The sequence below is a fragment of the Flavobacterium sp. 140616W15 genome, assembly GCF_003668995.1.
In the GTDB taxonomy this organism is placed as follows: Bacteria; Bacteroidota; Bacteroidia; order Flavobacteriales; family Flavobacteriaceae; genus Flavobacterium.
In genome coordinates this window covers 1,845,486-1,903,156 of record NZ_CP033068.1, presented here as the reverse complement: position 1 = coordinate 1,903,156, position 57,671 = coordinate 1,845,486, and the positions used below count along the sequence as shown (strand labels likewise).

Genomic DNA, 57,671 nt, shown 5'->3' with positions numbered 1-57,671 from the left:
GTATTATCCTCGTGTGATGGGGCTGGTATAATTATTTTTTGTGGCGCATCTTTTGCAAGCTGATGTAGGATTCCTGCTTCGGTTGCTACAATAAATGTTGTAGCAGAATCATTTTTGATAAAATTGAGCATTCCGGATGTTGATCCAATATAATGTGCAGTTTCTAATATATGCCTTTCTGATTCTGGATGTGCAACAATTTTTGCATCTGGATTAGTATTATATATTTCGATTAGTTTGTCTAATGAAAAAGCTTCATGAACGATGCATGAACCATCCCAAAGTAATAAATCGCGGTTTGTTTCTTTTTTTAAGTACATCCCTAAGTTTTTATCTGGGGCAAAAATTATTTCTTGTTCTTTAGGAATCGCCTCTATGATTTTTTTTGCATTTGAAGAAGTGCATACCCAATCACTCATCGCTTTTATTTCTGCGGAAGAATTGATATAAGTTACTACAACATGTTTTGGGAACAATTCTTTTAGTTTCTTAAAATTATGTGGGGAACAGCCATCTGCAAGGGAGCATCCAGCGTTGAGATCTGGCAAGAGCACTTTTTTATTTGGATTGAGAATTTTGGCTGTTTCTGCCATGAAATATACTCCTGCAAAAACGATTATAGCCGCATCAGTATTAGCTGCCTTTTTTGATAATTCAAGACTATCACCTACAAAATCGGCTATATCTTGTATGTCTTTTTCTTGGTAATAATGAGCAAGGATAATTGCATTTTTTTCTTGCTTTAATCGGTTTATTTCAGAAATTAAGAATGGTTTATCCATGTATTTATTTTTATCGATACTATTAAATCAGATAGGAAGAATATCTAAATTATATTTTTACTTTTTTAGAAACGGAACTTTGAAATAAATAACTTCCAAACCGAAAAACGCATTATATGAATTGTTTTTGCTTTTTATGGGGGCTATTACACATTTTACAATTTCTAAATAGTGTATCCAGTTTAGAAGAAATTTATTCAATAATTTATACTACAATTGTTTTTATAACATCTTAAATTATAATTATTTAAAATATAATTTTAGGATTTTACAGTGTAAAGATATTATCGAGGCTAGTTCTATTTCATGATTTAAATCATGAAATACCTTTTTTGATTTAATATTTAATTTCTTTAGAGGTAGAAGTAATAAAATAGGAAGAAAGCCTGTAAATGCAAAATGAATTTGTGCACTTACAGGCTTTAATAATTTAATGAATAAGTTTTTTGAGACTAATTAAGACTAGGTCCTTCGGGAATTTTAATAACGCGTTTGTGTCTTTTGGTTAGTAATAAATAAATTATTGCAATACCTAAAACGATCAATAAGGCAATCTCTAGTTGTGCCAACATATTATATTGGTTATATGTTTTATTGGCATTCTCCAATTGTAATTTGGCTTCATCAACTTGAATTTTAGAAAGTGATTCTAAGGTAACTAAAGCTTGATCTGCTGCTCTTTCTACTTCTTGCCATTGCTTTCCCTGTACTTGTTTGTTTATTTTGTCACAGATAGCAATAAAAACACCAAAATCTTCCTTTTCTTTGGGAGTTAAAACAGTGTTATGATATAATAAGTTTATTGCTTTAATATTATGAATGGATGTAATAATAGCATCGGCTTTTTCGGTGTCATCGTTATTTTTTACAGCATTTGCTTTTACAAGATTTAATTCATTAGCATAATGAAAGATATAGGTCGAAACAACTAAGCGATCTTTATAAATTGCATTGATGTTTTCGTTAGTAGTTTCGGCGTTTCGTAATGTATTAAAGGTACTTAGTATTATAATTAGCATTACAATTGCCAGTATAAACGCGGCTTTTGTTTTCTTACTACTGTTTTTTAAACCCATCATATTGTATTAATATATATTGCAATATAATTATTTATTTGGAACAATTTTGTTATTTCTATTCTAAATATGCTCGTTGGATATTTCTTGAAAAAATTATTTAAGACAAATTAAAAATAATATAATCATTTTAATTTGTTGTTTGATATCAGTTTAGCTTCTCTAGAAATCAATTAAATAGCCAAGTCTTTTTTTAGGAATTCTGCATAAAAATTTGGAATTGGACTTTTTTCTATAGCCTTTATTACTTCGTTTACTGGATATTCTAACTTGACAATCTCAGGAATAATTTTTTCTTCATCAATATGTAATATCAAGTAGGTAGCCAACGGACTATTTTCTCTTGATCTCCCTACCGAACCACAATTTATCAGAATTCCAGCAGGAGAGTCTTTAGTCGCTTCTACTGGTCTTATGTAGGGTCTGTGTGTGTGCCCCATAATTATAATATCAGCTTTTTCTTCTGCAAGCATCGACTGTACATCTTTAAGATCATGATTCTCATAGATATATTCATCATTACTTCTTGTGCTGGCGTGTACCAGTAGTACTTTTCTGTTTTCTCCCGAAATAGTAAAATTTAATAAAAACCTTTCAGGAAGTGTTTTTAAGAATTCTTTGTTTTCTGGTTTTATGCTTTGTTTGGTATAGTTAATTCCGTTTACGCGTGCCGCTCTTTCCTCAGGATTGTGTTTCGGTAGCGGTGTTACTTCATAATCGAATGCAATGCGCTCATCATGGTTGCCCATTAGACAAGGAATTTCTAATTCTTTAATTTGTTCAATAACTTCATTGTGCCAAGGAGCAAAATCGACTAAATCGCCTAAGCAATATATTTCATCTATATTTCTTTGTTTTATATCTTCCAGAACTACTTTTAGTGCTGGCAAATTACCATGTATATCACTAATTATCGCTATGTTCTTCATGCTTTACGTTTATTTGAAAAAATTACTATTATTAATGCAATACTACTCCATAAAAGCTTTTGCCATGTTGCCATATCCCATTTACCTATCTTCCAGCTTAAAAGCCCAAAATAAGTACCAATTGCTGCACCAATAAAATAGGTAGTCATGTATATGGTATTTAGTCTACTATGCGCTTCTTCGTGTAAACTATATATACGTGTAAAATTAGTGATTTGGGTTGCTTGTACACCAATATCTAAAAAGAAAACACTAAGTATTAATACAGGAATAGAATAAGGGAAGAGTTTTAGGAGTACAATGCTACCTATTATCATTGAAACTGTAGTAATTAATGAGTTTCTTACATTTCCTTTATCTGCTAATTTGCCAAAGTAAGGTGCAACTAATGCTCCACCAATAGCAATTAAACCGAATAGGCCTATTATTCCTGAATGATAATTTAAAGGGGGACTGCTCAGATGAAAGGTAAGTGTTGTCCAAAAGGAGCAAAACACACCAAATGTAAAGGATCCTAAAAGTGCTGTTTGTCGTAAAACTGGGTATTTTGGAATAAGTGCTAATGTTGATTTTATGAGGTGGAAATAACTGCCTTTAAATTTTGAAGGCACTTCTGGCAAGTATAATTTTAGCATTAGCGTAACGGCAAGTACCATTACTCCTGATATTCCAAAAACATAACGCCATCCAAGCAATTCGGTTATAAAACCGCTAATAACACGAGCTCCTAATATTCCAACTAATATTCCGCTGAAGACAACTCCCACATTTTTACCTCTATTTTCTTTACCTAAAGTAGCAGCCATTGGAAGTATAATTTGTGCTGGAGTAGAAAATAAGCCAACAAAAAAGCTGAGTATATATAGTGCTGTTAATGAAGATGTCAATGTTATAAAAAACAAAGTTAGCACCAGTAATGCACACAATAGCAGAATAAGATTCTTACGATTAACTTTGTCACCAAGCGGAAGTAAAAAGAACATTCCTAATCCATATCCTAATTGAGAAAGCATTGAAATTTTTCCAATTTGAGTTTCGGTTACTTTAAGAGATAAAGCAATTGCCTGGAGTATAGGTTGATTGTAATATATATTAGCAACGATTACACCCGCTGAGACTGCCATAAGCGGAATCACCGCTGGTTTGAAACTAGTTTTATTCATAAACTTTTTTTGCAAAGCTATTGTACGCTTAAAACTAAAAATTGTACATTTAAACTGTATTTTTGTAAAAAAACAACAATCAGTGGAACGGTTTATTCAGCATACTCCTTTATTTATTCGGCATTTTACAACCGAAATATGGCCGTTTCCGGTTCATAATCACAATCATTTTGAGTTGGTTTTTATTCACTCAGGCAGTGGATTGCATCAATTAAACGGAGGAGAGGTTTCGTATAAAGGGCCTTGCATTTTTTTGTTATGTCCATCAGATTATCACCTTTTTATTATAGATAAAGAAACGGAGTTTAGTGTATTAAAATTTAATAACCGTTATCTCGATGGAACTTCATCAGATACTGCCAAAAGCGAATGGAATAAAGTCTTAGACCAATTGCTTGGTATAAGTAGTAATTTAGACGGGAAATTAGTTGATTCTCCTCAGGAATTAGATAAAATAAATCATCTGATGCAATTGATTGTCAGCGAGTGGGATGGTGGTAGTCAAAATGGTTCTCATGAAGTGCTTCTTTATTTAATACGAAGTGTATTTGCAGTAATCAAGAAAAATGCATTTCAGTCACTAGGCACCAACACGATTTTGAATGAAGGCTTGCTTGTAGGTATTATGAATTATATCCATAAAGAAATTCGTGTACCAGCTAATTTAAACCTGATGGTTCTATCTGCTCATTTTAATATGGCTCCCAATCATTTAAGCAGTTTATTTAAGCGGCAAACTGGTGGTTCTATAAAGAAATACATTGACGATTATAAATATAAATTGATCGAAAATCGTCTTAAACATAGTACTGTTTTAATGAAAGAAATAAGCAACGAATTTGGTTTTTCAGATGTAAGTCATTTTAATAAATTTCTAAAAAAACAAACGGGGCTTAACCCGAAGGATGTGCGAAGAAAGGCAATTTTGTAAAATGTAAAAACTAAGAAATAAAATGTGTGAGAAGTGAAATATACATTTTACAAACAGCATTTCACTTCTCACTCCTTTTTGAATTATTTAATTGTTATCGGAACTTCAACTGTTGTTTTATCCCAGCCAATTACCAGATTTGCTACCGAACCTTGATTCGTAAAAGCAATCGATAAAGCTTCAATTGTATTTGGCACTGCTTTAACAGGAACAGTAACTCTTGCAATATCTTTACTTTCATCATAAGCATAGGCACCCCATAAATCTATTTCTTTATTGATGATAATAGTCCATTTGTCTTTTTCAGGGATAGCAAACAAACTATAAGTTCCAGCTGGAATGTTTTTACCTCCAATTGTAACAGGTTTGTAAAATTTAATTTCGGCATTTTCGTTAGCTCCAACACGCCAAACTTTACCAAATGGTATTAGTTCACCAAAAATAGCACGGCCTTTTGCAGAAGGTCTTGAATAAATAACTTTGATAACAGCAGACGGAGTATCAGTCTTTTTTGATTTAACTGCTTTATGTGGATAATAACTAATGTCAACTGGGCTAGTATCCAAAGGAGCGAAATTAACATCTTGTGCATTTACGGAAAAAACTGTTAATAAGATGATTAATAGTAGATAAGGGTTTTTCATAATTGTAATTATTTTTATAGTTTACACAAAGTAAGAGAAATATGTTTGAGGAATTACATTATATCTTTTTATTTTTTAAATACTTGAAGCTGCAAATCCACCATCGACTTTAATGATTGTTCCTGTTACAAACTTTGACATATCGCTACATAAAAATAAGAGCGCTCCATTTATGTCTTCGGGAGTTCCAAATCTTCCCATAGGAGTCTGATCGATGATTTTTTGACCTCTAAGTGTTAGTTTTCCATCGGGATTCAATAGTAATGCTTTATTTTGTTCACCAATAAAAAAACCGGGTGAAATTGCATTTACACGAATTCCTTCACCATATTTGGAGGCTAGTTCAACCGCCATCCATTGCGTAAAATTATCAATAGCTGCCTTAGATGCTGAATAACCAACTACTCTTGTTAAGGGTCTTTGCGCAGATGCAGATGAGATATTGATAATATTTCCTGTTTTTTGTTTGGCGAAAAGTTCTGAGAATACTTGAGAAGGCAAGATGGTACCAATTATATTTAGATCTATTACTTTTTGTAAATCATCGGTATTCATATTATATATTGCCTGATCGGGATTTATAGTTGCCCCAGGCATGTTTCCACCTGCTGCATTTATAAGGATGTCGAGCTGGCCATATTTAGCAATAATAAAATCTCGGGCTTTTTCAAGATCTTCTTTTTTTAATACATTTGCTTGTATTGCAAAAGCTTGCCCGCCATTTTTTTGTATGTTTTCTACAATTTTGTTCGCCTTTTCAATAGATTGGGATACGATTCCTGTGATAACGCCTTGTTTAGCCAAAACATTGGCAAAATTACTTCCCAATACACCAGCACCACCTGTTATTAAAGCGATTTTACCTTTTAGATTAAATATCGAATCCATATTATTTATAATTGCTTTTGTATGATCTGTACTATTTGAAGAACTTTTCTGGTTTCATTTTCTATGCCATCATAATCTCCGTTGTCTGTACGTTCTTTGGTAATGAGTTTGCTTCCCATTCCGACTGCTGAAACTCCAGCAGAAAACCAGCTATTGATACTTGCGTGAGTTGTGTCAACACCACCAGTAGTCATAAAATGTAGTGAAGGAAATATATCTTTAATGCTATTCATAAATTTTGGACTTAGAATGTTTCCAGGGAATAGTTTTATGAATTTTATTCCAGCATTTTCAGCGGTAATAATTTCTGTAGGTGTCATACATCCAGGGCAATAAAGCTTTTTTTTGCTTTGCAAAAATTGAGAAACTTCAGGAACGAAACCAGGGCTTATAAAAAAATCTGCTCCAATTGCATCATATTGTTCGGCTTGCTCAATATTCTTTATTGTTCCGATTCCTAATAACATTCCAGGCATTTCTAGATCTCTAATAGCAACCATTTTCTTAAAATTAGTCACTGCTTCAGGACCTCTATTGGTATATTCTACTGCTTTTATTCCAGATTTATAAAGCGCTCTTAGAATTGCTAAACTAATAATTTCATCAGTATTGAAGTAAAGTGGAAGAATTCCCTGGTTTGTTATTGTGTCTATTGTATTCTGAATGTTGTCCATAGTGTTATATTTTTACTTTAATTACAATTTTTTTTAATATTCCATTGCCAATCATTGCAGCGTGAACATCTTCGGGATATAAAATAGCAAATTGTTTTTTGTGCAGCTGAAAAAACATATCTGGAGCATCATGAAAAAAACGTACATCTTTTTCATCATTATAATCTCCGTTTGGCTTGCTACATTTTTCTCTTGGTTTCCATGCAAAAACTTCTGGACCATTTATTGAAATTTGGATATCAATATTTTTATCATGACATTCAAAATCTTTGATGCTTTCTTCTTTTGTAGTTCCTTCACCTATTATGACTATAGCTTTTAAACCTTCTGCAATTTCATGTATTCCTTCAGTAAGATTAGCTATGTCATTTTCGTATATGTAGTCAAATGCTTTTTTAAAATTAGGATGTAAATTGTAATATTTTGATGCATTATTTAATGTGTCTATTATCATTTTTATTTTTTTGATTTCTAATTATTTAAACTGTCTTTTTTAGAATATAATGAAGAGGGATATTTTTTTCGTATGTTTTAGATTAAATTATTGGAGTATATCTAATTTCTATTCCATAAAACGTTTGATTCTTATTGGAATAAAAGAAAATTACGTGTACGCACACGGATTGTAACAAATGTATGTAAAATGTTATCTAAAACAAGGTATCTTCAATAATAAAAATTAATTTTGCATTTATATAAAATTACTTTTAACTTAAAGATAATAAGTATCATAACTATAAAAAAAATAGCAGAATTAGCTAATGTTTCTACCGGAACAGTTGACAGGATTATTCATAATCGGGGGCAGGTTACTTTAGATAATGTTAGAAAAGTGAATGCTATAATCGAGGAATATGGATACGAAAGAAATATTCTAGCGAGTAATCTTGCTTTAAATAGAAAATTTCATTTTGCAGTGCTCTTACCTAAATATGAAAATTTAGAATATTGGAAAAGCCAAATTGCAGGAATTGAAAAAGCGGCTATCGAATTTGGTAAATTTGGAGTCGTATTAGATTATTTTTTCTATGATTATAATACTACATCTTTTAAAAAACACCTCAAAAAAGTAATGAATTTTAAATGTGACGGATTACTATTTGCTCCAGTTTTTTACAAAGAATCTGTTCATTTTCTTAGCGAATATAAAAAGAAAGGTATTCCAATTGTTATGATTGATTCTAATATAGTAAGAAATCAAAAATACGCTTATGTTGGTCAGGATGCATTTCAGAGCGGGTATTTAGCAGGTAGGCTTGTTAGTTTTTCTTTACAAAAAGAGAAGAAAGTTTTAATCTTTAAGATAACGAGAGAAATTGATAGTACATCGGCTTATTTACAGCGTATTGATGGATTCTATTCTTTTTTTATCGATCGTGATGAGTTTTCAAATTTTAAATTTTCAGAAGTTACAATCAAAGATTCAGGAATTACCCAATTGAATAAAGAGATGTTCACAGATGTTAATAGTGTTTTTGTAACGAATTCCAGAGCTTATATCATAGCTCGTTTTCTGCAAGAAAATGACATTAAAGGTGTTCGAATTATTGGTTATGATTTACTAAAAGAGAATGTAGAATATTTAAAAAGTGGTGTAATTGATTTTTTAATCAACCAAAAACCAGAGGAACAAGGGTATATGGGAATTAATTACTTGTATAAAAAATTAGTATTACAAGAACCTGTCGAAAACACACATTATATTCCGCTTGAGATTATTCTAAAGGAGAATTATTCGGAGAGGTAAAAGGGGTTTTGAGGCTTAAAGGGACTAAAATGTCTAGTATTTTTTAAATCTTTTATAAATATCCATTAGCTTTTAACCATTCTACGCAATCTCTTGTCCAAAACTGACTAGTATCTTTTACGCCTAATCCAAAGCCATGGCCGCCTTTTTCGTATAAATGCAATTCTGCAGGTATTTTGTTTTTTTTGAGTGCCAAATAATAATTGATACTATTTTCTGAAGGAACTACTGTATCATCTGTTGCATGCACAAGAAAAGCTGTGGGAGTATCTGAAGCAACGGTTTTTTCGTTTGAGAACTTATTTATTAATTCCAGAGAAGGATTTGTCCCTAATAAATTAGTTTGTGATCCTTTATGAACCACTTCTTTAGTCATGCTTATTACTGGATAAATTAAAATTGAAAAGCTTGGGCGAGCACTAATTGAATAATCAGTTTTGTAAACTACATCATTGTAATGAGTTGACAAAGTTGATGCTAAATGTCCTCCTGCAGAAAAGCCAATAATACCTATTTTTGTTGAATCCAAATCCCATTGACTAGCATTTTTTCTAATAAATCGCATAGCTTCCTGAGCATCTTGTAATGGCCCGATAGTTTTATCTTTCATTATCAAATCGCTGGGTAATCTATATTTTATGACAAATGCTGTAATTCCTAAGGTATTCAGCCATTTTGCTACTTTTGTACCTTCTTTATCTATCGATAAATGTGAATATCCTCCTCCTGGAAAAATTAAAATAGCAGTTCCATTTGACTTGGTTTCATGTGGTGTAAATATGCTTAATGTTGGGATGCTAACATGACTAACACTAGTTACGATTCCATCTTTTAGGACTTCTTTTTCTGTATATTCAGCATTATTTATTGCATTTGGAATAGGTGTAATCCAAAGCGGAATAATTTTATCCTGTGCATATATTGGTCCTGTTATTTTTAAGGTTACAATCAAGATTACAATTGTAAGGTAGTTTTTTAGATTCTTATTTTTTTCATTTTATAAAATTTAATGATATTAAGCTGTTAAGTATAATAATATTTATTTAACACATAGAGATATAGTTTTTTTTACCAATCGTTAGTCGTTTCATTTAAAATTGGCTTCATAACTATGTGAAAAAATTTAGATTTTCTCTAATCATATTTTTGATTATTAATTCTATTCTGATAACCATCAGAACTATGTTTCTATGCGTTTGTTTTATTTTTTAAGTCTTAAAATACATATAACTACTTATTGTATTTATAGTGCTTGGCATCTTTCATTTTTAATTTTTTTTCGAAAAACTGTATTTAACAAATATATTGGTTAATGAGTATTTAAATATTATTTTTTTTGTGTGATATGTTTATTTAAGTGGTTTTTTTAAAAATATATTTAATTTATTTGCAAAGTTAGGATTAAAAACTATATTTGTGCAATCGATTACATAAATTTAATTTCTGTTTGAATTTATCAATTATATCGAAGGAATTAAAGCAAATAATTTTTAACTACCATAATAAACCAAAACCATGAATCAAACCACTAAATCCGCTGGAAAGTATCGCTGGAGTATATGTGCCTTGTTATTTTTTGCTACAACTATTAATTATTTAGACAGACAAGTTTTATCCTTAACATGGAGTGATTATATAGCTCCTGAGTTCCACTGGACAAATAATGATTATGGAAATATTACTGCTTTATTTTCTATTTTTTATGCCGTTTCTTTATTGTTTGCTGGAAGGTTTGTGGATTGGATGGATACTAAAAGAGGTTTTCTTTGGGCTATTGGAATTTGGTCTTTAGGAGCTTGTTTACATGCTTTTTGTGGTATTGCAACTTCAGGAATAATAACAGGACACTGGTTTGTAGGTTTTGAAGAATCTAAAGAAATTATCAGTACAATTAATGACACTGGAATGGTAATTAATGTGAGTGTTACCTTATTCATTTTTGCTCGTTTTATTTTGGCAGTAGGTGAGGCAGGTAATTTTCCTGCAGCTATTAAAACAACTGCTGAATATTTCCCTAAAAAAGACCGAGCATTTTCGACAAGCATATTTAATGCTGGTGCTACCGTTGGTGCATTGGCGGCCCCGATATCTATTCCGTTTATTGCAAAATCATTTGGTTGGGAAATGGCCTTTATTATTATTGGAGCATTAGGTTTCGTTTGGATGGGATTTTGGGTTTTTATGTACGATAAGCCTGAAAAACACCCAAAAGTATGTCCTGCAGAATTAGAATATATACAACAAGATGATATTGCAGATAGCAAGTTAGCAGGATATGTTCCTGAGAATACGGATAAAGTATCTTTTATGGACTGCTTTAAATACAAGCAAACTTGGGCTTTTGCTTTTGGTAAGTTTATGACCGATGGAGTTTGGTGGTTTTTCTTATTCTGGACTCCTGCTTATTTGAGTTCTGTTTACGGAATGGATTCTACAGAAGCCGCTTTACCATTATTTGTTTTATACATGATTACTTTATTATCGATCATTGGTGGTTGGTTGCCAACATATTTTGTAGAGAAGAAAGGAATGAACCCATATGAAGGAAGAATGAGAGCGATGTTGATTTTCGCCTTCTTTCCGCTATTAGCTTTAGTAGCGCAGCCTCTAGGATATATTAGTTATTGGTTGCCAGTAATCATAATTGGTATTTCGGGTGCAGCTCACCAATCTTGGTCTGCTAATATATTCACTACTGTTGGAGATATGTTTCCAAAAAAAGCCATTGCGACAATAACAGGTATTGGCGGTTTGGCTGGCGGAGTAGGCTCTACAATGATTAATAAAGGGTCAGGATTATTATTTGATTATAGTAAAGAAACGAATATGTCCTTTATGGGCTTTCAAGGAATTGAAGCGGGATATTTTATCATTTTCTCAATTTGTGCTATTTGTTATTTAACTGGATGGTCAGTAATGAAGCTTTTAGTACCTAAGTACGCACCTATAACAAACCTATAAACTGAAAATATTATTTGTTTATAGATTTAATTAGAATATAATTTATAAATTTGTAATCGATTACATTATTAAAAAAAGAAATTATGACAAACTTTGAATTTAGATACGCGACTAATCCAACAGATTTTAAAAAGTATGGTACTGACGAATTAAGAGCCCAGTTTTTAATTGAGAAATTATTTGTCGAGAATGAGATACAATTAACATACACTATGTATGACCGATATATTGTTGGAGGAATTATGCCTGTTGGAAAAGTGTTGAAATTAGAAACAATTCCATATTTAAAATCAGAAAATTTTCTAGACAGAAGAGAGTTAGGAATTATAAACGTTGGTGGAAAAGGAACTGTTACTGTTGATGGAGAAGTTTTTGAATTAGATAAGAAAGAGGCTTTGTATGTAGGGCAAGGCTGTAAAGAGGTTTTGTTTGCAAGTGTTACAGGAGAACAAGCTTTGTTTTATATCAATTCAGCTCCAGCACATGCTAAATTTCCAAATAAAAAAGTAGGCAAAGAAAATGCCGAAGTAATTCAGTTAGGAGAAGAAAAGACAGCGAATCGCAGGGTTTTAAATAAATTGATTGTGAATAGCATCGTTCAGACATGCCAATTACAAATGGGATTAACAGAGTTGTTACCAGGAAATGTTTGGAACACAATGCCAGCTCACACACACGACAGGAGAATGGAAGCATATTTCTATTTTGATTTAGAAGCGCCACAAACCATTTGTCATTTCCTTGGAGAGCCTCAAAATACACGTCATATTTTTATGCAAAACCATCAGGCAGTTTTATCACCAGAATGGTCTATTCACTCCGGCGCAGGAACGTCTAACTATTCTTTTATATGGGGAATGGCAGGAGAAAATTTGGATTACGGAGATATGGATATTGTTGCACCAAATGAACTTAAATAAAGCATTATGAAGTTATTTGATTTAACCAATAAAAGAGCGCTAATAACTGGAGGCACACATGGTCTTGGTATGGCTATGGCCGAAGGGTTGGCACAAGCAGGAGCCGAGTTAGTAATTAGCAGCACAACGCCAAGCAAATTAGAAGAAGCGCTTGCTTATTACAAAAGCAAAGGATACAAAGCATCAGGATATATTTTTGATGTAACTGATGAAAAAATTGCTGCGGAACAGATTGAAGCAATCGAGAAGAATCAAGGACCAATTCATATTTTGGTAAACAATGCCGGAATCATAAAGAGAGAACCAGCTGTAAGCATGCTAATCGAAGACTTCCGACGTGTTATAGATGTAGATTTAGTTGGAGCTTTTATTATGTCGCAATTAGTGGGACGAAAAATGATTGAGCGCAACGAAGGTAAAATCATTAATATCTGTTCCATGATGAGTGAGTTGGGTAGAAACAGTGTTTCTGCTTATGCTGCTGCGAAAGGCGGTTTAAAAATGCTTACTAAAAATTTAGCTACTGAATGGGCTAAACACAATATTCAGGTTAACGGAATTGGGCCAGGTTATTTTGCTACTTCGCAAACAGAACCTATTCGCGTAGACGGAAATCCATTTAATGAATTTATCATAAGCCGAACACCTGCGGGACGTTGGGGAGATCCTGAAGATTTAGCAGGAACGGCAGTTTTCCTAGCTTCTGAAGCTAGCCGATTTGTAAACGGTCAAATCATATATGTTGATGGTGGAATTTTAGCCACAATCGGTAAACCATCAAACGAATAATCACTTTTTAAATCACTAACATGAGCGCTACTCAACCTTTTATAAACGATAACTTCTTACTCGAAAATAAATTTGCTGAAGAATTATATCATAATTATTCAAAGAATCAGCCGATAATAGATTATCACAATCATTTGAATCCACAATTTATTGCTGAGAATAAAATTTTTGAAAATACGACTCAGGTTTGGATAAATGGGGATCACTATAAGTGGCGTGCTATGCGTACATTAGGTATTAATGAGCAATTTATAACAGGAAACGGTTCTGATAAAGATAAATTCTTAAACTGGGCAAAAACAGTTCCATACACGATGCGTAATCCATTGTATCATTGGACACACTTAGAATTAGCTCGTTATTTTGATATTTATGATTTATTGGATGAAAAATCGGCTGAGAGAATTTATATCGAGACTTCTGAGAAAATAAATTCAGAAGCGTATAGCACACAAAATTTGCTTAAAAAAGTAAATGCCGAAGTGGTTTGTACGACTGAAGATCCAATTGATAATTTAGAACACCATCAAAAACTAGCCAAAAATCCAATTGGGACTAAGATGAGTACCGCTTTCAGACCCGATAAAGCGATATTAATTTCTAATGATGGTTACAATCAATATATAGATACTCTGGGGGAAGTTGCAGGAACTACAATTAGTTCTTATGCTGATTTATGTAGTGCATTAAAAAACAGAATTGAATATTTTGCTAATAATGGCTGTAAACTTAGTGATCATGGATTAGATCAAATTTACTTTGAAAACTACACTGAAAACGAGATTAATTCCATCTTCAAAAAGAAAAGAGAAAATCAAACAATTACGCCCGATGAAGCCTTAAAATTCCAAAGCGCTGTATTGTTGTTCTTGTCTGAAACCTATCATGAGTTTGGTTGGGTACAGCAATTTCACTTAGGAGCATTACGAAATAATAATGCGAGAATGCACCGAATTTTAGGGCCAGATACAGGCTGGGATTCTATTGGAGATTATCCGCAAGCACAAAAATTATCTTCATTTTTAAATGCATTAGATAGTAAAGATAAACTAACAAAAACAATCATTTATAACCTGAATCCTGCTGATAATGAAGTTATGGCAACAATGATAGGAAACTTTAATGACGGGAGCATTAAAGGGAAGGTACAGTTTGGATCAGGATGGTGGTTTCTGGACCAAAAAGACGGAATGACCAAGCAATTAAATGCACTTTCTAATATGGGATTAATTAGTTGTTTCGTGGGAATGCTAACCGATTCAAGAAGCTTTTTATCGTTCCCAAGACACGAATATTTCCGACGTATTCTTTGTAATCTTTTAGGTGACGAAATAAAACGTGGAGAACTTCCTAACGACATGGAATGGATTGGTAAAATGGTTCAGGATATCTCTTATAATAACGCAAAAGAATATTTTAAATTTTAAAGGTTAGTTAACCGCAAAGGTATTAAGGAAAAATTAACCGCAAAGGAAGCAAAGGTTTACGCTAAGGTCGCTAATCTTAAAACCATTAAGACATTAAGAAAAATTAAGGGTTTGAGTTTGAAAGAATTGGATTGTGAAAAAATTAACCGCAAAGTTCACAAAGATTTACGCAAAGGTCGCAATGGTTTTAAAAATCTGTTTTTATCAGCGTCTTTGCTTTAGCAAATCAGCATCATCCGCGTTACTTTATGGACAATGTGGGAAATCCTTTTAATCATAATAATCTGTGGCAAAAAAAGCAGTTATAAGGCTAAATCTTAATTTTCCTTAATCTCTTAATGGTTCAAAACTTTGCGGTAAAATTATCTTAATGGTAAATAAAAACAATATGAATAAAGTAGTTGCATTCGGTGAAATTATGTTGCGTCTTTCAACAGAGAGGCATCTTCGTTTTTCTCAAGCTAAAACATTTGGATCAAATTACGGGGGAGGCGAATTTAATGTTTGTGTGTCTTTGGCTAATTATGGTGTAAATGCTGAGTTTGTTACCAGATTACCTGAAAATGAAATTGGTGCTTCGGCAGTGAAAGAAATGCGAAAAATGAACGTAGCATCGCAAAATGTAATTTATGGTGGAGAACGTTTAGGAATTTATTTTCTGGAAACTGGCGCAGGAACACGAGGGAGCAATGTCGTTTATGACCGCGCACATAGCTCGATGGCAACTATCGAAAAAGGATTAATCGATTGGGAGAAAGTTTTGGAAGGTGCTGATTGGTTTCATTGGAGTGGAATTACTCCAGCGATTTCAGATAGTGCAGCCCAAGCCTGTTTAGAAGCTATTAAAGTGGCGCATAAATTAGGGATTACTATTTCATGTGATTTAAATTATAGATCAAAACTTTGGCAATATGGAAAAACTCCATGTGATGTAATGCCAGAGATGTTACAATATAGCAATGTTATTTTAGGAGATATTGATACAGCGTATTTTATGCTTGGAATTCCTAAAGTAAATCCTAATTATCAGGATGAGAAATCACTTCCTGTTTTGTACAGTAAGTTATTCGATTTGATTCCAAATTTAAAAACTGTAGCAACCACGTTACGCTATTCTGTAAGTGCCTCTCATCAAAGAATTGGTGGTGTTTTATTTGATGGTAAAGCTATTTATAATGCTGCAGTGCAAGAGGTAACACCTGTTGTAGATCGTGTAGGTAGTGGTGATGCTTTTATGGGCGGGTTAATTTACGGATTACTGGAATACCCAAATAATAACCAAAGAGCATTAGATTTTGCTGTTGCGACTTGTTGCTTAAAACATACCATTGCAGGCGATTATAATTTGGTTACGTTAAAAGAAGTTGAAAATATGCTAGATGGTAATTCGGCAGGATTAGTATCAAGATAAATAATATAAAATGGCAAAATATTCAAGAATAGAAGTAGCTACAACAATGAAAGAAAATGGTATGATTCCGTTGTTTTTTCATTCGGATATAGCGCTAAGTAAGAAAGTATTAAAAGCTTGTTACGATGGTGGTTCCCGATTAATGGAATTTACTAGTCGAGGCGATTTTGCTTTTGAAGTATTTGGGGCTTTAAATAAATACGCTTTAGCTGAATTACCCGGAATGATTCTGGGTGTAGGATCGGTAACAGATGCGGCCGCAGCTTCTTTATACATGCAATTGGGAGCTAATTTTATTGTAACGCCAGTACTCAGAGAAGATATTGCAATAGCTTGTAATCGCCGTAAAGTATTATGGTCACCTGGTTGTGGTACACTTACAGAGATTGCCAAAGCCGAAGAATTAGGTTGTGAAATTGTAAAATTATTTCCAGCAGATACCTATGGACCAGATTTTATAAAAGGAATAAAAGGCCCATCGCCCTGGACGAGTATTATGCCAACGGGTGGAGTTTTTCCAACTGAAGAAAGTTTGTCATCTTGGTTAAATGCAGGGGCAACTTGCGTAGGACTTGGTTCGCAATTAATCTCAAAAGAAATATTAGATAAGAATGATTTTGAAGGTCTAAAAAACAAAGTCAGTGAAGTTCTTGAGATTATAAAAAAAATTAGAAAATAAAATACGGAATAGCTATTCCTAAAGATTGTTTTTAAATGTTTTTTTGATTTTTAAGTTGTAATAGAGCATTATTCCTGCAGAATAAAACCTGCCAGTCCTCACAACAAGTTTTGTTTGTAATAGGCATAATGTTTCTTTTACAACTGAAAAGGATAAAGTATTTAATTCAATTATATACAACACTTTAAGTTATTAATAATGAAAAAACTAAATAGAGAAAATATAGGGTTATCTGATAAGCTTCCAATAAAAATTGTTCAATTTGGAGAAGGGAATTTTTTGAGAGCATTTGTAGAATTTGCTTTTCAGAAACTGAATCAGGATGCCAATTTTAATGCAGGAATTGCTGTTGTGCAACCTATCGATAAAGGATTGGTAAACATGATTAATGATCAAGATGGTTTGTATACATTATTCATGAAAGGAATAAAAAAAGGAGAAGAAATTCAAGAAAAAGAATTGATTACCAATATTGTAAAAGCAATAGATCCTTATGCTTCCTTTAATGAGTTTTTGGCTTTGGCCAAAGAAGAAGAATTAGCTTTTATTATTTCTAATACTACCGAAGCAGGTATAGAATACATTGCTAGTGATAAGCCTACAATGCAACCGCCAGTTTCATTCCCTGCTAAATTAACAGTGCTTTTATATGAAAGATTCAAGCATTTTAATGGTGATAAAACCAAAGCATTGACAATTATTCCTTGTGAATTAATCAATTATAACTCGGATACTTTAAAGGAAATTATATTAAAATATTGTGCTGATTGGAGTTTAGAAGTTGATTTTACATTATGGCTTTTAAATCATTGTAGTTTTCACAATACATTAGTAGACCGTATTGTTCCGGGCTATCCAAAAGATGAAATAGAAGAATATAACAAGCAGTTGGATTATTCAGATAATTTGATTGTAAGTGCCGAAACTTTCTTTTTATGGGTTATTGAAGGTGATGATAAACTAAAAGCTAAGCTTCCGTTTGAGAAAACCGATTTAGATGTAAAGATTGTAGCCGATATGCAACCTTATAGAACTCGTAAAGTTCGCATTTTAAATGGAGCGCATACAGCAATGGTTCCGTTTTCTCTACTTTATGGAAATGAAACGGTAAAAGAAACTGTAGATAATCTATTTACAGGAACGTTTGTAAATAAAGCTGTTTTTGATGAAATAAACGAAACATTAAATATGGATAAGGACGAACTAATAAGCTTCTCTGATGAAGTCTTAGATCGTTTTAGAAATCCATTTATCAAGCATTTATTATCTAGTATTGCATTGAACTCTATTTCGAAATTTAAAGTTCGTGTTTTGCCAAGTTTAGTCGAATATGTCGCAATTCACAACAAGCTTCCAGTTCATTTAACGTTTGCATTTGCTTGTTTGATTCGTTTTTATAAAGGCACTTGGCAAAACCAAACTTTACCTGTTAATGACAGTGAAGACATAGTTAGCTTTTTTGCTAAAACATGGAAATCAGATGATTATTATGAAATCGCAACTCAGGTGTTGCGAAATAAAAACTTTTGGGATGAAGATTTAACATCGATTAAATCATTACAAGACACGATTGCAATTGCCTTATCAGAAATTGAATTGAACGGAATTGAGCAAGGTTTTGTCAATTATGAAAAGAAATTAAAATAATAACCTCATACATTTTACGATGCAAAAAAAATTAATAAAAGTTAATCCTACTGATAATGTAGCTGTAGCCTTAGTAAATCTAGTTGCTGGAGAAACTATTCAGTTTGAGGGAGAAACTATTACAGTAGTTTCAGATACTAAATCGAAGCATAAAATTGCTTTGTCTGATTTTGCATCAGACGAAAAAATTATCATGTACGGTGTTTTGGTTGGTAGAGCAAGTCAAGTTATTGTAAAAGGCGATGTGCTTACTACCGATAATGTAAAACATGAAAGTGCTAAAGTTTTTGAAAAAACAGAATCAATAGGTTGGACTGTTCCTAATATTGATAAATGGAAAGACAGAACTTTTGATGGATATCATAGAGAAGATGGACAGGTAGGAACCGAAAATGTTTGGCTGTTTTTTCCTTTAGTATTCTGTGAAAACAGAAATATCGAAATATTAAAAGATATTTTTGAAAAGGAATTGATGAAGCCTAAAGAGAATGATTATCAGTTGTTACTTCGTTCTTTGGTAAAGTCAGAAAGCGGTGGAGCCAGTAATGAAGCGGCTTCTAATGATTCTAATTTATTCAATAATATCGAAGTAAAATTTATCACGCATCAAGGTGGATGTGGTGGAATTCGTCAGGATTCGCATAGTTTGGCTAAATTGTTGGCTGGTTATGTAAATAATCCAAACGTAGCAGGAGCAACAGTATTAAGTTTGGGTTGTCAGAATCTTCAAATTCAGATTTTTAAAGATGCATTAGACGAGATAAATCCTAATAGTAAAAAACCTGTTTTAATTTATGATCAACAGCAAATTGGAACTATAGAGGCGATGCTAAGTAGTGTTGTAAAAGATACTTTTGAAGCTATTAAAAAAGCGAATGAATTACAAAGAACACCAGCCCCATTATCTAAATTAACAATAGGTTTGGAATGTGGCGGATCTGATGGATTTTCAGGAATTTCGGCTAATCCAACCTTGGGGGTAACATCTGATTTATTGGCTGCTTTAGGAGGGACTACAATTCTTTCAGAATTTCCAGAATTGTGTGGAGTAGAGCAAGAACTCGTAAACCGTTGCGTAGAGGATGAGAGCGGAAAACGTTTCTTGGAATTGATGAAATGGTATGAAAAAACAGTTGTCGATGCAGGCTCAGGATTTGATATGAACCCATCACCAGGAAATATAAAAGATGGTTTAATTACCGATGCCATGAAATCGGCTGGTGCTGCCAAAAAAGGAGGAACTTCTCCAATTGTAGGCGTTTCAGATTATGGTGAGTATATAACAAAACCAGGTTTGAACTTGCTTTGTACACCAGGAAATGATGTAGAATGTACTACGGCAATGGTTGGTTCAGGAGCTAATATTGTTTTGTTTACTACAGGATTAGGAACTCCAACAGGAAACCCAATTGCACCCGTTGTAAAAATTTCATCAAACTCTGAGTTGGCTGCAAAAATGTCTGATATTATTGACATTGACACTGGCGGAATTATCACAGGAGAAAAATCTATTGAAGAAATGGGTGATGAAATGCTTGAATTTATAATAAATGTTGCTAGTGGAAAAATAAAAACTAAAGCTGCAATCTTAAATCAAAATGATTTTATTCCTTGGAAAAGGGGAGTTTCTCTTTAAAATCTTTTCTTTTTTTACCATTAAGATATTAAGAATAATTAAGAAAAAGACTATCAGAAATGATGGTCTTTTTTTTGTTTAATTTCTATTCAGTTTTGTCACCCTGAGGGACGAAGGGTCTCCGTTAGTAGCTCGACAATCTAAAAATACTTTGCGTTAGTTTCTTGTGGAGACCCTTCGTCCCTCAGGGAGACAAGTTTGCGGTTGTTTGACTTAAAATAACAACTCTTACGATTTATTTCTTCATGAGACTTAATTTTACTTAATCCCTTAATGGTAAAAGAAAAAACTTAATGGTAAAAAATAATATTTAAAAAATTTTAATGGGTAGATCTGGCAGATGATTTACGAATGTGTAACTCAGGTTTCAGGACTACCTTTTTTCGATCATTATTTTATCAGTTTTGTCCATTTGTTCTAAGAAAACACGAGCGGCCATTTTTCCCATTTCTAATGGAGATTGATCCACAGAAGTAATAGATAATTCCATGAATTTAGTAAAGGGCTCGTTACTAAATCCTGCAACACAAAAATCGGCTGGAATATTAATTTCTCTTGCTCTCAATTCCTGAATAGCTCCTAAGGCTGCAAAATCACTTGAAGAAAATATTGCATCTGGTGGCGTATCATATTGCATCAAAGTATTTAATGCTATTTTACCAGCATCGACGCTACTTTTGGATTGAATCACGTATTTTTCATCAAATGGTAATCCATTGTCTAGTAACGCTTGCTTGTAACCAAGAAACCTATTTTTGAAAATTTCTAGCGATTGATCTCCAGAAAAATGAGCAATACTTTTACATCCTTGATCTATTAAATGCTTGGTCGTTTCGTAGCCGCCTTTAAAGTCATCAATAGTTACAGAACTTACTCCGCTGATGTCTTTTTTTCTATCAAAAAATATTAAGGGAACATTATTATTGACGATGTGTCTAAAAGCAGCATCATTTTCGTTACTAACATCTGTAACCGACATTAAAATACCGTCTACTTGAGCATCGAGTAACGTATGTAGATTTTCGTTTTCTCTTTTTGGATCTTCATGAGTTTGGCAAATAATAACCTGAAAACCATGCGGATGTAGTTCTTCTTCAATACCTCTAATTACCGAAGCAAAAAAGTTACTATCAATACGAGGAACTATAACACCTATATTATTACTTCTTCCACTTTGAAGAGCCAATGCAAGTCTGTTTTGTTTATAGTTCATAGCAGCGGCAGTTTCTATAACTAACTTGCGCGTGCTCTCTTTTATCTTCGGATTGTTATTTAACGCTCTAGATACAGTAGCAGCAGTGATGTTTAATCTTTTTGCAATATCGTAGATAGTTATTTTTTCGCTCATGCTGTAGTAGTTTATTTATTAATGCGTTACAAAAATAAGAATTTTTTATCATAAACAACTTGTTGTTGTTATCGATTACTTTATTTCTTTAGTAACTGTTAGTAAATGAGTGTTATTATAATAAATTGTTAGTTTTTTTACACTAAATACATTTTTTTTTGTGATTAAAAATTAAATATATAATTTTTATCTAAATATATTTGGCGCATTCAATGTAATTATATATTTTCGTGTAATCGATTACATTATAATGTTTAATTTTTTCAAAATGAATTTTAAAAAACATACCGCAATGCTTATAAACAAATCAGTACTAGCGAATACTAAATATATTTATATAGTAATTACAGCTTTATTTTTATCGTGTCTGACTTCTTCAAAATTACATGCTCAAAAAAATCCTTGGAAGGAAATGGAAGAGATAATTAAAAAAATTCCTACTACAAAATTCCCTGATAAAAACTTTAACATAAATGAATATGGCGCAGTAGCTGATGGAGTTACAGATAACACCTTGGCGTTTAAAAAAGCCATTGCCGCTTGTGTAGCAAATGGCGGAGGGAAGGTAGTCGTTCCAAACGGAAAATACCTTACAGGAGCAATCCATTTAGATAGTAATGTGAATTTATTTCTGGATGATAATGCAGAGATTTTATTTAGCACAAATCCGAAAGATTATCCAATAGTTCACACTTCGTTTGAAGGTACAGAAATGATGAATTATTCTCCTTTTATATATGCCTACAACAAGACAAATGTTGCAGTTACAGGAAAAGGAACACTTAATGGGCAGTCTAGCACTAAAAATTGGTGGACATGGGCTGGTAAAGGATATGGGTGGGAAAAAGGAATGCCTAGCCAAAATGATCCACTGAATCGTCCGACTTTGGTCGAAATGGGAGAAATAGGAACTCCAGTATCTGAAAGAATTTTTGGAGAAGGACATTATATACGTCCGAACTTCTTAGAGTTTTTTGAATGTAATACCGTCTTAGTGAAAGATGTAAAAATTATCGATGTGCCTTCGTGGGTTATCCATCCAATGAAATCAAGAGATGTAATTGTAGATGGAGTAACTATTATAAGTCATGGTCCTAATAATGATGGTTGTGATCCAGAATATTCTCAAAATGTAATTATTAGAAATTGCACTTTTAATACTGGTGACGATTGTATTGCAATAAAATCAGGGCGTGATGGAGATGGAAGAAGAGTTGGGATCCCGAGTAAGAATATTATAGTTCAAAACTGCAAAATGATAGATGGTCATGGAGGAGTTGTAATGGGAAGTGAAATATCTGCTGGTGTAAGTAATGTTTTTGTAGAAAATTGCATTATGGATAGTCCAAATCTTGATAGAGCGATTAGAATCAAAACCAATTCAAAAAGAGGAGGGCTTACTGAAAATGTTTATGTAAGAAATATTGAAGTTGGAACAGTTGCAGAATCAGTATTAAGAATAACAATGTTTTATAATATTTATGGTAGCCAGGTAGGCAATTTTATTCCAGGAATACGAAACATAAATCTAGAAAATATTAAAGTGAAAAACGGAGGAAAATACGGTATTCTGGCAGACGGTTATGAAGAATCTCCTATAGAGAATATAACGCTAACGAATGTTACAATCGAAAAAGTAGAAAAGCCCTATTCGCTTAAACATGTAAAGAATTTAAAATTTAACAATACCTATATCAATGGTACTAAAATGAAAAACATAAAATAATAACCAAAACAAACCTTAACTATTAAAACCAAATTTATGATCAATAACCATTTATTAAAAAAAGGGGCAAGAAGTTATTTTGTCTGGACCTTTTTTCTGATAATTTTCATGAGCAATCAAATAGTTGCTCAGAATGTTACAGTTGAAGGTACTGTTAAAGATGCGGCGGGAATGACTCTTCCTGGTGTAAATATATTAGAAAAAGGGACAAAAAATGGTGTTTCTACTGACTTTGACGGGCACTTTAAAATTAAACTTATTAATCCAAAAGCAATATTAACTTTTTCGTTTATAGGGTTTAAAACCAAAGAAGTTACTGCAGCAGGAAAAAATAAATTAGAGATTGTATTAAATGAAGATGCTAATACTTTAAACGAAGTTGTTGTTGTGGGGTATGGTACAGTTAAAAAAGGGGATTTAACAGGAGCTGTTTCTACTTTATCAGGTAATGATGTGAGAAAGACACCTATTGCAAATGTAGCCGAAGCTCTTACAGGGCGTATAGCTGGAGTTCAGGTGGTATCTTCAGAAGGATCACCAGATTCTGAGATTAAAATTAGAATTCGTGGTGGAGGATCATTAACTCAGGATAGCTCACCGTTAATTATAGTAGATGGTTTTCCTGTAAATAGTATGAGTGATGTTTCGGCTTCAGATATAGAAACTATTACGACCTTAAAAGATGCATCATCTACAGCTATATACGGATCAAGAGGTGCAAATGGAGTTATTATTATAACTACTAAAGGAGGAAAAGAAGGGAAGATAGCAGTAAATCTGAATATGTTCTATGGTATGAAAAAGATGGCTAATGAAATAGATGTTCTGGATCCAGAAGATTTCGTAAAGTGGCAATATGAATATGCTTTGCTAGCAAAAGGAAATGCAGACTCTTATGAAAAATATTTTGGAGCATGGCAAGATTATGATATTTACAAAGGAATGAAAGGGGACAACTGGCAAAAGCAAATTTACGGGCGTAAAGGAGAAGTACAGAGTCGCGATTTAGGAATACGTGGTGGTTCGGATAAAATTAATTTTAATTTTAATTATGCACACTACGATGAGAAAGCGATAATGGTAGGTTCGGATTTTAAAAGAGACAACTTATCGCTTGCGTTAAAAAGTAAAGCAACTGATAAAATTGATTTAGCTTTTACAATGCGTTACTCTAATACAAAGATAAACGGTGGAGGAGCAAATGAGCAAAATGAAGTTTCATCGAATGATTCACGATTAAAGCATGCTGTGGGGTATTCTCCGCTTCCAATGCCAGGTTTAACAACAGATGATACAGATGAAGCTGTGTCAGGTTATTTAGTAAATCCTTTTGTAGCTGTGGCTGACAATGATCGCGAGCAGTTTAGAAAAAACTTCAATATGTTAGGGAGTTTTTCATGGAAACTAACAGATAAATTGGTTTTTAAAACTGATTTAGGATTAGATAATTATAACTATTTAGACAATCGTTTCTACGGGCGTTCTACTTATTACGTTGCTAATAAGCCTGCAGCTACTCTACAAGGGATGCCTGCGCTTACAATGACCGATCGTAAAGATGTTCGTTTTAGAAATGCAAATACATTAAATTATGATTTCAAAAAGTCATTAGGCGAAAATCATAATTTAAAAATCCTTGTGGGAGAAGAATCGATAAATTACCAAAGAAATGATGTAAATACTGTTTTGCAAGGTTTCCCGAAGTTTTTTGATTTCGATCAAGCAAAAAAGCTGACTTCACAGGCTAAGCCTTTCTCTGTAGATAATTATTATTTTGCGGATGATAAATTACTTTCATTTTTTGGACGTATAAATTACGATTATAAAGACCGTTACCTTTTTACAGCAACGTACCGTGCTGATGGTTCAAGTAAGTTTGCAAAAGGAAATAAATGGGGGTATTTTCCAGCAGCGGCGGTAGCTTGGAAAATTTCAGAAGAAAGCTTCTTGAAAGAAGTATCTTGGTTGAACTCACTTAAACTTAGATTAAGTTATGGAGAGGCTGGAAATAATAATATTCCAACTGGACAAACAGTACAAAGTTTAGAATCAACAACATCATCTTGGATAAATGGTTCAGATAGTTATTGGGCAGCTCCTAATGTATTGACTAATCCAGACTTAAAATGGGAGACAACTGTAACACAAAATTTAGGATTAGACTTTGACTTTTTCAAGAGTCGTGTAAGTGGTTCATTTGAAGTTTATAAAAATGTAACACATGATCTTTTAATAAACTTTCTTATACCAGGATCTGGCTATGCAAGTCAGTATAGAAATATGGGAGAGACTCAAAATACAGGTTTTGAGGCTACATTAAATGTTACAGCGATACAAAAAAAGGATTACGGCTTAAATTTCTCTTTTAATATAGGTGTAAATAAAAACCGTATTAATTCACTTGGAGTAATGGATAGTTTTAATCCATCAAGTACATGGAATTCAGCTATAGATGGAGATTATCTAGTAAAAGTAGGGCAACCAATAGGTACGATGTATGGCTTTAAGAATGATGGCCGTTATGAGGTATCTGATTTTGATTATGATGGAACAAAATATACTCTAAAAGCAGGAGTTACAAATAGTTCAGGAATTGTAGGAACGGTACAGCCAGGAACTATGAAATTAAAGGATTTAAATGGAGACGGAGTTGTTACAATAGCAGATCGTGCAATAATTGGTAATTCAAATCCGAAATTTAGCGGCGGATTTGTAATCAATGGTAATGCATATGGTTTTGATCTTTCAGCTTCATTTAACTACAGTGTAGGTAATGATGTTTATAATGCAAATAAAGTTGAATTTACTACTTCTACACCAAATGGGCAATATAGAAATTTAAGCACAGATATGGCTGATGGAAGCAGATGGACAAATTTAAATCCTTCTACAGGACAATTAGTAACTGATCCGACAGAATTAGCTGCTCTTAATGCTAACACTACAATGTGGTCACCGTATATGAATCGTTATGTTTTTAATGATTGGGCAGTTGAAGATGGTTCATTTTTAAGACTTAATACACTTACATTAGGGTATACATCACCAAATTCACTTATTTCAGCATTGGGAGTTTCAAAATTAAGATTTTACCTTACTGCTACTAATGTTTTTCTACTTACAAACTATTCAGGGCCAGATCCAGAGGTTTCTACAAGAAGAAAAACACCATTAACTCCGGGTGTAGATTATTCAGCATATCCGGGTAGCAGACAATTGGTTTTTGGTTTAAACCTTAATTTTTAATTTAACACCTATCAAAAGATGAAACATAAAATAATAATAGCAGGATTGATTTTAGCAAGTCTTTTTAGTGCTTGTCAGGAATTTTCAGAAGAAGGTTTGGATGCTCCTGGAAAATCGACTTTAGAAGAAGCAGAAGTTTTTTCTAATGAAGGATTAACCAAAAGTGCAGTAGATGGAATCAAAATTGCATTTGCAGATACGAATGGGCATAGAGGTCGTTTTCTTCCTTTTTATGGATTTAATACAGATGTTGAGTGGTATAACGCTTCAGAATCAACCTCAGATGATAAACCTGATTTAAGTATTTATGATGCTAAGCCAAATAACGGTCAAATGAATGTAGCATTAACTGAGGGAGGAGGAGGTAATCCATGGACATCGATGTACACTGGAATTGAGCGTGCTAATATGTGCATACGTGGAATCCGTAAATATGCTGATCCAAAGCCGGGAACTGAATTCGGATATTTATTAGGAGAGGCTTTAACATTGCGTGCCGTTTATTATGCAGATTTGGTTAAGGCGCATGGTGATGTACCCGCACGTTTTGAGCCTGTAAATAGTGAGACAATATATTTAGCAAAATCAAATCGTGATGTAATTTACAAACAGATTATTCAGGATTTGGGAGAAGCCGCTACGTTAGTGCCATGGCCAAATGAAAGCCCGGCGACTAGTAGTGTAGAACGAATTAATAAAGCTTTTGTAAAAGGATTGCGTGCTCGTTTGGCATTGGTTGCTAGCGGATTCCAGCAATATCCTGATGGGGTGCGCAGAAGTAATGATCCTGAGCTTTCGGTTGACAAAATGTATAAACTAGCATTAGATGAATCACGTTCAGTAATCCTGAGTGGAAAAGCGAATTTGGAGTCTTCATTTGAAACTTTTTGGAGAAAATACAACCAAGAAAATATTGCTGCAGGAGGAGAGTCGCTTTGGGAAATTCCTTTCGCAGATGGTAGAGGAAGAATGTTATATAGTTTTGCTGTTAAACATACAGATAGTGATCAGTTTCATAAAAACGGGCCTAATCGTGGAGGTACGGCAGGACCGCTTCCTTTTATTTTTTATGATTACGATAAATCAGATAGCCGTAGAGATGTAACATGTGTTCCTTATATATATGGTAAACCAGTAAACGGAATTGCTAAACAAGAATTAGGAGCATTAAATAAATGGTGTTTTGGAAAATACCGTTACGAATGGATGAAACGTTTGGTTACTTCGACTAATGATGATGGTGTAAATAAAATTTACATGCGTTATGCCGAGGTACTTTTAATTGCCGCTGAAGCAGCTAATGAATTAGAAGGGCCCGCAGCCGCAGCACCTTATCTAAAAGAAATTCGCAGAAGAGCTTTTCCTGCTGCTGATCATGCCCAAAAAGTAGATAATTATATAAGTAATTTAGGAGGTAAAACAGCCATGTTTAATGCTATTGTAGATGAAAATAAATATGAGTTTACAGGAGAAATGGAACGTAAACAAGCGCTGATTCGTTGGAATTTACTAAAAGTGAAACTAGATGAAGCCAAACAAAAAATGTTTGATTTACAAAAACACATAGGAGAGTATGCTGATGTACCTACTACCTTGTATTATAAATATAAAGCGGATAATGTTAGTTTAGAAATTTACGGATTGAATCGTGGAGAAAATGTAAATCCGGGAGCAGATTATACCTCTTTTGCTTGGAATGTGCTTACAGATAGTAAGATAAATTCTATTTACAAAGTAGGAATCGATCCAAATACGAGACAATTTTGGCCAATATGGCAAATGATTCTTGATGGAAGCAACGGAAAGTTGTTCAATGATTATGGCTATTAATAGGTACTAAAAACTAATTATAAATTATTATGTTTATGAAAATAAAATATATACTAAAAGGATTAATAGCTACATTACTACTAGCATTAGCTGTTTCAAGCTGTGAAAGTTATAATGAAGGATTATTGGATGGAATAGGGGCAACAAGAGAATTCTCTCCTATAGGAATTAGTGCAGTAGTTAGAAATCAAACAGCAGTTGAATTAAATTGGACTGTAAACGAAAGTGCAGATCATTATGTTGTAGAATTCAGTGCAGATGATCCCGATTTCAAAACTATTTATAAAACAGTAAAAGTCAGTCCTAAAGAACTGCCTATTCGAGTACAATTAGAAGGAGAAACGGTTTACTCTGTACGTTTAAAAGCAGTAAGCAAAACAGGATTAGAAGATTCTAAATGGACAATTGGAAAAGTAACAACGCTATCGGAGCAAATTTTCTTAGCTACTCAAGATGGAGATGTGGAGGCAAATAGAGTAACATTGAGATGGGGAGCCAATAGTAACGTAACGCAAATTATTGTTAATCCAGGGGCGATTAAGCATGATATTACTCCAGCAGAAAAGGCGAGTGGAATAGCAATTGTTGAAGGATTGAAAGGAGAAACATTATATACCGCAGAGTTGTTTAATGGCTCTAAAAAAAGAGGTTATTTTACATTTACAACAGGAATTGATATAGGAACAGGAATTTTGGTAAAACCAGAAGATGATTTAAGTGTTAAAATTGCCGATGCAGCACCAGGAGCAGTATTAGTATTGATGCCAGGTGACTACACTGCTTTTAAAGGAACGATAGCTGTAAATAAGCCAATAACAATTAGAGGATTATACAGTTTTAAGAAACCATTATTACATGTGAATTTCAATTTAGGCAATGGATCTTCAATGTTGAGTTTAATTGACTTAGATTTAAATGGAGATAAAACTTTATCTGATGTTGTTAAATATAATGAGGCAATTGTGACTTATGGTTCGCTTTTAATAAGTGGATGTGTAATTCATGATTTTGCAAAGTCATTGATTTCTTCCAGTCTAGCTAATACAAAAGTTACTTCTGCTATAATTGAGAATTCTATTGTTACAAATGTACTAACTACAGGAGGTGATTTTATTGATTTTAGAATTGCTCATATTGGTCAGATTACGTTAAAAAATAGTACGTTTAATAACTGTGCATCAGGGCGTGATTTTATTCGTATAGATAATGCCGCTGGATTAACAGGAACAGGATTAACAACTAATATATTAATTGATGGATGTACGATTTACAATAAGTCTATGACAGCTTCAAATAGAATTTTATATGTTCGTTTTGTTTCCAATGCAACAACTATTCGTAATACATTGTTTGTGCAAACGGCAGCAATCTATGCAAATCAAGGAGCAACAGTGGCTCCGACATTTGTAAATAATAATTACTATAATTCAGGAGCTCTTTATGCTACAGCGGCAACTCCTATAAAATTTGATAATTCAGGTAATTATACAACATTAGATCCTATACTGGCAAACGCGGCAGAAGGTGACTTTACAGTTGGAAATCAGACATTAAAAGATAATAATATTGGAGATCCACGATGGTTTAAATAGCGGTATCCTATAATTAGGTTTAAGGAAAAGAGGTGTGCATTTTAGACTGCACCCAAAAGTTTAGACAAATTTATAATTAATTTTGATAATGATGAGCTCGATATTGTATCGGGCTCATTCCTTTTAAATTCAGTTTGATTCTTTCATTATTGTAATATTTTATATATTCTATAATTTCCTTTTTTAGATGATTTATGTCTTTAAATTTCATAATATAAAATAGTTCTGATTTTAATATGCCAAAGAAATTTTCTATAACTGCATTGTCTAAGCAGTTTCCTTTTCTTGACATACTCTGCACTAATCCTTTCTCCTTCAAAAGCTGATGATATCGCTTCATTTGATACTGCCAGCCTTGATCGGAGTGTAATATTAAATTAGTATCATTTGATATTCTTCGAAAAGACTTTTTAAGCATATTGGTGATTTGATTAAAATTTGGTCTTTCAGATAAATCATAACTTATTATTTCCCCATTGAAAAGATCAATTATAGGTGATAAGTACAATTTATTACCTGAGATATTAAACTCAGTTACATCGGTAGCCCATTTTTGATTGGGTTTATCAGCCTTAAAATTGCGCTGCAATATATTAGGAGCTATCTTTCCTTGTTCTCCTTTATATGATCTGTACTTCTTGATTCTGATTAAACTTTTTAATCCTAAAATTTTCATCAATCGCAACACTGTCTTGTGATTAATTAAAATTCCTTTTTGCTTGATTAATAAAGTAATACGCCTGTAACCTAATCTACCCTTATGATGATTGTAAATCTGTTTAATCAAATCTTTAACATCTTTGTATTTATCAATTACTTGACTTCTTTTTTCATAGTAATAATAAGTACTTCTAACCATGTTCGTACAATTTAGCAAGAGGTCTAAATCATATTTATGCCTTAGTTCCATTATGGTTTGAGCCTTTTGTTTTGATTGGCTTGTTCGGCTTGAACTAAGGCGTTGAACTTTTTTAAAATTTCGTTCTCAGCTCGTAAATACTCCAGTTCCTTTAAAAGTTCTTCTTCCCTAGTTAAGGGTTTGTCTGTTTTTCTCTGTTTTCTCTTAAAATTCATAGATCTGGGTCTTCCTTTAGGTTTAGATGATAATCCCTCTAAACCAAAGTTAGCAAAATCTCTTTTCCATCTGATAATAATTGAGTCTGAGGGAATGTTAAATTTTAAACGAGCTTCCCTTAGTGATAATAAATCCTTATCTATTGATAGTAATACTTTTTGTTTAAAATCAATGGAATAGACACGATTCTTCCGTGGTAACAATCCGATTGTTCCATATGCTCTGTAAAAGCTAACCCATCTACGAATATTTGACTCACTAATACTCTTTTCATTAGATACCGCTTCACTGGAGTATCCTTTCTCGATAACTAACCTTACACATTCAAGTTTGAATGCGTAATCATACTTGACTTTTCTTTCCATAAAAATGCCCCCAAATAGTGTCTAACTTTTTGGGGGCAGTCTATTTGTACACCTCTTTTTTTGTTCACTTTTCACAGTCTCAGTTTACGGTTTACATCTCACAGTTTACATCTCACATTTCTCATTTCTCATTTCTCATTTCTCATTTCTCATTTCTCATTTCTCAGTTTATAACCACCTAATAAAGGTATTAATCATGTTACAATCGATTACTTTTATTTATTATTTAAACTTTGTAAGAATCATTATAGTAATAAATTGTTATTTTTTTATACTTATTATAATTTTATTCTTATATATAAATCAATTATGCATTTTTTATTTAAATTAATTTGGCTCGTTGAAACTAATTTAATACTTTCGTGTAATCGATTACATGATTGTTGTTTTAAAACAATATAATTGATTTAGATGGTTGTAAATAAGTTTATAACATCTTAAATGGTTGTCATTTTAATGTGATCTGCAATGTTGGTTAACTCATATAAGAAATAGGTTGTACTATTTCTGAAACCCATCAATGAAAAAGAGGGATTAATCACATGAAAAGCAGATTAGGTTTATTTACTAAAGAATATTAAAAGCATAAGTTTTATTAATACCTATCAATATAAATAATAGAAGTAAAGTCAATTATGAATTAAGAGATATTGCCAATTAACCAAACCATTAAAACCAAACTATGAACATTAAACAATTATCAAAGAAAAAAATAAAATACAATCTTGTATTTTTATTTTTCCTGAATTTTCTGTTGAGTAATATAATGACGGCTCAATCGACTGTAATAGAAGGAAAAGTTACTGATGCTGCTGGATTATCCCTGCCAGGAGTGAATATTCTAGAAAAAGGGACCAAAAATGGAGCCTCAACAGATTTTGAAGGAAGTTTTAAAATAAATGTAACAAATAGTAAAGCTACCTTAGTATTTAGCTATCTGGGTTTCCAAACCCAAGAAGTCAGTGTTGCAGGAAAAAACAGAATTAATATAAGTCTTATTGAAGACACAAATTCACTAAAAGAGGTTGTAGTAGTAGGATATGGAACTGTTAAGAAATCAGATCTTACAGGATCTGTAGGTACATTGGATGCTAAAACTTTGACAGAGAGAAACACAACAAGTGTTATGGAATCCATACAAGGAAACGTAGCTGGTGTTCAGATCAGTGCATCAACAGGTCGTGTTGGAGATCCATTTACAATTGCAATTCGCGGAAAAAGTACAATGAGTGGTGATGCAGCTCCATTATTTATAGTTGATGGTGTTCCTACAGATGGAATTGATTTCCTGAATCCGCAGGATATTGCCAGGATAGATATATTAAAAGACGCTTCATCTACAGCTATTTATGGATCTAGAGGGACAAATGGAGTTGTTATTGTTACCACCAAAAGCGGGAGTAATATAAAATCGAGTATGACAGTTTCTTTTGATTCTTATATTGGTGGAAAAGAAGTTGCGAGATTACCAGAAATGATGGATGGACAAAAATGGTGGCTATACCATCAATCGGCATATTTACCTACAGCAAAGAAAGACCCAATCACTGGAACAGTTACAGCAGCAACTTTAAACGCTACAGTAATTGGATCAGAAAACCCACTATTAGCTACAAGAATTGCAAATAATGATACTTTTAATTGGTACAACGCAGTATTAAAACCAGGTTTGCAACAAAATAATTATTTATCTATTGCTGGACGTTCAGATGGAGGTTTGTCATATACAATAGGATTAGGATTGCAAAATGAGACTGGAAATATTCAAAATGAATCATTAGATAAATACAATTTTAAAGTTGGTTTAACCCATAAGATAAATGATAAATTTACTGTAGGAGTAAATTTGAATATTGCAAGAACCGAACAAGAACTAGGTAGCGCACTTGCTATGCAAGAAGCATTTAGATTAAGTCCATTTTACAAACCGTATGATGAAAATGGAAATTTAATTCCGCTTCCTGGTAAGCCAACAAATGCAGCAGGAGCTTTTTTAATTAATAAAACAAGTACTTACAACCCATTGTTGGAAATTGATAACACAACCAATGAAATCAAAAATTGGAACGGTGTAGGAAATTTATTTGTAGAATATAAACCAGTTTCATGGCTGAGTCTTAAATCGACATATTCTGCGGGATTAAACCAGAGTAAACAAGGACAGGCATGGGGAGCTTTGACAAATACAGGAGTTGCAAATAGAAATTTACCATCGGCAAGCTTACTAGAAACAGAAAGGTTCAACTATACATGGGACAATCAGTTTACAATAAATTATAAATTAAATAATGATCACGCTTTTACAATTTTAGGACTTCAAAGTTTATATTCCAATACCTATAATGCTATGTCAGCTAGTTCTAGTGATCAGCCTTTTGATGTAGGATATCATAATTTAGGAACGGGAAAACAATCTACTTTTCTTTTAGGCTCTTCATATGATAAATTTACCATGTCATCTTATGCAGTACGTATAAATTATAGTTATAAAGATCGTTATTTATTGACTTTGTCAGACAGATGGGATGGATCATCAAAGTTTGCCGAAGGTCGTAAATGGGGATCATTTCCATCGGCTGCTCTTGCATGGAGAGTTATTGAAGAAGGCTTCATGAAAAATCAAAAAGTAGTTTCAGATTTAAAAGCCAGAGTAAGTTATGGTTTCACAGGAAATAATAAAGTAGCTTCTTATTCAACACTTAATAAATTAGAGCAACAAACTTATTACGATTTTAATGGTACATCTGCTAATGGTTTTGTACAGGGTTCGCCTAGTAATAAAGATTTGGGATGGGAAAAAATGAGAGAGCTAAATGTTGGATTGGATTTTGGATTTTTGAACAATAGAATTACTGGTAGTGTAGATGTTTATGACAGACTTTCAACAGATTTATTACTTCAACAAAAAACAGCAACTGAAAACGGTTATGCTAAGACCTATCCTAATAATATAGGTTCTGTAAGTAATAAAGGAATCGAAGCTATGCTAACAACCAAAAACATTAATACAGACTTTGTAAAATGGGAAACAACTTTCGTTTTTTCTAAAAATAAAAACAAAATTGTATCTATTTATGATAAAGAAAATGACGATGTTGGAAACAACTTGTTTATCGGACAATCTATTGATGCAATTTACAATTATAAGTTTATTGGTATATGGCAAGCAGATCAGAAAGCTGAGGCTGCATTGTATGGTCAATCTGAAGGACAAGCAAGAGTGGAGGATTTGAACGGTGATGGAAAAATTACTACAGCTGACAGGCAGATCTTAGGACATTCTAATCCAAACTGGACAGGAAGTATCACATCTAAGTTAACAGTTGGGAATTTTGACTTGGCTGCTTCATTAATTACAAGTCAAGGAGTTTATGTATATAGCCCATTTCACGCCAACTTTACAAATACCGACGACAGAGGTCGTCAAAAATTAGATATCAACTGGTATATTCCTGCAAATGATGCTGGTCTTCCTGCTCAGGTTTCTAACGATTATCCAATGGCAAAAAATGAAGGTACATATTGGAACGCCAATGGAGTTGGTTATTATAGAGATGCATCATTTGTTAAAATTAAAAATATAGCGTTAGGATACACATTTAACAAAAGCGTGATCGAAAAATTCAAAATGAAATACCTTCGTTTTTATGTAAATGTTTTAAATCCATTTGTATTTACTCATTATGATGGATATGATCCAGAGTGGGCAGGAGCAGGTTTGGGGATTGGTCGTGTATCATCAATTACCTATCAAATTGGTATGAGTATTAAATTTTAAAAAACAGCAAAATGAAAAAAATAATAGTAAGCTTATCAATAGCATTATTAGCACTTAGTTCTTGTAGTGATTATATAGAAGAAGAAAACCTTTCTTATGCCGAAAATACAGAATACCTTAAAGCATCTGGCTTTGAATCTCTAATCAATGCAAATTATTCTCAATTAAGAGAAATATACGGTGGAGAGCCATGGCTATTTGTTGCTGGTACCGATTTATATGCCGAAGGAAGAAATACTGAACCAATAGGAGTAAGCCAATACACGCAGTTAACGTCTTCATCGCCAAATGTAGATTATCTTTATAAAGAGTGTTATAAAGCAATTCAAAGAGCAAATACCGCAATTTATTATAGTGCATTAACAGAGAAAACGACAACTCTAAATTCTCGTATTGGAGAAATAAAATTTCTAAGAGCAAATGCCTATTTTTTATTAGTACAGACCTATGGAGGTGTAACTTTGGATACCGAATATCATTTATCCCCAGTAGTTTCTTTTAATAGAAATACTGCTGAAGAAGTATATACTTTTATAATTAAAGAACTCGAAGAGTCTTTATCATTGTTACCAACAGGTGCTTACACAGGGCGAGTAACAAAAAGGGCATCACAAGATTTATTAGCAAAAGTATATTTAACAAGAGCATACGAAAAGTTTGGTGCCACAGGCGATTTTGCAACAGCGGCCAAATATGCAGATGATGCAATTGCTGGAGAGCCCCTAACGCTTACTTACGCCGCTTTATGGTTACCAACTAAGCTAGCTGCAGATATTAACAAGGAAACCATTTTTTCGGCTCAGTTTAGTGCAGCTTCAAATACCTCACCAGCACAAACTACAGGAGGGTTACCAGGAACTCAAATTACAGGTAATGGCCAGGCAAGTTATTTCAGCTCTTATTTAGGAGGTTCAGAAGTATCAGGTAAAGCACCTTATCGAACTTATAATTTATTGCCAACAGATTATGCAATCGGATTATATGAAAAAGGAGATACCCGTTGGGAGGGAACTTTTATGACACAAACTTATACCAGATATTACGATTATTATGATGTAGCTAATAAAACAGGTTTAGCTGTAACTCATTTTTATGTACCTAAATGGATGACAGACGCAGAGTTAGCAACTTATAAACTAGCAAATCCTAAAACCACTATCCACTTATACGGAACTTATGGTGCAGCCAAAGGTTTAAGCAGTGATTATCAAACGATACCAGTGCGCAAATTTGATGATCCGATAGCGCCATTTGCGACAAGTGCAACAACCCCTAGAACAAGTACCCGTGACTTTGTAATTTCTAGATTAGGAGAAACATATTTAATTGCAGCTGAAGCTTATTTACATACAAATCCAAGTACAGGATTGGACAGACTTAATGAAGTCAGAAGAAGAGCGGGAGTGGCAAATGCAACTGCAGCACAATTTACGATAGACTATATTCTTGACGAAAGAGCAAGAGAAATGTTAGGAGAGTACACACGTTGGTTCGATTTGAAACGTACAGGAAAATTAATAGAAAGAGCATCGCTTTACAATTACAATATTAAAGCAAGTAATTTTGATGGAGCAAATGGTGAAAAGAAAATTTTAAGACCAATTCCACAAGAAGCTTTGGATTTGAATCAGAATAAATCATATCCACAAAATCCAGCTTATAATTAGGTAATAAAAAGTTGAGTATTTTGAATCGAATGATTATCGTATTCAATTTTATTATTTTTAGTTTTTTTTGACTTAGATTAGAAGCTTGATGAACTTTCAAGCTTCTAATTTTATTTAAATCACGACACGAATTAACACATGTGATGAAAAAGATATTTTTACTTGTTTTCGTTTTATTTATGAATGAGATTAAATCACAAACCCCCTATCGTATCGACACATCGTATAGAGTAAAAAACACGTATACCAAATTAATTAAAAAATATCCTTTTATAACAATTGCTCAGGTAAAAGAGAATGAAAGTATTAATCTCATTTATAATTTAGTTTATGATAAAGAGAAAACGAGAGCATTACATTTGGATGCTTTTATTAATAAAAATCAAAAATTAAATCCAGCTGTAGTCATGATTCATGGCGGAGGTTGGAAATCAGGAAATAAAAATCAAATGCAAGTTTTAGGACAAAAAATAGCCTTGAAAGGATATTCTTGTTTTGCAATAGAATACAGATTATCGCTTGAAGCAAAATATCCTCAGGCAATTTATGATGTGAAAAATGCGATAAAATTTATAAAAGATAATGCAAAAAGATTGCATGTAGATCCAAACAAAATTGTTCTTTTAGGATGCTCCTCAGGAGGTCAAATGGCCGCTTTGATTGGTACAACAAACAATGATCCGACTTTTGAAGACACTTTAAATAAAAGTAAATCAACGGCCGCAGTAAATGCAATTATCGATATAGATGGAATTTTAGCTTTTAAACATCCAGAATCTGAAGAAGGAGAAATGGCAGCACTTTGGTTAAATGGTACTTATGAAGAAAATCCTAAAAATTGGGAAAATGCTTCGGCACTAACACACGCCAATAAAAACACACCGCCAATACTATTTATCAATAGTAGTTTCAATAGATTTCATGCAGGAAGAGATGATATGATTGCCATTTTAAATCAGAATAAAATATATAATGAGGTAAAAACAATTCAAAACTCACCTCATTCATTTTGGTTCTTTAATCCATGGTTTGAAGAAACAGTACAATACACAACAGAATTTTTAGCTACAATATTTAAATAAATTAGAATAAAATGAAAACAGTAATTACATTATCAGCAGCATTAATATTAGGATTTACGAGTTGTAAAGCACAAAATAAATACGACATAAAAACAGCCAAAACCTACGCCGAAATATCAGTGAAAACTGACGGAAAATGGGAAGGACGCAAGTATATTGGCGGGACTGTTTTTAAAAATGTAGATAAGCTAAAATTAGCTCCTGAGCATACTGATCATTCATTTGATATTCGCTACGAAGGACCAGGATGGGAAAGTAATAGAATAGGGTACCGTTTATATTTAGATTGGAGAAATGCTATTGATATTTTTGGAAAGAAAACATCAGAAATGATTTTACCGCAAGTAGGTCAAGATAATTTTGATTCCTATCACGAAATGAGTGATTGGGGATCTGATATTTTAAAAGCTGGAAAAGGAATCGGAATAGGTTCAATAGACCGTTACTTAGATGGTAAAAAACTACATTTTTACGAAGTTGATTCAACTATAGCTTATGTAGAGAATAAGTTAAATGAATCAAATGTAAAAGTGAATTATTTTGGATGGAAAACAGCTTCTGACAAAATTGATTTTACATCAGTATTAACCATTAAACCAGATCAATTATATACGCAGCATACAATTAAGGCTTCAAAAGAAATTCAAGGAATTTGTACAGGGATAGTAAAACAGAAAAATGCAGAATTGCTTAAAAAAGAAAGTAAAAATAAAAAGTGGGCATACCTTGCTACTTATGGTACACAGTCATTAGTACCAGATAAATTGGGAATGGCAATTTTTTATGAAATAAGCACAATAGAAAATATAGCCGATACAGATTTAGATTATTTATTGATTTTTAAACCAACTACAAAGGCTAATTCATTTTATTTGTTAGGAGCTTGGGAGCAAGAAAAAGATGGTATTAAAACAAAAGAAGAATTTGTAAAATATCTAGATGAAAGATTAGAAATATTGAATAAAAAAGGCAAAATGTAAGTAGTGATTCTGAATATCTCCAACGATAAGTTGGATAAATAAAACATAAAGTATATTTTAAAATGAAAAATACAATAAAACGAAATTATTTTGGGTCAATAGTATTGGTTTGTGTGATAACATTAATGAGTTGCAAAACGATTTCACAAGAGCCTTCAAAGACGGCAGTTGTGATTTCTAAAGACTTAAAATGGTCAGAAAAAATGGCTTTGTCAATCATGAAACGTCATCCAGAATCGTATATGATAGATGATGTAAAAGAACCAAAATGGGATTATGTTCATGGTTTAGTATTGACATCTTTTGAAGAATTGTACAAAAAAACAGGCGACGTTAAATATTATGATTACATAAAAAAGTATGTAGATGCTTTGGTACAAGAAGATGGTAGTATTAAAAGCTATAAATTTGAAACTTATAATATTGATATGGTAACAGCAGGTCGATTGTTGTTTAATTTGTACGATACAACAAAAGATCAAAAATATTTAAAAGCTTTAGAGTTATTAAGAAAGCAGATAAAAGAACAACCAAGAACTGCAAGCGGGGGATTTTGGCACAAAAAAATATATCCAGACCAAATGTGGTTAGATGGATTATATATGGGAGAACCATTTTATGCACAATATACAACTCAGTTTGAAAAAGGCGCTGAGCTTAACGATATTGCGAAACAATTTGAATTAATTCAGAAAAATGATTTAGATAAAAAAACAGGATTACTTTTTCATGCTTGGGATGAAAGTAAAAAAATGCCATGGGCAAATTCAGAGACAGGAACATCTCCAAATTTTTGGTCACGATCTTTGGGTTGGTACGCAATGGCTTTGGTAGATGTTTTAGACTATTTTCCTAAAGATCATCCTAGACAAAAAGAATTAGTTACTTATTTAAATCAACTGTCAGAAGCCTTAGTGAAATTTCAAGATAAAAAAACAGGACTTTGGTATCAAGTTACTGATATGGGCAATAAAAAAGGAAATTATTTAGAATCATCAGGATCATCAATGTTTGCTTATGCTTTTGCAAAAGGAGCAAACAAAGGATATTTGCCTAAAAAATATAAAGACCTAGCTAATAAATCTTTTGATGGATTAACTAAACAATTGATAAAAGTAGATTCTGATGGCGAAATTACGATAACTCAAGCATGTGCAGTTGCAGGATTAGGAGGAAAACCCTATCGTGATGGTTCATATGAATATTACATAAACGAAAGAAAAAAAGATAATGATCCTAAAGCTACAGGTCCGTTTATCTTGGCAGCATTAGAATTAAATAGATAATACATATCCTAATAGGTTCTGAATAGCCTCCTGCTTTAGCTGGAGGTTAAAGGATAGTAGATAAAGAATGTGGCTTTAGCCAAAATGACTTGGTGTTTTTGACTTTGTAGAATAAATCTCTCGCAAAGCCGCAAAGAGTCAGAATGAAAATTTAGAGTATTTGCGTCTTTACAAGAAAAATTATAGTTCGATAAATTTGATTTAATGATATTGAGTTAAAACTCAAAGTAGCAAATCAGGTTTTAATTCGCATATAAAAACAGAAATGAAATATATTAAATTCATAGCATTAAATCTAGTTGTATTATTGGGGTGTAGCGTAATGTTGCAGGCTCAAAATAATTATAAAAACTGGAGTGATATTATTCGCAAGAGCGATGCCTCTTGGTTTGCCACTCCCGAAGCACAAAATATAGCCGAAAATGTGTTGTTGTATCAACGTAATATTGGTGGATGGCCAAAGAATATCGAAATGCAAAAAATGCTTTCAGATTCAGAAAAACAACGTTTAATTGCGCTAAAAAGTAATTTGCACGATATCACAACTGATAATGGAGCCACTTATCAGGAAATGCTTTTTCTTGCAAAAATGTACAAGCAAAAACCAGATGAAAGATATAAGAAAGCCTTTCTTTCTGGTCTTGATTATTTGTTAGAAGCACAATTCGACAACGGTGGTTGGCCACAATTTTATCCTTTAAAAAAAGGGTATTATACACATATTACCTACAATGATGATTCGATGTTTCATATCTTAACGATATTAAAACAAATCTCAGAAACATCAGATTATTATGGTATTCCTATTCCACAAGATTATGTATCAAAAGCCAAAGTTGCTTTTGATAAAGGAATAATTTGCATTGTAAAAACACAATACAAACAAAATGGCGTATTAACCGCTTGGTGTGCGCAACATGATGAAAATACCTTGGCTCCAGCCAAAGCAAGAGCATATGAATTACCCTCTTTGAGCGGAAAAGAATCAGCAAAAATTGTATTGTTATTAATGACTATCGATAATCCATCTCCAGAAGTAATTACAGCTGTAAAAAGTGCTTATGCATGGTTTGAAAAGACAAAAATCACAAATCTTGAGGAAAAACGTATACTAAATGATGCAGGAAAAGTAATAGATAAAAAAATGATTGTTACTCAAAATGCTTTGCCAATTTGGGCAAGATTTATGGAGCTAGAGAACAATGAACCTTTTTTTGTGATAGAGATGGAGTCAAAAAGAAATCTCTAGATGAAATAGGAGCCGAACGTAAAAACGGCTATGCTTGGTATACAGATGAACCAAAAGAGGTTTTGAAAAAATATCCAAATTGGGAAAAAAAATACGTTTTTGAAAAAGCGAAAAAAAAAAGATTGAAGACAAAAATACAATTACCGTAGCCCAAGATGGATCAGGAGATTTTAAGCTTATTCAAGACGCTATAAATGCCGCAAAAGCATTTCCTTATGAAAGAGTAACGATACATATTAAAAACGGAACTTATTATGAGAAAATAAGAATCCCAGAATTCAATAACAATATTTCTATAATAGGGGAAAGCAAAGAAAAGACAATCATTACCTACGATGATTATTTTGGAAAAATGAATTTAGGCAGAAACAGTACATTCTATACTTATACAATGCTAGTAGAAGGAAATGATTTTTCGGCATCAAATTTAACAATTCAAAATTCTTCTGGCGACATTGGTCAAGCAGTAGCATTATCGATTATGGGAGACAGAGCATATGTATTTAATTGTAATATTTTAGGGAATCAAGATACATTATACGCATCGGGAAATAATTCAAGACAATACTTTAAAGATTGTTATATAGAAGGAACAACGGATTTTATTTTTGGAAAAGCAACAGTTCTATTTGAAAATTGTCAGATTCACAGTATCAAGAATTCTTATATAACAGCAGCATCCACGCCTGAAGGTAAGGAATTCGGATTTGTTTTTAAAAACTGTACTCTTACAGCAGATAAAAATGCAACACAGGTATATTTAGGAAGGCCATGGCGCATTTATGCTAAAACGGTTTTCATAGAATGCAAAATGGGAAGTCATATTTTGCCACAAGGCTGGGAAAATTGGTCAAAACCAGAAGCAGAAAAAACAGCTTTTTATGCCGAGTATAATTGCAGTGGCGAAGGATACAAACCAGAGAAAAGAGTTTTATGGGCACATCAATTAAGTAAAAAGCAAGCTAAAAAATATACGAGTGAGAATGTCTTAGGATTCGAGGCTCAAAGAGGCAAAGAGACAAAGTAGCAAAGAGGCTTTTTAAAGGTTCAAAGTAACAAAGGTGCAGAGAGACAAAGGTTTTCTGTAGAGATGTACCGCAGTGCGTCTACATAATGTAGGTTTACCCATAAAGTAATCCCATGTCAGGCTGAGCGGAGTCGAAGCCCCGTATGTCCTTCGACTCCGCTCAAGGTGACAAGATTGGGGAAATAAAGTAACAGAGGTACAGAGCGACAAAGGTTTTCTGTAGAGACGTACCGTAGTGCGTCTACATAATATAGGTTTGCTCAATCTAAGAAATCTAAAATCTAACAATCTAAGAAGTCTAAAAAATGAAATACAGCTTTCTTTTAGTTCTATTACTATCATTAAATAGTTTTGCACAAACAATTGATTATCCAACAAACAAAGTTGATTCAATTGTGAGCAGAATCAAGTTACCAGTAATTCCTTCATATCAAATAAATGTTGTTACGCTTGGTGCTAAAGGAGATTCGATAAGCGATAGCAAACCCGCTTTTGAAAAAGCAATGGCAATGTGCAAGAAAAATAATGGAGGAACAATACGAGTTCCTAAGGGTATTTACAAACTCAACGGACCAATCCATTTTGTGAGCAATGTAAAATTAGTAATAGAAAAAGATGCTAAAATAAAATTTAGTGATAATCCCAATCATTATCTGCCAATGGTACTTACAAGTTGGGAAGGAACCATGTTATATAATTACAGTCCGCTAGTGTATGCATATAATTGTACAAATATTGTTATAACAGGCGAAGGAACAATAGATGGAGAGGGAGGGAAAATATGGAAAAGTTTTAAAGCAAAAGAAGGAGCAGGGAAAAATTTAAGTCGTAAAATGAATCATAATAATGTACCATTAAAAGAACGAAAATTTGGAGATGGATATTTTTTGAGACCGCAAATGATTCAGTTTTTTAATTGTAAAAACATTTTAGTAGAGAAAATTAGAATCGAAAATTCCCCTTTTTGGTGTTTACATTTATTAAAATCAGAAAGTATAACCGTTAGAGATTTAACCTATAAATCATTAAATCATAACAACGACGGAATCGATCCAGAGTACGCAAAAGATGTTTTAATAGAACGAATTACATTTAACAATGGCGATGATAATATTGCAATTAAAGCAGGAAGAGATCACGAAGGAAGAGCAAATAGCGCTACGCCAAGTGAAAACATTGTGATTAGAGATTGCAATTTTAAAGGACTTCATGGAATAGTTTTAGGAAGCGAAATGTCGGCAGGAATTAAAAATATTTATGTTGAGAATTGTAAAACAGTAGGTTACTTAAAAAGAGGGATTTATTTAAAAACAAATGCCGATAGAGGCGGTTATATAAAAGATGTTTTTGTTAAAAATATTAAGCTAGACGAAGTTGAAGATTGCCTTTATATTACAGCTAATTATCATGGAGAAGGAAAAGGTTTTCCATCAGAAATATCAAATATTTCATTCTCAAATATCTCATGTAATAAAGCGACAGGAACAGGAATTGTTATTCAGGGATTTCCAGAGAAAAAAGTTAGAAATATTTCATTGAATAATATCGAAATCAAATCAGCTAAGAATGCAATTTCTAATAGCAATACCGAAAATGTTACTATAAATGAGGTTTATATTGGAGAAAAAGCAACAGTGCCTACAGCAGTTTCGAAGCATTAGTTTTTTTCAAGGTTCAAAGACTCAAAGGTTCAAAGACTCAAAGGTTCAAAGTAGCAGAGGTTTTAAAAGGTACTGAGGAGCTAAGGTTTTAAGAAATTGAGTACTGAGACTGTCCTTCGGCTCCACCTCAGGACGACATAGCGATTGTAAAATAAGAAATAAGAAATAAGAAATAAGAAATAAGAAATAAGAAAAAAGAATAAAGAATAAAGATGTAATGAGCAAGATGTAAGACTGTGACTGCAAACCGAGACTGAAACTGAGAGCTGCGACTACTATCTGAGAAGTCTAAGAATGTCTAAAAATCTAAGTAATTTAAGTAATCTAAAAAAAAAATAAAATTGAAATATTATCTATTAATTATATTCTTAATAAGCCTTAACGGTACAGCACAAAAAACAACTTTATATTGCATTGGAGATTCTACAATGGCAAATAAAAAAGACCCAGAACGAAATCCAGAATACGGTTGGTGTCAAGTATTGCAGTCTTTTTTTAATGAAAGCATTGTCGTTGATAATAGAGCGGTCAATGGGAGAAGTACTAAAAGTTTTATAGCCGAAAAACGCTGGGATACGATATACAAACTACTAAAAAAAGGAGATTATGTATTTATTCAGTTTGGACATAATGATGAAAAAATAGGTGATTCTTTACGTTATACAAATCCGCATACGGCATATCGCCATAATTTGATCCGCTTTGTAAATGAAAGCAGAGAAAAAGGAGCAATCCCGGTATTATTTTCATCAATTGCAAGAAGAAATTTTAACGAACAAGGAGTTTTAATTGGGACACATGGAGAGTATCCATTAGAGGCTAGATTAGTCGCTCAGGAATTAAAAGTACCATTTATCGACTTAGAATATTATACTGAATTATTAGAGCAGTCTTATGGTCCAGAGCAATCTAAAAAACTTCATTTGCATTATAAGGCAGGGGAGATAGCATTTTACCCAGATGGTAAAGATGACGATACTCATCTTTCGTTATTAGGCGCAACTGAAGTAGCTAAATTGGCCGTTAAACAAATTAAAATTTCGGATAATATATTGCTTAAAAAACTTAAAAGTGTGCTAAAGAATTAATTGAAAAATTAAACATTTACCCCAAAAATGTATCCAACTAATGCAGATATTCCCATAGCAAAAGTTCCCCAAACGGAAATTCTTATTACAGCTTTTATTGTGCTAGAACCGCCAGCTTTGGCAGCTAAGGCACCAGAAAGAGCAAGGAATATAATAGCAAAAGCATATTGAAATAGCACAATATCTTTAAGAGGAGCAAAAATTGAAACAAGGAGAGGTAGAATTCCACCAGATATAAATGATGCGGCAGAAGCAAAAGCAGCTTGGAGGGGTTTTGCCTGAGTAATTTCGTTAATACCTAATTCATCTCTAGCATGTGATTCTAGAGCATTATGGGCAGTTAATTGTACAGCAACTTCTTTGGCAAGTTCAGGAGTTAATCCTCTATTTTCGTAGATGTCGGCTAACTCTATTAACTCTAACTCAGGCACCGTTTCTAACGCAATGCGCTCTCTTTCTAGATCAGCAGTTTCAATATCAGATTGAGAACTTACAGAAACATATTCGCCAGAGGCCATAGATAAAGCACCGGCTACCAAACCAGCTATAGTAGCTAAAATAATAGGTTCACGAGTAGTACTTGCCGCAGCAATACCAATGGCGAGACTAGTAGTTGATAAAATACCATCATTAGCACCAAGGACTGCTGCACGAACCCAACCACTTCTGTTTATATAATGGTGCTCTTTCTCCATACTATTTAGTTATTTTTGGAAGAGTCTTGATGTATTCTTCTTGGATTTTTTGAACACCACCAAAACTATCTTTTAAAGCATTTTTTACTTGCAAATGAGTTTTATTTCCAAAAGCTTTTTTCCAATCATTAAAATCGAAAATATGTATTTCTTTTGCGTAAATATTTGTAATAAAGGTAATTCTGGATATAGAATATTTATATGATTTTAGTTCATGCGATATTTGTCGGTTAGGTACAACAATAAGAATGGTTTCCCATTGTAAGTAATCTTTAGGAATATCTTTGCGTTTGTTTAAACCTAATGCATCAAAAAAAAGCTTAATTTTTTCATCGTTAAGCTTATTTATTTTTTCATCTATTGCAGCGAGTCCTTTCCTCAATAAGGCTTCATTTTCAACAGCACTCATGGTAATGATTTTATAATTCAATGAATAAAATTAGTATTAAATAACGGTAAAGCCCCCAGTTAGGTGGTTAGACTGGTTCTAAATTTTAGGTGATGATAATTTTACTTGATTTAAAAGAGGTTAGAGTAAGAGTGATTTATATAAAAATTACGATAACTGTCATTTTGACATTTATTATTGCTTTATTTGGGTAGTTATGTGTCAAAAAATCATTTATTTGGGATAAAAAATCACTTTTTATAATTTGGTATTTATTTTGTTATATACATGGTGTTGAATGAAATTTTAATGATTATTAAATTATTTGTATAACTATTAAAACTAAATCATCATGTTAAGTATCAGAAAAAACGAAAATAATTCACAATCATTACCATCATTATTGGATGATATTTTTGGACGTGAGCTTTTTAACTGGGAAAACAATAATTTTTCAGCTACAAGTACAACACTACCGTCAGTAAACGTTAAAGAAACTGACAATAATTTTGAGGTAGAACTTGCAGCACCAGGAATGGATAAAAAAGATTTTAAAGTTACTTTTGACAATGATTTATTGACAATTTCATCAAGTAAAAAAGATGAAAAAGAAACTGTTGAAGATAATTTTACTCGTAGAGAATTTAGTTATCAATCATTCCAACGCAGTTTTAAATTGCCTAACAATGTGGTTGATGAAGAAAATATAAAAGCGAATTACGATAACGGACTTTTACATCTTGTTATTCCTAAAAAGGAAGAAGCAAAGGAAAATAAAGCGCCGCGAGTGATTGAAATTAGTTAATTCTAAATTCGGTTACTTATATTTAATTACATTTAGTTTATTTAATAAGGGTTGTCTCAATATGAGGCAGCCCTTATTTTTTTAATACATACCAGTTTGAATTTGTATAAATATATGTGTTGTAGCTATTTGGTTATAAAATGATTGTTTTTTTTAAATTTAATTCACTAAATTTAAGGATTCCTATTATTTTAAAGTTTTTATTATAGAATGAAAAATATCAATTTAATTAATACTTTTTTACTATGAATTATATCCCTTTAATCGGCAGAATTTTGTTCAGTACAATTTTTATGTATTCTTCAATCGCAAATTTTTCAGATTATTATATTTATGAAGCGACAGCAAAAGGAATACCCTCTTCTTATATCTTAGTGCCCTTAGTTGGTGTTCTTGAATTATTAGGTGGATTAAGTATTTTAACTGGATTCATGGCCAAATGGGGAGCATGGTTGATAATTTTAATTCTTTTGCCCGTGACATTCATCATGCACGATTTTTGGAATGTTGTAGATCCTGTTCGTCATCAATATGTACTTATGACATTTATGAGAAACTTATCTATCATTGGAGCTGCATTAATGATTTCTTTTTTTGGTCCTGGACCATTTAGTTTCGATGAATATAAAGCGAGATTATAGTAAGATTTAGTTTTAAATAATAAAAAAAGCAAGATTTCGATTAAATCTTGCTTTTTTTATTTGTGTTTTTGGATGATGGCAAATCCTCTTTACGTTCACCAATTTGTTGCCTCCACATTGCATAATACAACCCTTTTTTATCAACAAGTTCATGGTGAGTTCCTTGTTCAATAATTTTTCCACGCTCGAGTACAAAAATAGTATCGGCATGCATAATAGTGGATAGTCGATGAGCAATTAGAATAGTAATTTGTTGTTTGTCAACAGATATTTCTCTAACAGTTTGCGTAATTTGAGATTCAGTGAGGGAATCTAAAGCAGAAGTTGCTTCATCGAATATCAATATTTTTGGTTTGCGTAATAGAGCTCTAGCAATAGAAAGACGTTGCTTTTCACCACCCGAGAGTTTTTTTCCACCTTCACCCAAAACAGTATCAAGCCCTTTACCTGAATTTAATATTATTGGAGTTGCAGATGCTTTTTTTATGGCCGAAAGCATTTCTTCTTCAGTAGCATCTGGCTTAACAAATAATAGATTTTCACGAATAGTTCCTGAAAATAGTTGCGTATCTTGTGTTACAAAACCCATTTGTCTTCGAACATGATTGTATCGTAAATCTTTAATAGAAATATCATCATAAAGGATATCGCCTTCAACGGGGCGGTATAGCCCCACCAATAGTTTTACAAGAGTTGATTTTCCTGAACCAGATGGACCTACAAAAGCAATATTATCTCCAAGTTTAGCTTTAAATGAAATGTTCTGAATAGCATTATAAGTTGCATTTTTATGCTTGAAAACGACATTGTTAAAATGTAATTGACTAATTGAACCAACTTCTACAGGTTCTTCAGGACTATATTCAGGTTCTTTTTGCATTAATTCATTAAACAAAAATAAAGCAGTCTCAGCTTCACGATATGAGATAATTATACTTCCAAGATCTTGTAATGGGCTAATGATTCCAGAAGATATAAATTGCATTGAAATAAGTTCACCAGGAGATAAAACATTCTTAAAAATTAACCACAATAAAATAAATAGGATAGACTGTTTAAGAAATATCAAAATACTACCTTGAAGAAAAGTAAGCGTTCTCATTTTCTTGACTTTTTCCATCTCTAAGTCGTAAATTTCTTGAGTATGAACCTTTAAACGTCGAATTTCGGGATAGGTAAGCCCTAGACTTTTTACTAGTTCTATATTCCGTAGACTCTCCGTTATAGTACCACTCATTTGCCGATTTTGTCGAATGAGCGAACGTTGCAAGGTTTTAATTGATTTGCTTAAAATACTAGTCAATCCTCCCAAGATAACAACACCAATAAAAAAAACAGGAATAAGCGCCCAATGCTTAGTAACTGCATACCACATTAAGAAACCAATGCCTACTACCGAAGTAAATAAGATGTTTATAAATGCTGAAATAAATTTCTCAGTATCAGTGCGTACTTTTTGTAAAACAGACAATATTTCTCCACTACTTTGGTCTTCAAATTCCTGAAAAGGTAATCTAAGTGTTTGCCTTAGTCCGTCATTGAAAATTTGCATTCCAAATTTTTGTACTATCATTCGCAATACATAGTCCTTGAGTGAAAGAAATAAACGAGCCGTGAGAGCAATAACAACTGCTATTATTAATAGTTTTATGACACCATTTTCTTTACTATTGTCGCTTTGGTTGTTTTTTAAAGCATAATCATCTATAATTTTTCCGAAAATGATGGGATCATAAAGAGAAAGAATTTGTGAAATACCAGCAAAGAACAAAACTAAAACTATGAGCCAACTGTATGGTTTGAGATATTTCCAGAATAAAATCATATAAATTTTAATTGAAATGAAATATAAAGATATTAAATTAACCCATTAGATGTGATTCGCATTCGATGCAATAAAACCTAAGATTTATAAATTGTATTTTATAGTGCAATTCGCAGGTAGCAATTTATTTAATAGGTAATAAAATCACGTAAAACTATACCAGTTAGTTAACCAGAGAAGGAGCTTAAATCTTTTTAAGAAAAAAGACTATTGAATGAATAATTAAATTATACCTGTATTTACTGTTGTTACACTCTTTTTATACCACAAATAAATAGACTTAGAGTATCTTATTACTTTTAATTTTTTTAGGCATTTTTTTTAAACCAGTAGGTACTAGTAGGATTATTTTGGATAAGTATATATTTTTGATTTTCTATAAAATGTAAATAATTATAAGACTGGTTTTTACTTAAAACATAAGTTCTGATTATTTACTTTTATAAGTCTATAATAATTAACCAACAAACTATATTAATAAGTAACAATGAATGAAATTTTAATCAAAAAAACATCCCATTTTTTTACAGAAAAATTTGGGAATGAACCTCAAAAAATAATTCTTTCACCAGGAAGAATCAATATAATTGGTGAGCATATTGATTATAATGATGGATATGTATTACCGGCCGCTATAGATAAAATTATTTGTTTTGCTTTAGAAAAAAACAATTCTCAAAAATCAAAAATTTACGCAATAGATTTAAATGATGAATTTGAATTAGATTTAACAAAAGAAATTCAATTGAGCGATATTGTATGGACAAATTATATTTTAGGTGTTGTAAAACAGCTTCAGGATAATGGTTTTTCTTTAGAAGGATTTAATTGTGTTTTTAGCAGTAATATTCCAGTAGGTTCAGGATTATCATCTTCGGCAGCATTAGAATGCGGGATGATTTTTGGTATAAAAGAACTTTTTAATCTTACTATCAATAAAGTAGATATTGCATTATTAGGACAAAAAGCAGAACATTGGGTAGGAATTAATTGTGGTATCATGGATCAATTTTCAAGTGTTCATGGATTAGAAAATAAAGTAATTAAATTAGATTGCAAAACACTAGAATTCGAATACCACGAAGCAAATTTTAATAATTATGCCTTGGTGTTATTTGACAGTAATGTAAAACATTCGCTATTTACATCTGAGTATAATACGCGTCGTGAAGAATGCGAAAAAGGACTGTCGATAATCAAAAAATATTTTCCAGAGATCAAGAGTTTTAGAGATTGTCAAGAAAGCCAATTATTAAGCATTCGAGACAAAATGGATAAAATTGTTTTTAAAAGAGTGCATTATGTTATAAATGAAATTAGACGTGTTGCACAAGCATGTGATGCTCTTGATAATGGAAACATAGAACTTTTAGGACAACTATTATTTGATACTCATAAAGGTTTGTCTGTTGATTATGAGGTTAGTTGCGAAGAGTTAGACATGCTTGTTGCAACAGCAAAAGAGGATGATGCTATAATAGGTTCTAGATTGATGGGTGGGGGATTTGGAGGCTGTACAATCAATTTAATTAAAAAAGGACAAGAAAATGAGGTGAAAAATAAGTTTTCGTCCCTTTATTTAGATATATTTGGTATTGAATTAAAATTTTACGACGTAAAAATCGGAACTGGAACATCACTTTACACCTTAGATAAATAAATGAGAAACTTTAACATTAATGAAGACCCCCACAGAAGGTATAATCCATTATTAAACGAATGGGTACTTGTTTCACCTCATAGAGAAAAACGTCCTTGGCAAGGACAAAATGAACTAGTTGTAACAGAACCTTTGCCGAAATACGATTCAACTTGCTATTTGTGTCCAGATAATGTAAGAGCTAACGGAATAAGCAATCCCAAATACGAAGGTAGCTTTGTTTTCGATAATGATTTTGCTGCGATGAAGCAAGATGAAATTATATATGAAGAAGATATCAAGTATACTTTTTTCTTAGCTAAACCAGAAAGAGGAATTTCAAGAGTGGTTTGTTTCTCACCAAGACATGATCTTACATTGCCAGAAATGGAAATTAAGGACATTGAAAATATTATTAAAACTTGGCAAAAAGAATATGCTGATTTAGGTGCAGTTAAATACATCAATTATGTTCAGATTTTTGAAAATAAAGGAAGTGTTATGGGATGCAGTAATCCACATCCGCATGGACAAATTTGGGCACAAGAATCATTGCCGACTCAGGTAGAAAAAACACAAAATAGCTTAAAAAACTATTTTAACAAATACGATACCACGCTTTTAGCTGATTATCTTAAAGCAGAATTAAAAAAGAAACTCGTATCGTTATTGAAAATGATCATTTTGTAGCTTTAGTTCCTTTTTGGGCAGTATGGCCGTATGAAACGATGATTATAAGTAAGAGAGTTTTCGGAAGAATAACTGATTTTACTGCAGAAGAATCTGTTGCATTTGCGACTATATTAAAACAGTTAACAATAAAATACGATAACCTTTTTAATACCTCTTTTCCATATTCATCAGGAATTCATCAAGCTCCAACAGATGGAAACGAACACCCAGAATGGCATTTTCATATGCATTTTTATCCACCATTATTACGATCTGCTTCTGTTAAGAAATTTATGGTTGGCTACGAAATGTTAGGTGAGTCACAACGAGATTTAACTCCAGAAAAAAGTGCAGCTCATTTAAGAGAGCAATCAAATATTCATTATAAAATGGAATCATAATTTTATATTGATAAAATACGATTTATCGTTCATTTTTATTTGTCTTTTCCCATTAGATAAATGAATATTGAATAAGATTAAGGAAGTTTAGGCTTCCTTTTTTTGTTTTTTTATCCTATTTTTACTTAAATAGTATTAATTATCAGTTTGTTTCGTAATGAAATCAAAAGATTATAAGCGAAATAAATTGAAAATCATTTAAATAAAAAGTTATGAAAATAGGATTAATAGGATTTGGAAAAACAGGAAAATCGGTTGCTTCAGTGTTACTAGAAAATAAGGCTTTTTGTTTAGAATGGGTTTTAAGGCAAAGTACAGTACTTGAACATCGATCAGTTCCAGAATTTTTTGGAGTTCCATCAGATGAGCCAGGATTAATATATTCAAGCTCAAAAACAACTATAAAAGAGCTCTTAGACAAGCATCCCGTAGATATTATAATTGACTTTTCTTCTAGCTTAGGTATTCATACTTATGGCGAGGCTGCAGCACAAAGAGGAATTAAAATTATATCTGCAATATCTCATTATACAGAAAAAGAGTTAAACCTTCTGAAAAAATTAGCCATTAAAACAACTGTATTTTGGTCTCCAAATATTACATTAGGGGTAAATTATTTGTTATTTGCTGCTAAATTTTTAAAGAAAATAGCTCCTTGGGTAGATATTGAAGTAAACGAAGAACATTTTAAATTAAAACAAGGAACGTCAGGCACGGCTATTAAAATTGCGGAAGCTCTAGATGTCGAAAAAGAAAATATAAATTCGGTTAGGGCAGGAGGTATTGTAGGAAAACATGAAGTAATATTTGGATTTCCATATCAAACGGTGCGACTTATTCACGAATCAATTTCAAGAGAAGCATTTGGAACGGGCGTTGTTTTTGTAGCTGTAAATATTGAAAATAAAGAAATAGGATTGTATAATTTTGAAGATATTTTAGCCCCTTATTTTCAAATGGATAATTAGAATTTATAGTTAAATAATTCCATAGAAATATTGATTTAAATGGATATTTCTATGGGATTTAGTATTTATCAATTTAGTATTTAAAGAGATTAAGTTTCTATTTAAGTTTTTTTTGTTCCCACTTTATCAATAGGCCTAAAACGTAATGCACTCCAAGTTTCATCTATAGAAATAGCAGTTACAGTTTTAAGTCTGAATTCTTCTGCAGTTACTCGAATTGTATCTCTGTTTATATCGGTTTTAATTTTTGAAGTCCCTTTTGGATACGCAAACCATAAAACACTATCAGATTCGATATTTTCTAAATCATATTTAAGAAAGTTTAAAAACTCTTGGTTATTATTAATAAAAATCAAGGTGTTCGTGCTTTTTGTTTTTTTATCAAAAGTAATTTTCATTCCAAGTTTAATAAACTCTTCTTTTATTTCTTTAGGTGCATTAAGAACAATCCCGCTGTCCTTAAATTTTAATTTTTTAATAACGTCTTGCATTGTTTATACATTAGTTGGTTTTATGGCTAATGTATGTATTTTTTATTTGTTGTTAATTTAATTTTAGACATTCTAATGAATAAAAAACGCAGATAAATAATTATTTTTCGATAGTTCTAAGTGCCTTTTTAACTATATATGTTGTTTGTTTTGTAGGGCTAATTTCTTTCCATTTTTTGCAAATTTCAATGACAAAATCAGGATCACTTTTGCTGGCATCATTTAGCCAGTTCCCAACGCTATCTTGTACGTATTTTGCATTATCTGATTTTAGAGGTTCTAAAATAATTAACCCTAATTCAGGGTTTTGTTTTAATATTTCAAGATGCTCACACCAAACTCCTCTCGGTCTGGTAGCTTCACTTGCAAACCGTCTTATATTCTCGTCAGAGTGTTTTGTCCATTCTGATAAAATGGTTAAGCTTTCGTTTAAATTTTTAGCTATAGAAGGTCTTACTGCTAGCCAGCAAATTTCTCTAACACCAAAATGTTTATCAGCAGCAAAAGGCTGAATTTGATCTAACATTTCACTAATTGATAGTTCTGCGTTCTTTCCAATAGTATAAGTTGCCCAGCATCTAACTAAGTCTGATTTATGAGCTGAAATTATTGTAAAAAGTTCACTATCATTTTCCAGTTTAGCTAATCTAAAAAGACTAGTTCCAATAGTTTCATTTATAGTATTGACAGTTTGTTTTTTTAGTGCCTCAATATTTGTAATAATTGGCTCCAAATACTTAGAACGATTGGTTTGATGAAGAACGTTTTTAAGTAACAGTTTTTGATCAATAGCTAACCATTCTACTAAATTGGCAGTCTCAATTTCTCCTTTATTAAGTTTATCTAAAATATCGACGGGTATGTCCTTAGTTGAGCGCGAACCTTTACGTTTTATTTCTGTCATAATAATTTATAAATTCTCTAATAAAGTATCGATTAGTTAGCATAAACATTGGCTTTGCTAAAATAGATGTTAATTATTTTATTAATTTTGCAAAGATTCAAAACATTATCTGTATCTGCAATAGCGCATAATTTTAGCACATAGGGATAAAAAAGTCACTATTATGAAAACAAAGGAAAGAAGCTTAGAAAATAAAATTTGCCCATTAGAAGTAGCAGTTAATTCTATTAGTGGGAAATGGAAAGTTCCTATTGTTTGGCAAATCAATGAAGGTAAAAAACGCCCAAGCGAGTTTTTACGTGGAATTGCAAAAGTCGACAGAAGAGTTTTGAATCAACAGTTAAAAGAAATGGAACAAGACGGTATTCTGACCAAAGAGTCATTTAATGAGCTTCCGCCAAGAGTTGAATATTCACTTACGGAATTAGGAGAAAAATTGGTAACGATTTTATGGATGCTAAATGATTGGGGTAAATTAATGATTCCTGCCGAGGAAGATTAATTTATTTCAAGAAAACGATTTTACAGACTATCAGCAAATTGTATTATTTATTAAATTAAAGTTGCGCTCTTTTAATTATAAAATAGGCTAGTTCTTCATTATCTCTTATCAGATTGTCTCTTCGTTCAAAACCAGATTTTTGTAATACATTTTGTGAGCCACTGTTGTCAAGATCAGTTATGGCAACTACTTCAGGAATATTGGTGTTTGTAAAACAATATTGAGTCATAGCTTTGCATACTTCAGTAGCGATGCCTTTACCCCAATATTCTTTACTAAGAACATATCCAATCTCTATTTGATTGCTGTTGTGTACAAAAATACGCGCAACACACATCCCTATAAAATTGTTGTTTGTAGTGTCAAATATTGCCCAACGGCTAAGATTACCCTTTTCATAATTTTCAAGTAATTCTTTAAACATTTCTATATACCTCTCAGCAGAAGTTTCTGGTAAGTATTGGGTAACTTCAGCATCTTTAAACAAGTTTAAAAATGTTTGTTGCTCTTCTGGCAAAAATTCACGAATGATTATCCTTGGGCTTTGGTATAGGTTTGTCATGTTATTGATGTGCATTTATCAAAAGTAAAAAAATAAAATACATATATTCGCAAATAAGAAAATAGTTAGTGTTAAAATGGAAATAGAACAGATAATAAGATTTATTTTGCCTTTGGTAAGTATTGTCATGGGATTAGCAATAAGAAATTCAGATAATGAAAATTATGCCTCTATAAAAAAGTATTGGTGGTTTTTTGTTGTGATAGGGGTACTTTTATTCTCCTACAGATTATATAATTTTTTGAATTAATTAGCATAATGACTTGATGTACAATTTAGTTTATTGAGAATGATTATGTGATTAAAAATTATGTCGTAGTACTTAAATAATTGATTATATTTATTGTAAGATAAGTTTACAAATTAAATGCTTAGTAGTTATTGCTTTTTATTTTAAAGTAAAAGTTTATATTATTGTATATAATGACTTTTAAATCAGTGTTTAGTTAAAATAATATTATTAATAATCAATCAATGTTTACGCTATGAAATTTCTAAAATTATTAGTCCTTATATGCTTCTTACTGTTTAATTTTTTAGATGGTTTTTCGCAAAATTTAAAGCCAGGTTTTGATAAAGCTGAATATAGAGAATTAATATATTTGGCTACTCAATCGACAGAATCTCCTGAAAAAGCAAAACTAATTCCTCAGCCAGAACACTCAAAACTGGTGTATAGAAGTAAGCCAATAGGACTGGATAATCTTTGGGAGTTATGGCTAAAAGATGAAAATACAGCTGTATTATGCACAAGAGGAACTACTGAAAAAGGAGAAAGCTGGCTTGCTAATCTTTATGCAGCAATGACACCGGCAAAAGGAGAAATGAAAATTTCTAATTCAGAGACATTTGAGTATGAATTATCGACTAATAAAGATGCCGCCGTTCATACAGGATATCTGTTAAGTACTGCTTTTATTTCAAAGGAAATGCTTCCTAAGATAGATTCTTGTTATAATTCAGGAATTAAAAATTTCATAATTATGGGACATAGCCAAGGTGGAGGTATAAGCTATCTACTTACGGCTCATTTTTATAGTTTACAAAGCAAAGGTAAACTACCTGCCGATATTCGTTTCAAAACGTATTGTAGTGCTGCACCAAAACCAGGGAATTTATATTTTGCATATGATTATGAGCGTAAAACGCAAAACGGTTGGGCATTTAATGTAGTAAGCGCCGCAGATTGGGTACCTCAAACACCTTTTTCGGTTGAAACGCCAGAAGATTTACCAATAGTAAGTCCAATTGCAATGGTAGAAGAAACTATTAAAAATCAGACTTTTTTTAAGAGAATGTTTTTAAATATGGTTTATGGAAAACTAACAGATCCATCCCGTAAAACCGTTAAGACATATCAAAAAATATTAGGTAAAGAAATGGCAAAAAGAGTGAAAGAATTTTTACCAGAATTTGTACCACCTCCATTTTATAATAGTAACAATTATGTGAGAACTGGAAATACGATTGTTCTATATCCGAACCCCAATGATATAAATTATTATGAAAAATTCCCAAATAATACAAAGGACATAATGATGCATCATTCTTTTCCACCTTATTTATATCTCTTAAATCAGCTAGAGTAAGTTAACGATCTTAGGATTCAATTGTTATCAAGCTACTCTTAATCACCTGATAAGTAAGTCCCATCGGACATTATGTTTATAGGAAAGATATTTTTTTCAAAAGAACCCCATCGGGGTGTTATATTTAATAATCTGAGATCGGTATCGCTCCACTAGAGCTATTAAAAACAATTTCTTGCGTCTCGTAACTTCGATATCGGCAAAAATAATAACTAAAAATAGCGATTGCATAACCTGAAACTTGAAACCAAAAATTTAAAACCTGAAACTAAAAAAAACTAATTA

General features: G+C 32.3%; 45 protein-coding genes and 4 pseudogenes (2 of these 49 cut by a window edge). 30 read left to right on the top strand and 19 right to left on the bottom strand.

Annotated elements, in window-relative coordinates; all coding sequences use genetic code 11:
- The 4 genes from nadA to EAG11_RS08015 form a co-directional block, all read right to left on the bottom strand.
- Nucleotides 1-782, bottom strand: partial view of a quinolinate synthase NadA gene (nadA, locus tag EAG11_RS08030; protein ID WP_129538726.1) — the 5' portion only. It extends 151 nt beyond the left edge of the window; only the first 782 of its 933 coding nucleotides appear in the window; its start codon is at nt 780-782; its stop codon lies beyond the left edge, outside the window.
- Between the two features lie 452 nt (nt 783-1,234).
- A complete protein-coding gene (locus tag EAG11_RS08025) occupies nt 1,235-1,861 on the bottom strand; it encodes an MCP four helix bundle domain-containing protein (RefSeq protein ID WP_129538725.1) in 627 nt (208 codons plus the stop codon).
- Between the two features lie 170 nt (nt 1,862-2,031).
- Nucleotides 2,032-2,787 (bottom strand): metallophosphoesterase, encoded by a 756-nt coding sequence (locus EAG11_RS08020; RefSeq protein WP_129538724.1) that lies wholly within the window; start codon nt 2,785-2,787, stop codon nt 2,032-2,034.
- The gene (locus EAG11_RS08015; RefSeq protein WP_129538723.1) at nt 2,784-3,950 is read right to left on the bottom strand and encodes an MFS transporter; all 1,167 of its coding nucleotides are present in this window, start codon (nt 3,948-3,950) and stop codon (nt 2,784-2,786) included. The genes EAG11_RS08020 and EAG11_RS08015 overlap by 4 nt, the downstream gene beginning before the upstream one ends.
- A gap of 82 nt (nt 3,951-4,032) precedes the next feature.
- Between EAG11_RS08015 and EAG11_RS08010 the strand changes: the two genes are divergently transcribed.
- Nucleotides 4,033-4,881: an AraC family transcriptional regulator gene (locus EAG11_RS08010; RefSeq protein ID WP_129538722.1), complete on the top strand. Its 849-nt coding sequence runs from the start codon at nt 4,033-4,035 to the stop codon at nt 4,879-4,881.
- 83 nt (nt 4,882-4,964) lie between these two features.
- Here EAG11_RS08010 and EAG11_RS08005 read toward each other — a convergent pair whose 3' ends face one another.
- The 4 genes from EAG11_RS08005 to EAG11_RS07990 form a co-directional block, all read right to left on the bottom strand.
- Nucleotides 4,965-5,525, bottom strand: a complete 561-nt coding sequence (locus EAG11_RS08005; protein WP_129538721.1) for a DUF2911 domain-containing protein — start codon at nt 5,523-5,525, stop codon at nt 4,965-4,967.
- A 75-nt stretch (nt 5,526-5,600) separates the two neighbouring features.
- A complete protein-coding gene (locus EAG11_RS08000; protein WP_129538720.1) occupies nt 5,601-6,413 on the bottom strand; it encodes an SDR family oxidoreductase in 813 nt (270 codons plus the stop codon).
- A gap of 5 nt (nt 6,414-6,418) precedes the next feature.
- The gene (locus EAG11_RS07995; RefSeq protein ID WP_129538719.1) at nt 6,419-7,087 is read right to left on the bottom strand and encodes a bifunctional 4-hydroxy-2-oxoglutarate aldolase/2-dehydro-3-deoxy-phosphogluconate aldolase; all 669 of its coding nucleotides are present in this window, start codon (nt 7,085-7,087) and stop codon (nt 6,419-6,421) included.
- 4 nt (nt 7,088-7,091) lie between these two features.
- Nucleotides 7,092-7,541, bottom strand: coding sequence for a YhcH/YjgK/YiaL family protein (locus EAG11_RS07990; RefSeq protein WP_129538718.1), 450 nt, complete (start codon nt 7,539-7,541; stop codon nt 7,092-7,094).
- A 231-nt stretch (nt 7,542-7,772) separates the two neighbouring features.
- On the opposite strand from EAG11_RS07990, the gene EAG11_RS07985 reads away from it, so the two are divergent.
- The gene (locus tag EAG11_RS07985; RefSeq protein WP_242499296.1) at nt 7,773-8,834 is read left to right on the top strand and encodes a LacI family DNA-binding transcriptional regulator; all 1,062 of its coding nucleotides are present in this window, start codon (nt 7,773-7,775) and stop codon (nt 8,832-8,834) included.
- 52 nt (nt 8,835-8,886) lie between these two features.
- Here the strand turns inward: EAG11_RS07985 and EAG11_RS07980 are convergent, their stop codons facing one another.
- Nucleotides 8,887-9,786: an alpha/beta hydrolase gene (locus EAG11_RS07980; protein WP_242499295.1), complete on the bottom strand. Its 900-nt coding sequence runs from the start codon at nt 9,784-9,786 to the stop codon at nt 8,887-8,889.
- A 563-nt stretch (nt 9,787-10,349) separates the two neighbouring features.
- On the opposite strand from EAG11_RS07980, the gene EAG11_RS07975 reads away from it, so the two are divergent.
- The 8 genes from EAG11_RS07975 to EAG11_RS07940 all read left to right on the top strand — a co-directional run bounded on the left by EAG11_RS07975 (nt 10,350) and on the right by EAG11_RS07940 (nt 20,304).
- Complete coding sequence (locus tag EAG11_RS07975; protein ID WP_129538716.1) at nt 10,350-11,795, top strand: MFS transporter; 1,446 nt, start codon at nt 10,350-10,352, stop codon at nt 11,793-11,795.
- Nucleotides 11,796-11,878: 83 nt separating this feature from the next.
- Nucleotides 11,879-12,715 (top strand): 5-dehydro-4-deoxy-D-glucuronate isomerase, encoded by an 837-nt coding sequence (kduI, locus tag EAG11_RS07970; protein WP_129538715.1) that lies wholly within the window; start codon nt 11,879-11,881, stop codon nt 12,713-12,715.
- A 6-nt stretch (nt 12,716-12,721) separates the two neighbouring features.
- A complete protein-coding gene (locus EAG11_RS07965; protein ID WP_129538714.1) occupies nt 12,722-13,504 on the top strand; it encodes a gluconate 5-dehydrogenase in 783 nt (260 codons plus the stop codon).
- A gap of 20 nt (nt 13,505-13,524) precedes the next feature.
- Nucleotides 13,525-14,931: a glucuronate isomerase gene (gene uxaC, locus EAG11_RS07960; protein ID WP_129538713.1), complete on the top strand. Its 1,407-nt coding sequence runs from the start codon at nt 13,525-13,527 to the stop codon at nt 14,929-14,931.
- A gap of 388 nt (nt 14,932-15,319) precedes the next feature.
- Nucleotides 15,320-16,342 carry a sugar kinase gene (locus EAG11_RS07955; RefSeq protein ID WP_129538712.1) on the top strand — a complete coding sequence of 341 codons (1,023 nt, stop codon included), beginning with the start codon at nt 15,320-15,322 and terminating at the stop codon, nt 16,340-16,342.
- 10 nt (nt 16,343-16,352) lie between these two features.
- Entirely contained in the window at nt 16,353-17,021 is a 669-nt protein-coding gene (locus EAG11_RS07950; protein WP_129538711.1) for a bifunctional 4-hydroxy-2-oxoglutarate aldolase/2-dehydro-3-deoxy-phosphogluconate aldolase, read from the top strand.
- A 198-nt stretch (nt 17,022-17,219) separates the two neighbouring features.
- Nucleotides 17,220-18,668, top strand: coding sequence for a tagaturonate reductase (locus EAG11_RS07945; RefSeq protein WP_129538710.1), 1,449 nt, complete (start codon nt 17,220-17,222; stop codon nt 18,666-18,668).
- 19 nt (nt 18,669-18,687) lie between these two features.
- Nucleotides 18,688-20,304 (top strand): UxaA family hydrolase, encoded by a 1,617-nt coding sequence (locus EAG11_RS07940; protein ID WP_129538709.1) that lies wholly within the window; start codon nt 18,688-18,690, stop codon nt 20,302-20,304.
- 320 nt (nt 20,305-20,624) lie between these two features.
- Here the strand turns inward: EAG11_RS07940 and EAG11_RS07935 are convergent.
- Nucleotides 20,625-21,652, bottom strand: a pseudogene (locus EAG11_RS07935) (LacI family DNA-binding transcriptional regulator).
- Between the two features lie 268 nt (nt 21,653-21,920).
- Between EAG11_RS07935 and EAG11_RS07930 the strand changes: the two are divergent.
- The 4 genes from EAG11_RS07930 (at nt 21,921) to EAG11_RS07915 (ending at nt 30,046) form a co-directional block, all read left to right on the top strand.
- Entirely contained in the window at nt 21,921-23,378 is a 1,458-nt protein-coding gene (locus EAG11_RS07930; protein ID WP_230728302.1) for a glycoside hydrolase family 28 protein, read from the top strand.
- A 108-nt stretch (nt 23,379-23,486) separates the two neighbouring features.
- Nucleotides 23,487-26,624, top strand: coding sequence for a TonB-dependent receptor (locus EAG11_RS07925; protein WP_242499294.1), 3,138 nt, complete (start codon nt 23,487-23,489; stop codon nt 26,622-26,624).
- An 18-nt stretch (nt 26,625-26,642) separates the two neighbouring features.
- Complete coding sequence (locus EAG11_RS07920; protein WP_129538707.1) at nt 26,643-28,454, top strand: RagB/SusD family nutrient uptake outer membrane protein; 1,812 nt, start codon at nt 26,643-26,645, stop codon at nt 28,452-28,454.
- 35 nt (nt 28,455-28,489) lie between these two features.
- Nucleotides 28,490-30,046, top strand: a complete 1,557-nt coding sequence (locus tag EAG11_RS07915) for a DUF4957 domain-containing protein (RefSeq protein WP_129538706.1) — start codon at nt 28,490-28,492, stop codon at nt 30,044-30,046.
- A gap of 76 nt (nt 30,047-30,122) precedes the next feature.
- Here the strand turns inward: EAG11_RS07915 and EAG11_RS07910 are convergent.
- Both EAG11_RS07910 and EAG11_RS07905 read right to left on the bottom strand, forming a co-directional pair.
- Nucleotides 30,123-30,962: pseudogene (locus tag EAG11_RS07910) on the bottom strand (IS3 family transposase); the annotation flags it as partial.
- Nucleotides 30,956-31,486 (bottom strand): helix-turn-helix domain-containing protein, encoded by a 531-nt coding sequence (locus EAG11_RS07905; RefSeq protein ID WP_129538344.1) that lies wholly within the window; start codon nt 31,484-31,486, stop codon nt 30,956-30,958. The pseudogene EAG11_RS07910 and the gene EAG11_RS07905, both read right to left, overlap by 7 nt.
- Nucleotides 31,487-32,168: 682 nt before the next feature.
- Here EAG11_RS07905 and EAG11_RS07900 point away from each other — a divergent pair.
- The 9 genes and pseudogenes from EAG11_RS07900 to EAG11_RS07865 all read left to right on the top strand — a co-directional run bounded on the left by EAG11_RS07900 (nt 32,169) and on the right by EAG11_RS07865 (nt 45,304).
- A complete protein-coding gene (locus EAG11_RS07900; protein WP_129538705.1) occupies nt 32,169-35,264 on the top strand; it encodes a TonB-dependent receptor in 3,096 nt (1,031 codons plus the stop codon).
- An 11-nt stretch (nt 35,265-35,275) separates the two neighbouring features.
- Complete coding sequence (locus tag EAG11_RS07895) at nt 35,276-36,931, top strand: RagB/SusD family nutrient uptake outer membrane protein (RefSeq protein WP_129538704.1); 1,656 nt, start codon at nt 35,276-35,278, stop codon at nt 36,929-36,931.
- A 143-nt stretch (nt 36,932-37,074) separates the two neighbouring features.
- Nucleotides 37,075-38,013, top strand: a complete 939-nt coding sequence (locus tag EAG11_RS07890; RefSeq protein ID WP_129538703.1) for an alpha/beta hydrolase — start codon at nt 37,075-37,077, stop codon at nt 38,011-38,013.
- Between the two features lie 11 nt (nt 38,014-38,024).
- Nucleotides 38,025-38,993: a DUF4861 family protein gene (locus EAG11_RS07885; protein ID WP_129538702.1), complete on the top strand. Its 969-nt coding sequence runs from the start codon at nt 38,025-38,027 to the stop codon at nt 38,991-38,993.
- A 62-nt stretch (nt 38,994-39,055) separates the two neighbouring features.
- Entirely contained in the window at nt 39,056-40,279 is a 1,224-nt protein-coding gene (locus EAG11_RS07880; protein WP_129538701.1) for a glycoside hydrolase family 105 protein, read from the top strand.
- 265 nt (nt 40,280-40,544) lie between these two features.
- Nucleotides 40,545-41,677 (top strand): annotated as a pseudogene (pelA, locus tag EAG11_RS22155) (pectate lyase).
- Complete coding sequence (locus tag EAG11_RS22150) at nt 41,650-42,555, top strand: pectinesterase family protein (RefSeq protein ID WP_371414639.1); 906 nt, start codon at nt 41,650-41,652, stop codon at nt 42,553-42,555. Before pelA ends, EAG11_RS22150 begins: the two are co-directional and overlap by 28 nt.
- A 305-nt stretch (nt 42,556-42,860) precedes the next feature.
- Nucleotides 42,861-44,216 carry a glycoside hydrolase family 28 protein gene (locus EAG11_RS07870; RefSeq protein WP_129538700.1) on the top strand — a complete coding sequence of 452 codons (1,356 nt, stop codon included), beginning with the start codon at nt 42,861-42,863 and terminating at the stop codon, nt 44,214-44,216.
- A gap of 341 nt (nt 44,217-44,557) precedes the next feature.
- Complete coding sequence (locus EAG11_RS07865; RefSeq protein ID WP_129538699.1) at nt 44,558-45,304, top strand: rhamnogalacturonan acetylesterase; 747 nt, start codon at nt 44,558-44,560, stop codon at nt 45,302-45,304.
- A gap of 8 nt (nt 45,305-45,312) precedes the next feature.
- Here the strand turns inward: EAG11_RS07865 and EAG11_RS07860 are convergent, their stop codons facing one another.
- Together EAG11_RS07860 and EAG11_RS07855 are read right to left on the bottom strand one after the other, a co-directional pair.
- Nucleotides 45,313-45,999, bottom strand: a complete 687-nt coding sequence (locus EAG11_RS07860) for a VIT family protein (RefSeq protein ID WP_129538698.1) — start codon at nt 45,997-45,999, stop codon at nt 45,313-45,315.
- Between the two features lies 1 nt (nt 46,000).
- Nucleotides 46,001-46,429, bottom strand: a complete 429-nt coding sequence (locus tag EAG11_RS07855) for a hypothetical protein (RefSeq protein WP_242499292.1) — start codon at nt 46,427-46,429, stop codon at nt 46,001-46,003.
- A gap of 310 nt (nt 46,430-46,739) precedes the next feature.
- Between EAG11_RS07855 and EAG11_RS07850 the strand changes: the two genes are divergently transcribed.
- Both EAG11_RS07850 and EAG11_RS07845 read left to right on the top strand, forming a co-directional pair.
- Nucleotides 46,740-47,192, top strand: coding sequence for an Hsp20/alpha crystallin family protein (locus EAG11_RS07850; RefSeq protein ID WP_129538697.1), 453 nt, complete (start codon nt 46,740-46,742; stop codon nt 47,190-47,192).
- 293 nt (nt 47,193-47,485) lie between these two features.
- Nucleotides 47,486-47,833 (top strand): DoxX family protein, encoded by a 348-nt coding sequence (locus EAG11_RS07845; protein ID WP_242499291.1) that lies wholly within the window; start codon nt 47,486-47,488, stop codon nt 47,831-47,833.
- A 40-nt stretch (nt 47,834-47,873) separates the two neighbouring features.
- On the opposite strand, the gene EAG11_RS07840 is transcribed toward EAG11_RS07845, so the two are convergent.
- Nucleotides 47,874-49,658 carry an ABC transporter ATP-binding protein gene (locus EAG11_RS07840; protein ID WP_129538695.1) on the bottom strand — a complete coding sequence of 595 codons (1,785 nt, stop codon included), beginning with the start codon at nt 49,656-49,658 and terminating at the stop codon, nt 47,874-47,876.
- Between the two features lie 487 nt (nt 49,659-50,145).
- Between EAG11_RS07840 and galK the strand changes: the two genes are divergently transcribed.
- From galK to EAG11_RS07825, 3 genes and pseudogenes are all read left to right on the top strand, one after another.
- Nucleotides 50,146-51,318, top strand: coding sequence for a galactokinase (gene galK, locus EAG11_RS07835; protein WP_129538694.1), 1,173 nt, complete (start codon nt 50,146-50,148; stop codon nt 51,316-51,318).
- A pseudogene (locus EAG11_RS07830) lies at nt 51,319-52,370 on the top strand (UDP-glucose--hexose-1-phosphate uridylyltransferase). It abuts the gene before it with no gap.
- Between the two features lie 212 nt (nt 52,371-52,582).
- Nucleotides 52,583-53,338 (top strand): 4-hydroxy-tetrahydrodipicolinate reductase, encoded by a 756-nt coding sequence (locus EAG11_RS07825; RefSeq protein WP_129538693.1) that lies wholly within the window; start codon nt 52,583-52,585, stop codon nt 53,336-53,338.
- Between the two features lie 101 nt (nt 53,339-53,439).
- Here EAG11_RS07825 and EAG11_RS07820 read toward each other — a convergent pair whose 3' ends face one another.
- On the bottom strand, nt 53,440-53,829 hold the full coding sequence (locus tag EAG11_RS07820; RefSeq protein ID WP_129538692.1) for a hypothetical protein: 390 nt from the start codon (nt 53,827-53,829) through the stop codon (nt 53,440-53,442).
- Nucleotides 53,830-53,929: 100 nt separating this feature from the next.
- Nucleotides 53,930-54,733 (bottom strand): DNA alkylation repair protein, encoded by an 804-nt coding sequence (locus EAG11_RS07815; RefSeq protein WP_129538691.1) that lies wholly within the window; start codon nt 54,731-54,733, stop codon nt 53,930-53,932.
- A 163-nt stretch (nt 54,734-54,896) separates the two neighbouring features.
- On the opposite strand from EAG11_RS07815, the gene EAG11_RS07810 reads away from it, so the two are divergent.
- The gene (locus EAG11_RS07810; protein WP_129538690.1) at nt 54,897-55,235 is read left to right on the top strand and encodes a helix-turn-helix domain-containing protein; all 339 of its coding nucleotides are present in this window, start codon (nt 54,897-54,899) and stop codon (nt 55,233-55,235) included.
- Nucleotides 55,236-55,290: 55 nt separating this feature from the next.
- Here the strand turns inward: EAG11_RS07810 and EAG11_RS07805 are convergent, their stop codons facing one another.
- A complete protein-coding gene (locus tag EAG11_RS07805) occupies nt 55,291-55,797 on the bottom strand; it encodes a GNAT family N-acetyltransferase (protein ID WP_129541054.1) in 507 nt (168 codons plus the stop codon).
- Between the two features lie 485 nt (nt 55,798-56,282).
- Between EAG11_RS07805 and EAG11_RS07800 the strand changes: the two genes are divergently transcribed.
- Nucleotides 56,283-57,386 (top strand): lipase family protein, encoded by a 1,104-nt coding sequence (locus EAG11_RS07800; RefSeq protein ID WP_129538689.1) that lies wholly within the window; start codon nt 56,283-56,285, stop codon nt 57,384-57,386.
- Nucleotides 57,387-57,664: 278 nt separating this feature from the next.
- Here EAG11_RS07800 and EAG11_RS07795 read toward each other — a convergent pair whose 3' ends face one another.
- Nucleotides 57,665-57,671 carry the 3' end of a metalloregulator ArsR/SmtB family transcription factor gene (locus EAG11_RS07795; protein ID WP_129538688.1) on the bottom strand. Its footprint extends 605 nt past the window's final position, so 7 of the gene's 612 nt are visible here — the last part of the coding sequence; its start codon lies beyond the right edge, outside the window; the stop codon is at nt 57,665-57,667.

Bases quoted from the DNA above. Each gene is read 5' to 3' on its own strand.
- EAG11_RS07870 (WP_129538700.1), top strand. From the start codon at position 42,861: ATGAAATACAGCTTTCTTTTAGTTCTATTACTATCATTAAATAGTTTT.
- EAG11_RS07975 (WP_129538716.1), top strand. From the start codon at position 10,350: ATGAATCAAACCACTAAATCCGCTGGAAAGTATCGCTGGAGTATATGT.
- EAG11_RS07950 (WP_129538711.1), top strand. From the start codon at position 16,353: ATGGCAAAATATTCAAGAATAGAAGTAGCTACAACAATGAAAGAAAAT.
- EAG11_RS07800 (WP_129538689.1), top strand. From the start codon at position 56,283: ATGAAATTTCTAAAATTATTAGTCCTTATATGCTTCTTACTGTTTAAT.
- EAG11_RS08000 (WP_129538720.1), bottom strand. From the start codon at position 6,413: ATGGATTCGATATTTAATCTAAAAGGTAAAATCGCTTTAATAACAGGT.
- EAG11_RS07890 (WP_129538703.1), top strand. From the start codon at position 37,075: ATGAAAAAGATATTTTTACTTGTTTTCGTTTTATTTATGAATGAGATT.
- EAG11_RS07965 (WP_129538714.1), top strand. From the start codon at position 12,722: ATGAAGTTATTTGATTTAACCAATAAAAGAGCGCTAATAACTGGAGGC.
- EAG11_RS07905 (WP_129538344.1), bottom strand. From the start codon at position 31,486: ATGGAAAGAAAAGTCAAGTATGATTACGCATTCAAACTTGAATGTGTA.
- EAG11_RS07815 (WP_129538691.1), bottom strand. From the start codon at position 54,733: ATGACAGAAATAAAACGTAAAGGTTCGCGCTCAACTAAGGACATACCC.
- EAG11_RS07850 (WP_129538697.1), top strand. From the start codon at position 46,740: ATGTTAAGTATCAGAAAAAACGAAAATAATTCACAATCATTACCATCA.
- EAG11_RS07995 (WP_129538719.1), bottom strand. From the start codon at position 7,087: ATGGACAACATTCAGAATACAATAGACACAATAACAAACCAGGGAATT.
- kduI (WP_129538715.1), top strand. From the start codon at position 11,879: ATGACAAACTTTGAATTTAGATACGCGACTAATCCAACAGATTTTAAA.
- EAG11_RS07805 (WP_129541054.1), bottom strand. From the start codon at position 55,797: ATGACAAACCTATACCAAAGCCCAAGGATAATCATTCGTGAATTTTTG.
- EAG11_RS07955 (WP_129538712.1), top strand. From the start codon at position 15,320: ATGAATAAAGTAGTTGCATTCGGTGAAATTATGTTGCGTCTTTCAACA.
- EAG11_RS07880 (WP_129538701.1), top strand. From the start codon at position 39,056: ATGAAAAATACAATAAAACGAAATTATTTTGGGTCAATAGTATTGGTT.
- EAG11_RS07845 (WP_242499291.1), top strand. From the start codon at position 47,486: ATGTATTCTTCAATCGCAAATTTTTCAGATTATTATATTTATGAAGCG.
- EAG11_RS07810 (WP_129538690.1), top strand. From the start codon at position 54,897: ATGAAAACAAAGGAAAGAAGCTTAGAAAATAAAATTTGCCCATTAGAA.
- EAG11_RS07945 (WP_129538710.1), top strand. From the start codon at position 17,220: ATGAAAAAACTAAATAGAGAAAATATAGGGTTATCTGATAAGCTTCCA.
- EAG11_RS08015 (WP_129538723.1), bottom strand. From the start codon at position 3,950: ATGAATAAAACTAGTTTCAAACCAGCGGTGATTCCGCTTATGGCAGTC.
- EAG11_RS08005 (WP_129538721.1), bottom strand. From the start codon at position 5,525: ATGAAAAACCCTTATCTACTATTAATCATCTTATTAACAGTTTTTTCC.
- EAG11_RS07930 (WP_230728302.1), top strand. From the start codon at position 21,921: ATGAATTTTAAAAAACATACCGCAATGCTTATAAACAAATCAGTACTA.
- EAG11_RS07915 (WP_129538706.1), top strand. From the start codon at position 28,490: ATGAAAATAAAATATATACTAAAAGGATTAATAGCTACATTACTACTA.
- galK (WP_129538694.1), top strand. From the start codon at position 50,146: ATGAATGAAATTTTAATCAAAAAAACATCCCATTTTTTTACAGAAAAA.
- EAG11_RS08025 (WP_129538725.1), bottom strand. From the start codon at position 1,861: ATGATGGGTTTAAAAAACAGTAGTAAGAAAACAAAAGCCGCGTTTATA.
- EAG11_RS07925 (WP_242499294.1), top strand. From the start codon at position 23,487: ATGAGCAATCAAATAGTTGCTCAGAATGTTACAGTTGAAGGTACTGTT.
- EAG11_RS08020 (WP_129538724.1), bottom strand. From the start codon at position 2,787: ATGAAGAACATAGCGATAATTAGTGATATACATGGTAATTTGCCAGCA.
- EAG11_RS07885 (WP_129538702.1), top strand. From the start codon at position 38,025: ATGAAAACAGTAATTACATTATCAGCAGCATTAATATTAGGATTTACG.
- EAG11_RS07825 (WP_129538693.1), top strand. From the start codon at position 52,583: ATGAAAATAGGATTAATAGGATTTGGAAAAACAGGAAAATCGGTTGCT.
- EAG11_RS07840 (WP_129538695.1), bottom strand. From the start codon at position 49,658: ATGATTTTATTCTGGAAATATCTCAAACCATACAGTTGGCTCATAGTT.
- uxaC (WP_129538713.1), top strand. From the start codon at position 13,525: ATGAGCGCTACTCAACCTTTTATAAACGATAACTTCTTACTCGAAAAT.
- EAG11_RS07900 (WP_129538705.1), top strand. From the start codon at position 32,169: ATGAACATTAAACAATTATCAAAGAAAAAAATAAAATACAATCTTGTA.
- EAG11_RS07940 (WP_129538709.1), top strand. From the start codon at position 18,688: ATGCAAAAAAAATTAATAAAAGTTAATCCTACTGATAATGTAGCTGTA.
- EAG11_RS07820 (WP_129538692.1), bottom strand. From the start codon at position 53,829: ATGCAAGACGTTATTAAAAAATTAAAATTTAAGGACAGCGGGATTGTT.
- EAG11_RS07990 (WP_129538718.1), bottom strand. From the start codon at position 7,541: ATGATAATAGACACATTAAATAATGCATCAAAATATTACAATTTACAT.
- EAG11_RS07920 (WP_129538707.1), top strand. From the start codon at position 26,643: ATGAAACATAAAATAATAATAGCAGGATTGATTTTAGCAAGTCTTTTT.
- EAG11_RS07860 (WP_129538698.1), bottom strand. From the start codon at position 45,999: ATGGAGAAAGAGCACCATTATATAAACAGAAGTGGTTGGGTTCGTGCA.
- EAG11_RS07895 (WP_129538704.1), top strand. From the start codon at position 35,276: ATGAAAAAAATAATAGTAAGCTTATCAATAGCATTATTAGCACTTAGT.